We start from the raw sequence: 57,671 nt of genomic DNA, 5'->3' as shown, positions 1-57,671 counted from the left end.
CCGCGTCGTCCTGGCGCAGGTTCTGGATCTTGCGGGCGGCGCGGATCACGCCGCCGATGTCCGACGCATGTTCGATCGGGTAACGCATGTCGGGAAACTCCAGCCGCAGGGACCCCAGCAGCGCGCCAGATGGTCACGGCGCGGACGCTTCGCCCGCCACGGCGGCAGAATGAAAAACTGTACGATCAAACAGTATTGCATCTGCGGCGCGAAAATCAAGTGAAAACTGTGCGATCAGCGAGTTTTGACGTCACACGCCACGTTGATGAAAAAAACCGTTTGATCGTACAGTTTTCTGGGGCCAAGCACATTGCATCCGGGAAAACTGTTTGATTGCACAGAATCTGGCGATGGTCGCAACCTTGGCGCATGGCCGGCAAGATGCCCTCTCCGCAGTGAGCGGAGCTTCCCACTCGCTGAATGAAATGCCTTGCGGATGTTGCCAGCCATTAGTTCGGGTACTTATCTGGTTGCTCCATTGCTCGCGGGCCTTGGCATCCGTGAAGGTGCGCAAAGCGGACTCTGACAGCAGGGAGTCCCAACCGCGTATGTCGATGATGCGCACCATTGAGGCTTCGGCCTTGTCGCGTTTTGCATATTCTCCAGTAATGGTGGGGCGGCCACGAAAGTTATCGCTTTTATCGAAGACGAGTTTTGGAAAACCACGATGCGCAATTTGGCAAGCTGTTGGGCTTGGCTCGAATTGAATCGGAATGAAAACTCCGTTTTCGATCGAAGCGGGGTTGGATGAGTTACATCAATCGGCCTCTCGGCGAATTCAATTTTTTATTGACGTGGTCGGTGTAGTTCTAAGTGCTTAAATAATTCGCGATGACGAAAGCCTTGTGCGTGGCTTTCGGGCGACATTGCAGGGTGAGCGTACGCGTCCGTAGGCGTCCGTGACCTGTCAAAAAAATCAGGATGACATTGAACGCCCGGTGGTCTAATTTGTTATGAAATACGAATCGGCATAAGGCCAGGAGACAAAATTATTTCCGGAAAATTGTTCTCTATTTCAAATACGGGAAGCGCCCATCATCCATGAATTATGGCGCCATATCGCCTGTCATTCAGGCGGGTGGCCTATGGATCGGCATTTCCTTTAAAAATAAAAGATCGCTCGATTCGTAAAGAAAAATGCCTTTATTGGCGGCGGAGCGAATGCTTCCGGTTCTCGCGCCAACCCGGGTCGGCCCTGCCAGGCGGCCGTGCCCGGCATCGCCAGACGATTCGAATCGTCCTAATCCGGACGGGTCACGGGGGAAACATGTCAAGCACAGCTGATTCCAAGAAGCCATTCGGCAACCTGTTCAGTCGCCTCGGCGGCGGGCCGGATGTCGCCAGGGCGGCCATCGCCGCACATGGGGAAGCCATCGGACACGGCGCACTACCGGATCCCCGCGCGAGCCTGCACGACGCCGCGCAACTGGCGCTCCAGGTCGAGTTCACCACGATTCCGCCTTACCTGACGGCGCTCTACTCGATCGCCGATCCGGCCAGCGACGCCTATCAGGCATTGCGCTCCGTCGTGGTGGAGGAGATGTTCCACCTCAATCAGGCGGCCAACCTGCTCGTCGCGATTGGCGGAACGCCGAAATTCACCGGCACCGCGGTGCCGGAGTACCCCTGCTTTCTGCCCCATTCCAACCCGGACCGCATGCCGTTCATCGGACTGAACAGGGCGTCGCCCGACGTATTCGAGAAGACCTTCGCGGCGATCGAGACACCCGCGCCGCCGCATGCGCCGGCGCAGGGCAATCAGTACGACACGATCGCTCAACTGTACGACGCGCTGAAAGTAGGCATGAAGCGTTACCTGAGTCGCCACCCCGACGGTCCGCCACTGTTCCAGCAGGCCCCCAACATGCGTCAGCGCACCGACATCTATCTGGGCAAGTTCGGCGGCAAGGCGGTGCAGGTGAGCGACATCGAGACCGCGGAATACGGCATCACCCAGATCGAGCAGCAAGGCGAGGGCAGCATTCTCGACGGACAGTCGATGATTGCCGACAGCCGGTGGGGCGCCTACAACCACTACGGTCAACGCACCGACGGAACGTACGGCCCCATCCTCGGCACGCCATACGAGATGTCGCACTTCAGGAAATTCCGCGCGGTGGCGCTCGACGTGGCCAACTTTCCCGCGACGCGTCCGATCACGTCCAATCCCCGACGGCAGGACTACTCGAACGAGACCGCGCTCAAGCTTGTCGAGGCGTTCGACATCGCGTACAGCATCATGCTCGACGCGCTGGAGAAGAGCTTCACCGACACGCCGAACGAGCCTGATCCGTTCTTCGCGCTGGCCCTGCCGCTGATGCACCACGTGATGCCGAAGCTCGCGCTGAGCCTGATGACAACGCCGATGCACGCGAACGGCAACGGCTCGGTCGGACCGAACGCGGCGCCGACCTATCTGTACCGGCCGGGCTGCACGCTGGCGATGCTGGAGAGACAACGGGCCCATGCGCGACAGGCCGCATCCGGCGTGACGGGTCGCGCGGATCGCGCCGACCTGACGGCCGTGCTGGACGACGTACGAACCGACATTGTGGAGCTGAGCGAAGCCGCCGATCAGCCGCTCTCGAGCTAAAACCACGGGGAACATCATGGTCGAATACAAGATCTATCCGCCGATTGGCGTCGCACGCGTTGGCGACGCCCCCGAAGCGTTCTATATCGGGGCCGAAAGTTATCGCGGGCTGCCGATCAATCCCGATGGGCAACCGTTCCGGCAGCAGGATTTTCGCGACGAGCAGGGCCGCCTTCGCCGGCAGGCCGCACGCTTTCATCTCTACCGGGTCGAGAACGGCGTCGCGGAGGAAGTGACGCTGGATACGGCGAACGTGACGTCGATCCGCTGGGTTGTCCATCTGGCGAACAAGAAGCCCAGCTGGTACGCGTTCAGTCCCGCGGAAGGCGAGGGCGGCTATGCGCCGACGCACCCGTTGCGCAACCCGGACGTCCGCGATCGCCACCAGTTGCTGATCGATGCGGGGCCGCGCCAGATTCACGGAAAACGCGCTGCCAACGTCCATTTCAATCAGGAGCAAGTTCCGAAAGGGTATACGGGCGCGAACTTCCCGCCGGGCCGGCTCTATCCGATGATGCATGCGATCGAGACACTCGGCGAGCTGCGCACCGACGGCCAAGGGCGGCTGCTGGTGCTGGGCGGACATGGCATTGCCGGCTCCACGGAGTCGAACCCGTCGCTCGAGCACTACGCGAACAACGACGGCTGGTGGGACGACACGTCCGATGGCCCGGTCGGTGCGACGATCGAGTTCGCCGACGGGACAGTCGTCCATGCGGCCAGCGCGCACGTGCTCGTCGCGCCGCCGAAGTACGCGCCGGAAATTCCGAATCTGGTAACGCTCTACGACACGATATTCGATGCGATGGTGCGGTCCGGCCATTATCCGAAGATCCTCGACGGCGGCATGTGGCAAGCGGGCAAGCACGGCTACCGGCCCAATTTCCAGACCGAGATCGAGCCCTTGCTCGAACGCGCGATGCTTTACCCGTGGGTCGCGGCGATTCCGTCGAAGCCGCACCGGTTCGACTTCGACAAGCTCGGGGCGCTCGGGCCGGACGGAGACGGCGCCGACGCGTTCAAGGGGCTGCGGCGCTACATCATGGACGTATTGCGGCCGCCGTATCAGGAAAACGACCTGATGAACTCGCGCGGCGCGACGATGATGCCGTTTCTGGCCGGCGACAACTGCCTCAAGCCGGGCACGGCCACGAGCCGCTATCTGCGGCTGACCGACACGCAGTACTTTTTCCTGCAGCAATGGGTGGAGGGGCACTTCGTCAACACCCCGCCGCAGGAGCCGCCAACCGACGCGCTGACACGCGGCGTGCTCGACAACTGCGTGGGCGGCGCGTTCTCCCCGGGCATCGAGATGACCTGGATCTCGCGGGTGCCCGAGATCTACGCCGAGCCGTTCCGCATCCGCAGCCGCTTCGTCGTCGAGGGGCCGCTGAGTCTCGGCTACGATCCGCAACGGGGCATGGAGCCGGGCGACCTCACGCGCTACATGGCCTTGCCGTGGCAAGCCGACTTCAACGAGTGCGCGTCGCAGGCGATCGGCGACCGCACGCTGTGGTGGTGGCCGGCGCAGCGCCCGGAGTTCGTTTATCGGGATCCGACGGCCGACCATATGATGGCGAAGGCGAGCGTCGCACCGCCGCCGCCCGGCGAGCGCTCCGGCAAGCAGGTGCCGTGGATCGGCACCGACTACGATCAACTGGCTGGCGATTACGTGACGTTCCCCGACAACGTCGACATGGTGCGGTACTGGTCGCGTCTCGGTTTCGTGATGGAGAAACCCGTCGGGGACGGCGAGCATCGCTTCGTCGAGGTCGAGCGGACCCTGCCGCGTCCTTTCTATCCGTCGAAGCATGCGTCGAATGACAGCTGATCGCGACGACGTGCTGATTGTCGGAGCCGGCCCGGCCGGCTGCGCGACGGCGCTCGCGCTCGACGCGGCGGGGTGCCGCGTCGCGTTGCTCGATCGCCCGTCGACGCAATCGTTCCGGGTCGGCGAATCGGCAACGCCCGACGTGGCCGGCCTGCTGCGCCGCTTGGGCGTCGACGACCGGCTGGAACGCGCCGGACACGCGTTCTACCACGGCAATCTGTCGTTGTGGGGAGACGATCAGCCCCGTGTCGACCATTTCCTGTTCCGCGGGACCGGGCATGGCTGGCATCTCGATCGGGCGGCGTTCGATGCGCAACTGCGCGATGCCGCGCGCGCGCGCGGCATCGCCGTACGTTCGTGCGCCGGCGTGGAAGCGATCATGCCGACGAGCGACGGGTGGGCGATACGGGCGCGCGGGATCGGCGAAGTGCATGCGCGCGTGCTCGTCGACGCGGGCGGACGCCGCTCGCCGCTGGCGGCGTGGTTCGGCGTGCGCCGGCGAAGCTTCGACGGGATGGTGGCGCTCGCCGCACATGCATCGCATGCGCGCGAGCTTGCGGGGCTCTCGCTCGTCGAGTCGTTCGAGGACGGCTGGTGGTACGCGGTCGGCTTGCCGGACGGGCAAGCGCTGGTCACGTTGATGACCGATCGGGACGTTGCCACGGCCCGCCGCTTTCGCGATCCCGACGTCTACCGGCGCGCGTGGCAGGACACGCGCCTGCTCGCGAAGCATGTGCCGCCGGGGCCAGCGCCCGCCGCGATTCACGTGTTCGCCGCGCACAGCGGCTGCATCGAGCGGAGTTCGGGCGGCGGATGGATCGCCGTGGGGGATGCGCTGATGGGATTGGATCCGCTGACGTCGTCGGGGATTGCCGGTGCGCTCAGCGACGGGCTCGCGGCCGCGCCGGCCGTCGTCGACATGCTGGCAGGGCGGCCGGATGGCGCGATCGCGTATGCCGCGCGCGCCAATGCCGTGTTCGGACGCTATCTCGCGGAGCGCGTGGAGCGTTACGGCACCGAGTCGCGGTGGTCGCAACGCGCGTTCTGGGCGCGGCGCGGGCACGGCAATCAGGTGGCGGCCGCCGAGCTGGCCGAAGGATGCGCGTAACGACCGCGGCTGGTGCATGGCGGTCGTGAGCGTTGGGTGGGGTGTGGGGCGAACGGGGGAAAGTTCGTTAAATGGTTAGGTTGACGAATCAAATGACACATCGAGGAGCCTGACATGGCAGCGTTCGTATTGACATCGGTATCCGGTACGATTCCCGACCCGCGTGGTGCCGACCGGTTCGGACCTTTGCGGGATCTGATCGGGATGTGGAAGGGAACGGGATTCAACCAGATCTGGCGGCCTTTTCCGATCCAGCGCGGCGGCAAGCCGACCGGCCAGCAGGACCGGTTCCTGGAACTGAACGAAACGATCGAGACGATCGAGTTCAAGCCGATTGACGGCGCGATTCCGAATCGCGGCCTGCTGCAGGGCGATATCAATCTGCACGGGATGACCTATACGCAGGAAGTGTCGGATGCCAACGTGATCGTCGACGGGCATCCTGCCGGCATCCATATCGAGCCCGGACTCTGGCTCAACGTTCCGCCGACCGAGAATCCGCCGAACGCCGCGACGGTCGCCCGCCTCGCGACGATTCCGCACGGCACGTCGATCGTGATGCAGGGCGGCGCGTTCCGGCTGAGCGGGCCGCCGTCGTTTGCGCCCGAAAGCATCGCGCCGTTTCCGGTCGGCAACCCGTCCCACCCGCTGCCGGCCGGCGATTTTCCGGAAATGAACCTCGCCACGCCGAGCGAGTTCCGCACGCCGCCGCAGGAAATTCCGCACGTCACGCAGGCGTGGATCGACAATCCGAACGTCGTGCTGAACAGCGGGATCTCAGGCAAGCAGGTGATTGCCACGACGACGCTGCTGATCTCGACTCAATCGGGCAATGTGCCGGCCACGGGCGGCGGCACGTCCAATATCGCGTTCCTGCAGGGTGCCGCGGGCGGGCCGAATGCCGACGCGGCGCAAGTCGAGGCGATCTTCTGGATCGAGACGGTTCGGTTGCCCGACGGCTCGACGAAGCTCCAGCTTCAATACACGCAGAAGGTGATCCTCGACTTCAACGGACTGAGCTGGCCTCATGTGTCGGTGGCCACGCTCGAGAAGCTGTAGGCATCGACGGCGACAGCCGGGGCCGCATGCAGCCGAACGCATGCGGCGCCCGGCGGGGGGATTCACCATGGATACGCACTTGCTTCTGTCGCATGAGGTCTGGGTGGTCGTCCGCGACGCGATTTATCACGTGTGGGCGATGATGGGTGAACTGTCGATGGCGAACTGATCAAGGGGGTGACGCAGACTTGTGAGGAAATGCCGCGACGACCCGTGCAATTCCGGCAGAGGTTGTACCGTTGCTCAAGCAAGTCTCGGCCGGGCACCCCTCACCTCGCTGAGCGGTGGTACGGGTAGCGTGTTTCGCGGCCGATGCCGAATTCACGAGCGACGCGGGCTTGATTCATGCTGCATGGAATTACCGATACCGGGATACATGCTCATCTTTTTCCGCGCAGTCCCTTCGCTTATTCTGGTCCTGTGTATATATCAACAGGACTGCCACCTTCATGAGCCTCAGAATTGCTGTTTTGCCCGGTGACGGCATCGGCCCGGAAATCGTCGCGCAAGCTGTCAAGGTACTCGACGCGCTCGGCCGGCCCTTTGAACTGGTGGAAGCACCCGTCGGTGGCGCCGCCTATGCGGCGAGCGGGCATCCGTTACCCGAACACACGCTTGCCCTGGCGAAATCCGCCGATGCGATTCTCCTGGGTGCGGTAGGAGACTGGCAATACGACAAGCTCGAACGTGCACTTCGTCCCGAGCAGGCAATCCTTGGCTTGCGCAAGCATCTGGCGTTGTTCGCGAATTTGCGTCCCGCGGTTCTGTATCCGGAGTTGGCGAGCGCCTCGACACTCAAGCCGGAAGTGGTTTCCGGCCTTGACATTCTGATCATCCGCGACTTGACCGGCGACGTGTATTTCGGCGAGCCACGTGGCACGCGTCGCGCACCCGACGGGCCATTCAAAGGCTCGGACGAAGGGTTCGACACGATGCGCTATAGCTCGCCCGAAATCATCCGCGTCGCTCATGTCGCGTTTCGCGCTGCGCAACAGCGCGGCAAACGTCTGTGCAGTGTCGACAAGGCCAATGTGCTTGAAACCTCGCAATTCTGGCGTGACACGATGATCAAGGTCGCGAAGGATTATCCGGATGTCGAGCTTTCGCACATGTATATCGATAATGCAGCGATGCAGCTCGTGCGGGCTCCCAAGTCGTTCGATGTGATCGTGACGGGCAATCTGTTTGGAGACATCCTGTCGGACGAAGCCGCGATGCTGACAGGGTCGATCGGCATGCTGCCATCCGCTTCGCTCGACGAAAATGGAAAGGGCCTGTACGAGCCGTCTCATGGTTCCGCCCCCGACATCGCGGGCAAGGATACCGCCAATCCGCTCGCAACTATCCTCTCTGCTGCGATGATGTTGCGCTACTCGCTGAATTTGCCTGGTGACGCCGAGAGGATTGAAATGGCCGTCCGGCATGTTCTTGCGCAAGGCTTGCGTACAGCCGATATCTGGAATGAAGGCACGCGCAAGGTTGGCACCCGTGAAATGGGTGACGCGGTCGTCGCGGCACTCAAAAGATAGGGGCGACCGACCGGCGTCAGCTGCGCGCGCGGGGCTCACCGTCGTGAACGTTGTCCACGAGCATCGCGATGTGAAACTGCCGCAGCAACACCCCCGGCCTCATCCACGATGACCGCCGGGGGTACTGATCAGCTTTCCTGAAAACCTGTCACCCGGCCTTCGCGAGCTCCGCGCCGATCTCGGCATTGGTCATCGCCTTGCCGTTGAAATTCCATGCGCCGTCGACGGCGTGCACCACGTTGATGAAGATCCTGTCCTTCGGCTGCCGGCCGCCCGACATCTCGTGAATGATGTGCGTCGCTTCCGCGAAATAGCCCTCCTGGACACGGCGTTCCGTAAACGCGAACGACGGCACCTTCCATTCGACGAAAACCACCGGCGTCTCGTCCATGCCGGTGAACGTGTGCTCCCTGTTCAGCACATGAATCGAGCCGACGACGTTGGACGTCATCAGTGCGTTGCCGGTCAATCCATGCCACTTCAGCATGGCCTCCGACAATCGTCGGTATGCGACTTTTTCCTGGCCGGCAGGCAAGACACCTTCGGTAAGCGTGAGCGTCAGAGGCACGATCTTCTCCTTTCGTGTGGGCATGCGACAAGCAGTGTGCACATTGCACGGGGCAAGACGGACGTGATATAACGGCCGTTATGTAACGACCGTGATCGCATCGTAGGATAACGATCGTTATTTTGTCAAGGTCGACGAGCGGCTGTTTTGGGAGAGGATCGGGTGCGATACAAGGCAGGGCACAAGGAAGAGGCGCGGAGCAGGATACTCGATGCCGCGGGACGCGGATTTCGGCGCCTCGGTTTCGGCGGCATAGGCGTGGACGGGCTCGCCAAGGAGGCGGGCGTCACGTCTGGTGCCTTCTATGGACACTTCCCGTCGAAGGCCGACGCGTTCAAGGCCGCCGCCGTCGCCGGTCTCGTGCAGTTGCGCGAAGCGATCGAACATCTGCGCGACAGTGAAGGCGACGCCTGGCTCGGAACGTTCGTCGACTTCTACATGAGCGTCAGGCGCACCTGCGAGCTTGGCGAAAGCTGCGCATTGCAGAGCCTGACGCCGGAAGTCGCGCGCGCCGGCGACGACACGAAAACCGCCTACGAGGCCGAGTTGCTGGCGATTGTCGACGCGGTCGCGCTGGGTTTGCCGGACGGGACACTCGCCGCGCGTCGCAAGACGGCATGGGCGATCCTGTCGATACTTTCCGGCGGCGTCTCGATCGCGCGCTCGACCGCCGACCCGAAGACCGGCGCGCAGATCGCGGCCGGCATCAAAGACGCCGTGAACCTGCTGGTCGGCAAGCGCTAAGCACCCCGCCCGGAACCGGCAAAGGCCTGCGCGTCCACTGACCCGGCGCAGGGCCCGTCATTCCGACGCCTGCTCATTCCCGGAATAAAGTGATCGCGCTGATCGTTTTAGCCTGCGTGAACTAGTCTTGAAAAGGTCCGCGCATGCAGAGGGGATAGTCATGAAGTCGACGCAGATCCAGTCGGCGAGATTCGTGACGCTTGGGCTCGCACTATCGGGCGACTGGTCGTCGGCGGGCGACATGAACGCATTGGGCCGCTCGAGCGGTGATGGCGATGACTAACGGCGGCGATGTACGTGCCGGCTTGGCGTGAGCTTCGAAGCCGACGTCGTAGGGTCGCTTCCCCGGTTGCGCCGCTATGCACGCGCACTGACGGGCGACCCTGCCTGGGCGGATGACCTGGTGCAGGACACGGCCGAGCGTGCGCTTACGCGTGCGCGCGCGTTTCGCCCGAACAGCAACTTGCTTGCCTGGCTCCTGACGATCCTGCGCCACATTTACATCGACCAGTTGCGCGGGCGTCGCGAGTTCGCTGTCGATGACGACAGCGAGCCAATGCGGACACTCGAAGCGCCGTGCGGCGAAGTGGACTCGCTTGCGCTGCGCGACGTCGAGCGCGCGCTATACCGCCTTCCTTTCGAGCGGCGCGAAGTGATGTTCCTCATATGCGTCGAGGAAATGAGTTACCAGGAAGCGTCTTCAGTGCTGAACGTGCCGATTGGCACGGTGATGTCGCGGCTTTCGCGGGCACGGGAGGACATGCGCATGCTTCTTGCGGACGGCCCGTCGCGTCGGCTCGCGTCCGTCAAGGCCATGAGAGATGGCAATGAGCGATGATTTCGACCCCACAGTGACATCGGGCTACAGCGAGCGGGAACTGCGCGAGTTCTCGGCCTTCGTCGACGGCGAGCTGTCCGAAGCGGAGCGCTTGGCTGTGATCGAGCGGCTTTCGGTCGACCCGCGGGCGGCGGACATCGTCGCATCCTATCGCGCGCAGCGCGCTGCGATGCGCGCGCTGTTCGCGGACCCCGCGGCGCGGACGAGCGGGCCGTGCATCGTGTTGCGCTCGCGTGTTCCATGGTGGCAGCGCGCCGCATTGGCCGCGTGCTGGGTGGCGCTTGGGGCCGGTCTCGCGTTGCTCGCCAGCAGCTCGTTGCTGTTCGACTGGCTCCCGGGACAAACGGAGTTCGCCCAGCGAGCCAGTATTGCTTACGCGGTCTACGTGCCGGAAGTACGCCATCCAGTCGAAGTGGGCGCCGCAGACGAGGCGCAGTTGATGGGTTGGCTTGGGCGCAGGATGAACCGGCCGTTGTCCGCCCCCTCGTTGCAAAACTACGGATTCGTGCTTGTGGGTGGGCGGCTGTTACCGGGCGACGCCGGGCCAGCGGGGCAGTTGATGTACGAAAACCACGCCGGTGCACGGCTCACGCTCTACATGACTGGCGTTTCGAAAGGTGAATCGTCGTACGGCATCCTTCGCGACGGCAATCTCCGCACGTTCTACTGGGCCACCGACCATATGGGCTATGCGTTGTCGGGGCAGATTGCGGAGAGCCAGATGCGGGTGATAGCGATCGATGTGTGCGGCAAGCTCGGCGGACACCCCGAGCGCTGGGACTGGGACTAAAACGATGAATGGCTGTCTGCCAGTGCGCTGCACGCTCGCCCCCTGGCGGTGACCTTGTCACCGCCAGGAAGCTGCGCCGAGAGCGATGCGCGACTGCCGGTCATTGCCTGTTCTCGCCGGACTCCCTTGCCTTGGAGGCGTTGACTGGCGCTATCGTACCGAATAGTCCATTGACCTCCTGATTAGGCCCCGCCGTGAAGTACAGCGCGTCCGGACTCGAGTTGCGGCCGCCACCCAGTGTCAGCGTCCACAGGCCGTCGATAGCCAGTGGATTGCCGGCTGCGTTCTCCAGCTGATCGACAAACCTGCCGTCGTTGTCGTAGACGTTGATGTGGCCATCGCCGAAGTTGCCAATCAGGATCTTGCCGCTGAAGCGACCGAACGCAAACGATGCACGCGTGATTCCCCACGGCGAGTTGAGTGTCCCTTGGCTGGCGAAGCGGCGCAGCAGGTGGCCGTCTGTATCGAATACATCGACGAATCCATTTCCTCTGCCTGCAACGTCGTCGTGTTTCTCGGCGTTCTGCTTCGCATAGGTGACGAAAAGATCGCCATCGACGTTCGCGATACCAAACGGCGCGTAGCCGGCCGGGATGTTCGGGTCAATGAAGCCACCGTCCGTCTTCGCGGGCGTGAACAAGCCGTTCGCACCGTTCGGCCCGAATACATCGATCCGCCCCGAGCGGAAGTTCGTCGCAAACAGGAATCCTCCGTTCGCGTTCACGCCAAAGACGAGCCCCTTGTAGACGGCCCCGCTGGCCGCGGATGGGGTGGACGAGTTATCGGCCGCGAGCACGGCGTGGTCCGCCGGAGTCAACCCACCGGCCCAGGCGGAAATTGTGCCGTCCTCAGTCGCGAAGATGAATACGGCCTGGATCTTGGTGCCTGGCACCAGAAAAGCCGATGAGGGATTCCACACCATTCCAGTGGGCGCCGCGGGCGCGGGATTCGGTGGATTGTTCGCCGAGACGGGATGACAGGCGCTGGCCGGTATGACATTGCCTGGCAGCGGGATGGAAACCTGCAGCGCCACCTTTGTCCCCGTGCCGTCATACAGCGTGGCGCAGCCGGTGGCATTGTCGTTGACCCAGAATGGACTTCCTGCCGGACTGAACGCAACCCCCCACGCGTTCTGCAGCACACGGTCGACCTTCGGGGCAGCGCCTGCCAGATTGGACACGAGTGGTGTGACGACGTAAGCGTCGTTGTCAGCGGCATGCCCGATTGTAAAACCCGCGACGAGCACGAGCGCGGCCGCCGCCTTGAGGCCCAAAGAGACCTGAGACATGACTTTCCTCCTTGATCTGACTGGTGAGAAATTGCGCCGTGCGTGAGCGCCGGAGGACTGCCGTCCGGTTCACGGCGCGCGAGCGCTCCCGGGTTTCAATTGGTGTCCCGGGCGACGCTTTTCGGACTGCGGCAATGCCCCACGAACCCTTTCGATCCGCGTCGACTTGAGCTAAGGAAACATTGCCGTCGGAAACGCGAGGAGAGCCGGTGTCGCAAGGCGTGCACTGAACCGCCACATGCCGCCATGTCGGTCAGTAGCATGTCGCCCACGGGCGCGCGCACCGTGAGGACCCGTTTCATGATCGGCCTCCCGCGCATGTGGATGCGCCGGCTGGAACCGAGACTAAACGGGCGAGCGGCCACCTTTATTCCAACGTGCCGAGCGAAATGGAAGTGCGGTGCGAATCGTCCGTGCGCCGACGCCGCACTGATCGATACGCTGAGTGGGCAGTGGAACGGGCTGACGAAGCTGGACGCGCAGATGGCGGGGATCGAGCAGGGGGGCTTTGATTTTGCTGCGTTTTACTCGCACGAGTATTGTGCTCGTAGCGCCATCGGCGACCTTGCGCCGATGGCCTGACTTCCCGTCTAGAGAAACAACCTCTTGACGCTGCACAGCTAGCCAAAGAAGGGAACCGGCCCTAATCCAACCAGCCAGGCAGTTTGCCTGAACTTCGCCAGCAGGTAGGTCGTTGCAAACGCTAGCGGCGCAACCATGATCAGCTTCAATATCACCGCGACGATCGGCGCTGTCGACCAGCCCATCGCGTGCTGGAGCAAATCGAAGCAGTCGATGAATATCGGATGGATCAGGTAGATTCCAAAAGTATATTTTGCGATGCTCGTGTAGAGAGGAGACCACTTTTGATGCTGGGATCCCAGGAATACCGTGAGCATCAGCACCGGTGACAGAAAATGGGCATAGAATCCGGCGCCGGTCCGCACCGGCCACTGTGCGGCCGCGACCGCGTCGGCGGCGTAAACCAGCTTCGCCATATAAGCGACAGCGAGCAGTAACAAGGATAGCCAAAGCAGCAGTTTGCTCTCATCAAGCGAAAGCTTGCGTTTCCAGATGCCGAATACGGCGAATCCCGCAAAGCCATAGCCGCTGTAGCAGATGATCTTGACCATCCGAACCAGGTAGTCACGGTAGAGCGGATCGGTGACATGTCCCCACAACCAGCACTGCACGTAGTCCATCACCTGCAGGGTGCCAATGATCGATAATCCGACAACCGGATAGCGGATCGCTGCTTGAAGTGCGGGATAGAGCAAAACCAGGAAGAACATCGTCGGAAGGTAGTGCAGATGGTATTGAGCGGAGCCGAGTAGCAGGTAGCCAATCCACGACTGCCACTGCACGATCTGCTCCATGATCGCGGCCTGGTAGCCGAATGACTCAGCCTTGAACAAGCGGAAGAATGCATAAAACACGGTCCATGCGACAAACGGGATAAGAAGTCGTTTCGCCTGCTCGCGGATCAAGTCAAGGTATGAAACATGCCGACGATCGATCTTGAATGCGATCAGGAACATCGAAAACAGAAAAAACAATTCCGAACCGGACAGTTCGCCAGTAATCCGTACGATAGCCGGTCCAACCCGTTCAGAGGCCAGGGCATCCGGAAACAATTGTCCGTCGGGGCTCGCACTGATATGTATCAACACCACACCAAGGGCCGCGAACACCCGGCACGCATCGAGCCAGTGCATCCGTGCCGAACCAGAAGACACACTGCTTTGCGTCTGTATCTGCGGAATCTGCTGAAGCATTCGATCCTCCGTTTTGGTTACCCGCTTCTTCCTGATGGCAGGAGACTATGAAAACGATGATGAAGTCATTACAAAGGCAAGATTGATTGTCCGGTGCAAACCGGACGCATGAGCCGGGGCGGTCGCACATGCAACGATCCGAGTCAGATTCAGTGATAGCACTGCACGGCTATCGCAGCTCGATCATCGGCGTGGAGGAAATCGCGCCGCAGGACTCGCGCTCGTACGGGATCGTGTTCGGCAGGGAGTGGGAGGAGGCGATCGTCAAGCTCGCGGGCATTATCGAGAAGCCCGCGCCGGAAGATGCGCCGTCGAACCTCGGCGTGAGCCGCACTCACACCCGCCGCATCGTTGCACGTTGCGCTGGCTAGAGCCCCCAGATGTCGCGCGCGTATTCGCGGATCGTGTGGTCGCTGGAAAACCGCCCGAGCCGTGCAATATTCGCGACGACGCGCCGCATCCACTTGGAAGTCTCGCCGAAATCGGCCGCAACCCGCGCGTGCGTTTTTGCGTAAGCATCGAAGTCGGCCAGATGAAAGTAGTAGTCGCCGCCCGCGACGAGGCTGTCGAAGATCGGCCGGAACCGGTCGTCGCCATTGCCGAAACGGCCGGCCAGCATCGCATCGAGCACGCGTTTGATCGACGGGTCGGCTTCGTAGCGCGCGCGCGCGATATAGGAGCCGCTCGTACGCGCCGCTTCGACTTCGGCGGCCGTAAGCCCGAACGCATAGAAGTTCTCCTCGCCGACTGCGTCGCGGATCTCGATGTTCGCGCCGTCCAGCGTGCCGATCGTCAGCGCGCCGTTCATTGCGAGCTTCATGTTGCCCGTCCCGGATGCCTCCATCCCCGCCGTCGAAATCTGCTCGGACAGGTCGGCGGCCGGAATGATGCGCTCCGCGAGCGACACCTTGTAGTCGGGCACGAAGGCGACGCGCAGACGCTCCCGCACGCGCGGATCGCGATCGATGTGATCGGCGACCGTGGCGATCAGGTGGATGATCAGCTTCGCCATCGCGTAACCGGGCGCCGCCTTGCCCGCGAACACGACGACCCGCGGCGTGATGTCGCCGCCATCCTCGACCAGATGCAGATACAAATGCATCACGTGCAGGATGTTCAGCAATTGCCGCTTGTATTCATGAATGCGCTTGACCTGCACGTCGAACAGCGCGTCGGCGTCCACGCTCATCCGCAGTTGTTCTTGAATCAGCGCGGCGAGCCATTGCTTGTTGCGGCGCTTGATCTGCCTCAGTCGCGCATGCACTGCGCCGTCGTCCAGATGGCGTTCGAGGCCGCGCAGACGGTCGAGCTCCATGATCCAGCCGTCACTGCCGAGCAGTTCCGAGAACAGCGACGCGAGTTCCGGATTCGACTGCACGATCCAGCGGCGCACGCTCACACCGTTCGTCTTGTTGTTGAAGCGCTGCGGATACAGCGCGTGGAAATCCGGCACAAGCTGCGAGCAGACCAGCTTCGAGTGCAGTTCCGCGACACCGTTGACCGAATGGCTGCCGACGATGGCGAGATGTGCCATGCGCACGCGGCGCGGCTCGTGCTCGTCGATCAGCGACATGTGCCGGAGCCGGCCGACATCGTCCGGCCATCGGGCATCGACTTCGTCGAGAAAGCGCCGGTTGATCTCGTAGATGATCTGCATATGGCGCGGCAAGACCCGCTCGACCAGCGCGACCGGCCAGGTTTCGAGCGCCTCCGGCAGTAACGTGTGATTCGTATACGCGCACACGGCGCGCGTGATGTCCCAGCTCGTCTCCCAGCCGACGCGATGCTCGTCGACGAGCATCCGCATCAGCTCGGCGACGGCCAGCGCCGGATGCGTGTCGTTCATCTGGATTGCGACGCGTTCCGGCAGGCGCTCGATCGGCAGCCGCGTTTTCGCGAACGTGTCCATGATGTCGCGCAGCGAGCAGGCGACCAGAAAATACTCCTGCACGAGCCGCAACTCCTTGCCCGCGTAATTGTCGTCGGCCGGGTAGAGGACCTTCGACACCGTTTCGGACGCGATCTTGTCCTCGACCGCGCGCACGTAGTCGCCGCTGTTGAAGATGCGCATGTCGAAGGTGTCCGACGCGCGCGCCGCGTACAGGCGCAGCGCGTTGACGGTGTCGCCGTCGTAACCGGGCACGAGCATGTCGTGCGGCACGCCGGCGATCATCTTCCAGTCGAGCCACATCGGGTTGTATTGGCCGTCGGCGTCGCGCTCGTGCTCGATCCGGCCATACAGCGGGATATAACGGGTTTCGTCGGCGCGCTCGACCAGCCACGGCGACGATTCGCCGTGCCACTGGTCCGGGCGCTCGGTCTGTTCGAGATTGTCGATCTGCTGGCGGAACAGCCCGTATTCGTACTTGATGCCGCGGCCGAAGCCGGCATGGCCGAGCGACGCCAGCGACTCGACGAAGCACGCGGCCAGCCTGCCGAGCCCGCCGTTGCCGAGCGCCGCGTCGTACTCGGCCTGAACGACGACGTGCAGCTCGACGTCGAGCGCTTCGAGCGCCGCGCGCGCGGTGTCTTCCAGGCCGAGCGCGATCAGGTTGCTCATCAGCGACTGGCCCATCAGGAATTCCATCGACAGGTAATACACGCGCTTGTTCCGGTTCGCGGCGTAGCGGGCCTCGGTGTCGAGCCAGCGATCGATCAGCCGCTTTTGCACGGCGCGCGCGAGTGCATGGAACAGGTCGGACGGCGACGCCTGCGCGGGCGTCTTGCCGAAACGGTAGCGAAGCTCGGCGACGATCGCATCGCGCAGTGCGTCCGCGTCGGAGCGGCCGGCGGGCCGCGTGCTGTCGCGCATGGTCACGTCTCCCGGAATCGAACTGGAATTTCCAATGAATTCGGACATAATGCCCGTACAAGATTAGGCAATTGATTGCGGCTTAGTCAAACAGGAATTCAAGCCGCTTTTACCGGGAACCGGATTCGATCGCTCCCACCGCGGCACACCGCTTCGCCACAGGACGACGCGACATGACGAATGCCTCGTTTCACGAGCTGGCCGCCGGCAAACCGTATCCGCTCGGCGCGACCTGGGATGGGCTCGGCACGAACTTCGCGGTGTTTTCGGCGCACGCGCAACACATCGATCTGTGCCTGTTCGATCCGGCCGGGCGCAAGGAAATCGCGCGGATGCGCTTGCCCGAGTGCACGCATCACGTGTGGCACGGCTACTTGCCCGACGCGCATCCGGGCCTCCTGTACGGATTCCGCGCGCACGGGCCTTTTGAGCCGCGCAACGGGCACTACTTCAATCCGCACAAGCTGTTGCTGGATCCGTACGCGAAGCGCCTGCACGGCGGCCTGCACTGGACGGATACGCTGTATGCGCCCCGGCCCGGCGCGGCGCGCGGCGAACACGCGCTGGACCGGCGCGACAGCGCGCCCGCGATGCCGAAGGCGGTCGTGACCGACGACGCGTTCAACTGGGGCGACGACAAGCGCCCCGACGTGCCGTGGCACCGCACGATGATCTACGAAACCCACGTGCGCGGCTTCAGCCAGCTCAGGTCCGACCTGCATCCGGCGGTACGCGGCTCGTTCGCCGCGCTTGCCGCGCCGCAGTCGATCGACCATCTGCTGAAGCTCGGCGTCACGACGATCGAGCTGCTGCCGGTCCAGGCGTTCGTGCAGGACCGCGCGCTCGTCGAGCGCGGGCTCGTCAATTACTGGGGCTACAGTCCGCTCGCGTACTTCGCGCCCGAGCCGCGCTATCTCGGCACTGGCGGGCCGGACGAGATCCGGCGCACGGTCCGGCGCCTGCATCGGGCGGGCATCGAAGTCGTGCTCGACGTCGTGTACAACCACACGGGCGAAGGCGACGGCCTCGGCGCGTCATTGTCGTTTCGCGGGCTGGACAACGCGAGCTACTACGTGATGACCGACGGCGACGAGCGCCGCTACATCGACGACTCGGGATGCGGCAATACACTGAACATCGCGCATCCGCGCGTGATGCAACTCGTGCTGGATTCGCTGCGCTACTGGGCCGAATCCTTTCATGTCGACGGCTTTCGCTTCGATCTGGGCACGACGCTCGGCCGCGAGGCACGGCGCTTCGAGCGGGGCGCCGGCTTCTTCGACGCGTTGCAGCAGGACCCGGTGCTCAACCGGCTCAAGCTGATCACGGAGCCGTGGGATCTCGGCCCCAACGGCTATCAGCTCGGCAATCATCCGCCACTGTTCGCCGAGTGGAACGACCGCTTCCGCGACAGCGTGCGGCGCTTCTGGCGCGGCGACGCGGGCGAACGGCCCGAATTCGCACGCCGCATCTGCGGCTCGGCCGACTTCTTCGACCGCGACGGACGGCGCCCGTGGGCGTCGATCCAGTTCGTCGCCGCGCACGACGGCTTCACGCTGCACGACCTGACGAGCTACGCGGAGAAGCACAACGACGCGAACGGCGAGGGCAACCGCGACGGTGCAGGCAACAATTGCAGCGCCAACTGGGGCGTCGAAGGGGCGAGCGGCGATCCTGCCGTGGAGGCGCTGCGCGAACGGGTCCGGCGCGCGATGCTCGCGACGCTGTATCTGTCGAACGGTACGCCGATGCTGTTGGCCGGCGACGAATGGGGCAACAGCCAGTCGGGCAACAACAACGCGTATTGCCAGGACAACGCGCTCGCGTGGCTCGACTGGGCCGCGTGCGACACGCCGCGCGGCGCGGCGATGCTGGATTTCTGCGCGCGCCTCGCGCGGCTCAGGCGCGGCTACCGGGTGTTTCAGCAACCGTATTTCCCGCACGGGCACAACGAATGGCTGCCGGGCGTGCGGGACGTCGACTGGTTCGACGCCGACGGCCGGCCGATGTCGAGCGCGGCGTGGGAAGACCCGCGGCAAAGCGTGCTCGCGGTGCGGCGCGCGGCGCCCGCGTGGCACGATCGCCGGCACGGCGCGCATGCCGGGCCGACCGTGGACGTCGCGCTGCTGCTGATCAACGGCGGCGCCGACGACAGGCGTTTCGTTCTGCCGGCGCCCGCGCTCCGCTGGCACATCATGCTCGACTCCGCGCATCCGGACGCGCCGGAGCGAGGTCTGCACGACGGCGACGCCGTCGATGTGAGCGCACGCAGCATGGTGGTGCTGCTCAGCGCGGCCATTCCGGTGTCCGGGCGTTGAACCGTCGCGCCATGCCGGCCGCACGCGCCATTCACCAGCCATGCGACCACACGATCGACACGCTGCCCGCGCGGAACGTGCCCGTGCCGGCCGCGCGTGAACGCCAAGGGAAACGATTGCCGGAATAGTTGCTGTACTGGATCGAGAGGGTGTCGGAGCGCCAGTCGTAATAGCCGAAGCCGTATACGAAATCGGGATCCCACGGCTGTTGCTGCGACGGGCGAAGGTAATGGTAAGCCGTGAAGGTTGCGTACCATTTTTCCCGAAACGTATACCGGCAACCGAGCCCGACGTTCGTCTTGTTTTCACGCACGTCGTTTTGCACGTCGGTGTAGCGCGGCACGAGCGTGAACGACGCCGAGCACATCAGGTCGTCGCCGAAGCCGGTCAGGAAGATCGGCTTCAGCAGGTCGGGCAGCGGGAACTTGTAGGCGAACGTGATGCCGCCTTGTTCGATCCGGCTATGCGCGACGCCGTTGCCGGCCGAAAAGCGGTTGCCGGTGTAGTTGCCGTAGACGAGGCTGAGCGTGTAAGGGTGCCAGTCGTCGTATCCGAACGAGTAGGTGAAGTCCGGATCCCAGCTTTGCTGCAAGCTTGGCCGCAGGTAGCGATAGGCGGTGAACGTCGCGAACCAGTATGACATCGGGTTGTAGCGAATGCCGAGTTGCAGCGTCGATTCGTTTGCCCGGTCGCCTTGCGCGCCGGCGCCGACCGTGCTCTTCCGGTTCGGTTGCAGCGCTTGCGTGAGCCCTGCGTTGATCGACAGGCCGGATAGCCAACTGCTCGTGCCGTCGGCCGCATTCGGCGCGACGAGCTGATGCCATGGCGTCGAGAACGAACTCGCGAGACCGTCGAGCACTTCGTTGCGCGTCTCCGTCTGCGCGGCCGCGCGATCGATCCACAACCCCGCGCACACCAGCGGGACGGCGATGCAGGCGAAGAGATGGCGATCGCGCAGCCGGAATGAAAGACGCGCGGCTAATGTGAGTTTTATCGACAAGGCGTGTCACCGTGTGCATTTCAGTTGCCGACGCGACGCCGTCCTGTCGCTCACGCGCGTCGCGTGTAGTCTATCCGCGCGCCATTGCACACGCAATTCGGCGGCCGATTTCGACGTCGCAGCCTTGATAAAAGCAGTCACTTCATCTTAAATTGACCAAGCGCGGCCATTCCGGAATTTGGAAATGGCGCCGAATTGGTGCATTGAACGCCAACATAAAAATTTATTGCATGCAAGCCTCTGAATGTCACCGCGTTTCACGGATTGTATTTGGCGGAAAAAGACTAATTTCTGGCTTGGCGGAAAAAGACTGATGTCTGGTTTGGCGGAAAAAAGCTAATGCTGGATTTGGCGGAAAAAGACTAATCAAGTAACCGGTCGCCGTGCGCATACCATCAATCCCGGGATGCGGCGCGCGTGACGAATCACACGGATGCTCACCCGAACGGGGGCTGGAATCCGGATTTTCAGCGGAGCGAGCAATGCTTGCCGAATTCGACCGCATGACGGGGCTGCCCGACTGGTGGCAGGCCGAACGCGCGCGCATTACCGCGCCAACCGGTCGCACGTTCGCGATGGTGCTTGCGGGTGGGCGCGGCACCCGGCTCAAGCAACTGACCGAGCGACGCGCGAAACCGGCGATGTTCTTCGGCGGTCGGTTTCGCATCATCGATTTCACGCTGTCCAACTGCGTCAATTCCGGCATTCGCCGGATCGGCGTCGTCAGCCAGTACAACACGCATTCGCTGCGTCGGCACGTGCAGGGCAGCGTCGGCTTCCTGTGCGCCGATCGCAACGAGGCAGTGGACGTGATGCCGTCGCCCGCGCGGCTGCGCGACGAGCCGCCGTATCGCGGGACAGCCGACGCCATCTATCGCAACATGCGCGCGATCCACGCGACGCAAGCCGATTACGTGCTGGTGCTCGCCGGCGACCACGTGTACAGGATGGACTATTCGGTGATGCTGCGTGATCACGTCGACGGGCGCGCATCCTGCACGATCGGCTGCGTCCGGGTGCCGCGACGCGACGCGAACGGCTACGGCGTGATGGCGATCGACGCGCGGCGTAACGTGATCGAGTTCGCGGAGAAGCCCGCGAATCCGGCGCCAATGCCGGATGACGCCGAGTCGTCGCTCGTCAGCATGGGCATCTACGTGTTCGATGCGCGCTATCTTTGCCGGCTGTTGGCCGAGGACGCCGCGAATCCCGCATCGAGCCACGATTTCGGCCACGACGTGATACCGCGCGTCGTCGCTGACGGGCGGGCGCGTGCGCATCCGTTCTCGATGTCCTGCATCGAAGCGGCGCCGGCCGCCGAGAGCTACTGGCGGGACGTCGGCACGGTGGAGGCGTTCTGGGCCGCCAATCTCGAACTGGCCTCGGGCGAGGCCGGCTTCGATATCGATAGCGTGCGCTGGCCGATCTGGACACGCAGCCTGCATCGGCCGCCGCCGCAAATCATCCTGGGCAAGCGTGGCGACATCGTCGACACGATCGTGTCGGACGGCTCGGTCGTGTCGGCGTCGACGCTCAGGCGTTCCTTGCTGTTTCCGGGCGTGCGGGTCAGCGCGTCGTGCCGTGTCGACGAAGCGGTGCTGCTGCCCGACACGAAGGTCGGGCGCGGTTGCCGGCTGAGGAGGGTCGTCGTCGACCGGGGCTGCGTGCTGCCCGACAAGCTTGTGATCGGCGAGGATCCGGCGCTCGACGCGCAACGTTTCGAACGAACCGTGAATGGCGTGGTGCTCGTGACGCGTGCGATGCTCGAGCGGCTTCAGGCGTGATTGAAGCGGGATTTTGCTCGCATTGTCGATTGACATCCGGTTGACATTCGCCGTTATCTTTCACGGAAACGCATGACCGCAATCGGCAAAATTACTATTGGCAGCTTTAACTTTCCGGACTTGATATACCCGCGCTGGTTCGGTTAAATAGCGAAACACCGAACGCTGAAAGCGCGAGCGCATTTTTTCGCATCGGCGATCGAACTGAGGGCTTTGTCTTCATATCGACCATGGCCATGCAACCGATACTCGTCGTCGACGATTCCGCCAGTTACAGGCTGTTGTTGCGCAGCACGCTCGGGAAACTCGGCTTCGAGATCGTCGAAGCCGAGGATGGCTGGCAGGCGCTGCAACTGCTGCGTGCGCGCGAGGAAATCGCGATGGTCGTATGCGACTGGGAAATGCCCGAACTGGATGGTCCCGGCCTGTGCCGGGCGATTCGCGAGGAAGCGCTCGGCAGGTACATCTACATGATTCTGCTGACCGCGCGCGACGGCTCGGAAGCGCTGATCGACGGGATGGATGCCGGCGCCGACGATTTCCTGACCAAGCCGGTCGACATCCATGAACTGCGCGTGCGCTTGCGTGCGGGGCTGCGCGTGATCGCGCTCGAAGCCGCACTCGCCGAGCGCAACCGCCACCTCGACACTGCTTACCGCCAGATGCGCGGCGATCTGCAGGCCGCCGCGGCCGTGCAGACGTCGATGCTGCCCGCGCCCCGGCTGCGGATCGACGGCGTCGAATGCGAATGGCTGTTCGCGCCATCCGCGTACCTGTCCGGCGACATGCTGAACGTCAAGGCCGTGGACGACACCCACGTGATGTTCTGCGCGATCGACGTGGCCGGGCACGGCGTGCAGGCCGCGATGCTGTCGGTGATCGTGAACCGCCTGCTCGCGCGCGGCGCCGAGGCGCGCGGCGCGGCCGGCCTGCAGTCTCCCGCGTCGGTCGTCGAGGAGATGAACCGGCAGTTCCTCGAAGAAGCGGTCGATGCGTCGTATTTCACGATGGTGTACGGGATTCTCGACACGCGCACGGGCGAGGGCCGCCTGACCCAGGCCGGCCACTCGCACCCGCTGCTCGTGACGGCGGAAGGGAGCGCGTCGCGGCTTGGAAGCGGTGGATTCCCGGTCGGCCTGCTCCCCGGCTGCGAGTACGACGACGTGTCGTTCGCGTTGCGTCCCGCCGAGCGCCTCTTTCTCTATTCGGATGGCGTCACCGAATGTGCGGCGCCCGACGGCGAGCTGTTCGGCGACGAGCGGCTGCGCGAGTTCCTGTCGGCGCGCGCCCGGATGCCGTTGAGACAGGTACTGGATGCATTGAAGTCGGAGTTGCAGTCATGGCGCGGCGCGGACCAGGGCACGTTCGATGACGACGTGTCGGTGCTGGCGCTGGAACGTCTGTCGCGTTGATCGATTCACTTCCGTGACCGGAACACTGGGGGAAACCATGCTGACCGAAATGAGCAATTCAGGCGACATCAAGGTAATCAAGGTGCTGCCGCAACGTTTCGATGCGTCGGTGGCGCCGCAGATCCGCGACGAGCTGGTGTCGCTCGCGAGGCAAGGCGTCGCGAAACTCGTTCTCGATCTGCAATGCGTGAAGTTCGTCGACAGCAGCGGGCTCGGCGCGATGGTGTCGGGCTTCAAGGCATTGGGCGGCAAGGGCGACATCGTGCTGTGCGGCGTCGCGGACGGCGTGAAGAGCATGCTGCAGTTGACGCGGATGGATCGCGTGTTCGCGGTCGTTCCCGACACCGACGCGGCATGTGCGCACCTGCAAGCCTGAGCGGCTGGCCGCCCCGTCGCGGGAATGCCCGATGAGACACCGGCGCGAACGTCCGGACACGCCCGTGCCGTATTCGCGCGCACGCTTTCCGGCACGGCTCGACGCGCTCGCGGGCATCGGCGACTGGCTGCGCGGGGCCTGCGAGCGCTGCGGCGAATCGGGCGCGTGGCTCGACACGTTCGAGTTGGCGGCGATCGAAGCATCGTCGAACATCATCCGGCATGCAGCGGCCGCGACGGCACATGCGGCGCAGGCGTCCGATGAGCCGGTGATCGCGCTGACGCTGCGTCGAGGCACGCGCGCGCTGACGCTCGACCTGTTCGACGGCGGCAGGCCCGTGCCGCAGGGCCTGTTCGACGCGCGCAAGGCGCTGCCGCCGTTCGACCCGGAGGACATCGACACGTTGCCGGAAGGCGGCATGGGCCTCGGCATCATGCACGCATCGGTCGATTGCGTCGAGCATCGCAGGCGGCTCGGCATCAATCGTCTTCGGCTCGTCAAGAATCGGGGGTAGACGATGACGCGCGTCGCGAAACGAGCCGCCGTCGTCTTTCTGCTCGCGTGGCAGTGTGCGGCGCTCGCGATTCCGCTGCAGGTAGCGCGCGACGACGCAAGCGCCGTCTCGCTCGCGGGGATGTGGCGGGTGCGCGACGCCGGCGACGCGCCAGCCGACGCGTGGCGCGCGAGCCTCGACGATCGCCGCTGGCGGCGGCTGCGCGTGCCGGCGAACTGGTACGCGGCGGGCCTCGATCATCAGGGCTCACTGTGGTATCGCACGACATTCGCGCTGCCGCGCGGCGGTGCCGACCGGATGGCGACGATGGTGTTCGACGGCGTTGATTACGAAGCGGACGTATGGCTCAACGATCGCTATCTCGGCAGCCACGAAGGCTATTTTGCGCCGTTCGCGTTCGATGTCACCGACGCGCTGCGCGACGGGAAAAACCGTGTCGCTGTGCTCGTGCGAAGCCCGAACGAGCGGCCGGGCGCCGAGTGGTCGCTACGCAAGCGGCTCATCAAGGGTGTATTGGACGATCACGACACGCGGCCGGGCGGTGCGTGGTCCGCGCATGGACAGGACGCGAATTCGGGCGGCATCTGGGCGCCCGCCTATCTGCGCGTGAGCCGGGGCGCGGCGATCGATGCGGTGAAGATCGACACGATGCCGGACGAACGCGATGCGTCGCACGCGACGCTTGCGCTCGAAATCGATGCGCGCGCGTTGCGCGACACCGATGCGACCTTGCGTGTGCAGGTGAGCCCGGCGAATTTCAGCGGACGACACTATACGTTCGAGCAGAGCGTCGCGCTCGCGACGGGCGCGAATCGCCTGACGATCCGGCGCGAGCTGGACGACGTTGCGCTGTGGTGGCCTGCCGGTGACGGCTTTCCGTCGCTGTACCGGGTGGTCGTCACGCTGGCCGACGCGCGCGGCACGATGGACGTCGCGCAACGCCGCACGGGTGTGCGTTCGATCCGCTTCGACAGCGCGCAGTCATGCTGGACGATCAACGGACGGCGTGTGTTCCTGCGCGGCACGAACTATATCGGCAGCCCGTGGCTATCGCAGATGAATGCCGCGTCCTACGCGCGCGATCTCGACCTGATGCTCGCCGCGCACATCAACGCGGTCCGCGTGCATGCGCATGTCGCGGGCCAGCCGCTCTACGACGTGGCCGACGAGAAGGGCCTGCTCGTCTGGCAGGATTTTCCGCTGCAGTGGGGTTACGACGATTCGGCCGGTTTCGCGGCGAAGGCGGCCGGGCAGGCGCGCAACATGGTCGCGTTGCTCGGGCATCACCCGTCGATCGTCGCATGGTCCGGCCAGAACGAGCCGCCGTGGGACGCCGAGTGGATGAAGTACCGCTATCCCGACTGGAACCCCGCGCAGAACCGCCTGCTATCGGCATCGGTGGGGGCCGCGTTGCGCGAGGACACGACCCGTCACGCGGACGACGCTTCGCTGACCGGCCAGCATTTCTGGCTTGGCTGGTACTGGGGCAAATGGACCGACCCGATTCCCGCGATGAGCCAGTCGAACATCACCGAGTTCGGTGCGCAGGCGCTGCCCGACGTGGCCACGCTTCGCCATATCATCAGCGCGCGCAACCGCTGGCCGGCCAGCACGGCCGCGAGCGACGCCGGATGGGCGCAATGGGCGTATCACGACTTCCAGCGCCATGAAACCTTCGAGCTTGCGGGCATCGATCGCGGCCGCGACCTCGATACGTTCGTTGCGAACTCGCAGCGCTATCAGGCGCGGCTGGTGCAGCGGATCTCGGAGACCTTGCGCCGCCAGCGCTACCAGCCGGTCGCGGCAATCTTCCAGTTCATGTTCGTCGAAGGATGGCCGTCGATCGACTGGGGCGTCGTCGATTACCTGCGCCGTCCCAAACGCGGGTATGCGGCACTCGCGCGCGCGTATCAGCCGGTGCTGCCGTCGATCGAATGGACGCGCGCGACATATGGGCCCGGCGAAGCGTTCGACGGTACGCTTTGGGCGATTAACGATACGTGGAGCGCGTACGCGAACAGCGTCATCGAATGGAAAGTGGCTACGGGTGGCGCAACCGTTGCCGCCGGGCGCACGGTGTTCGACATGGCGGCCGACAGCGGCCGTCCGGTGACGCAAGTGCGGGTGCCGCAGCTCGCGGCCGGCGCTTACGCGCTCGAAGCGACGATCCGCGACGCGGACGGGCGCGTGCTCGGCACCAACCAGTTCGACTTCGACGTGCGAGCGCTGCCATGAATGCGGCTCGCCGTTCCCGGCTTGCGCTCCCGGCGCTCTGTGCGGCCGTGCTGTTCGCTTGCACGTCCGGCGCGCGCAGCGAAACGCTGCTCGAGGCGCCATTGGCCGACGGCTTCGCGGTCGTTCAGGCCGGCTATCTGCCGGGCCTCGCGCAGTCGGCGGCCGTCATCGGGCTCGCGCCGGGCACGAGCGTGCGCCTGAGCGACGCCGAAGGGCGCGTGCTGCGCACCTGGCCGCATTTGCCGGGCCGTCTCGATCCGGACAGCGGCCTGGTCGTGACGATGCTCGCATTGCCGCCGCTGGGCGCCGGACGCTACCGGCTGTCGGCGCAAGGCGTGCCGGACGCCACGTTCGTGGTTGCCGCCGACGTGTTGAGCCGCGTGCAACGATCGTTGCTGCGCGCGTACTACCTGCAACGCTGCGGCGTCGCGCTCGATGATCCCGAGACCGGGCTGAAGCATCCGGCCGATCATCTCGCCGACGGTGTGCTCGCGCATCCCGATGCGGCCGGCCCGGATGCGGGCGACATGCATGCGGGCGTCCGGATCGCTGCGACGGGCGGCTGGCACGACGCCGGCGATTTCGGCAAGTACGTGGCGACGACGGCCGTCACGGCGGGGCGTCTGGTATCGCTATACCTCGACGCGCCGGCACGCTTCCCGGATGGGCAGACGCAGATCCCCGAAAGCGGCAACGGCGTGCCCGACATCCTCGACGAAGTGCGGGTCGGGCTCGACTGGATGCTGGCGATGCAGCGCGCGGACGGCGCGCTGTACCGCAAGCTGTCCGGCGCGAACTGGCCCGGCGCGATATCGCCGGATCAGGACGCGCAGACGCGCTACGTGTACGGCGTGTCGAGTGCCGACACCGCGAAGGCCGCCGCCGCGTTCGCGCTCGCATCGCGCGCGTGGACCCACATCGACGCCGACGCGGCCGCGCGGTATCGGGAGGCGGCGACGCGCGCATGGGCGTGGTTGCGGACCGTGCGTGCGCCGCTGTTCGTCGACGCGCATCCCGGCGACGACAGCGGGTCCGGCCCGTATGTATGGTCCACCGTCGACCCCGAGCCGAGCCTGCTGACCGACGTCGACGACCGGATCTGGGCCGCGGCCGAGCTGTGGCTCGCGACTGGGGACCGGCAATATCTGAATTTCGTCGAGCGGCATCCCGAGTGGACCGGCCGCGTCACGATCTTCGAATGGAAAAATCCGGCGGCGCTCGGGCTCTTGCATCTGCTCGACGCGCGCGGCTCGCGCGCGATTCCCGCGACGCTGCACTCGCGCATCGCGCACGCGCTCCAGCGCGCGGCGGACGAAGCCTATCGCGATGCGCGCGGCAGCGGCTTCGGCCTCGCCAACCGGCGTTTCGTCTGGGGCTCCAACAAGATGGATGCCGAGCAGGGCGTGCTGCTCGCCGAAGCGGCACGCCACGGCGGCGATCCACGCTACCTGCGCGCGGCGCTCGCGCAACTCGATTTCCTGCTGGGCGTCAATCCGTTCGGCATGTCGTTCGTGACCGGCATCGGCGAGCGCTCGGTGCGGCACCCGGCGCACCTGTACGGGCGCGCGGCGGGCGAGACGATACCGGGCCTGTTCGTCGGCGGCCCGAACGACGCCGCGCAGGATCACGTGGCGCCGCGCGGCAAGCGGCTCCTGAGTTATGTGGACGACGACCGCGCCTATTCGGTCAACGAATTCGCGATCGACTACAACGCGTCACTGCTGGCGTTGATCGGTGCGCTCGCGCGCAACGGCGTCGGCACCAACCCGGAATAGCGACCATGGCCTTCTATTTCGACGCCTTCGAACATCGCAAGCCGCCCGCGCCGCTGCCTCATTCCCCGGCGATCGAGAGCGTGTGGCAGTTCTTCGCGGTGCTCGCACTCGTGTTCGGCGCGAACTATCTCGTGTGGCGCTGGAGCGCATCGCTGAATCACGACGCGATGTGGTTCGCAGTGCCGCTCGTGGTGGCGGAGACGCTTTCGTACATCGGGCTCGCGCTGTTCGTGTTCAATTTGTGGCGCGTCGACGACTATCCGCGACGAGCGCCGCCGCAATGGGCGTCCGAATACGTCGAAACGCCGTCCGATGCGACGCACCGCCCGCCAAAGGTCGACCTGTTCATCGCGACGTATAACGAAGACGTCGAGCTGGTACGGCTGTCGATCCGCGCGGCGATGGCCGTCGCGTACCCGCATCCGATCGACTACCGCGTGCACGTGCTCGACGACGGCCGGCGTCCGGCCATGCGCGCGGTCGCGGCCGAGGAGGGCGCGCATTACCTCTCGCGCGACAACAACGTCGGCTTCAAGGCCGGCAACCTGCGCCACGCGATGGATCTGACCGACGGCGACTTCATCGTGATCTGCGATGCGGATACGCGCGTGTTCCCGACGATCCTCGAACACACGCTCGGCTATTTCCGCGATCCGAAGGTTGCATGGGTGCAGACGCCGCAGTGGTTCTTCGATCTCCCCGAAGGCGAAACACTCGACGCATGGGCCGGGCGCCGTCTCGGCACGGCCGCGCGCGTGCTCGCCCGCGGCGTGCAGCGATGCGTCGGCCCGATCCGGATCGGCGCCGATCCGTTCGTCAGCGATCCGCAGATGTTCTACGACGTGATCCAGCGCCGCCGCAATCGCACGAACGCCGCGTTCTGCTGCGGCGCCGCGTCGATCCATCGGCGTGAAGCAGTGATGGAAGCGGCGCTGCGCGCATACGGACTCGCGGTCGACCGGGAAGCGACGCGGCTGGCGAGCGAAGTGGCGGATCCGGCGCTGCGCGCGGATCTCGAACGGGAGCTGCGCCGCCAGGCCGCGACCCATTCGGAGATGACGCCATACAAGTTCCATGTGTCCGAGGACATCTACACGTCGATCGTGCTGCATTCCGATCGCACGCGCGGCTGGAAATCCGTGCTGCATCCGCAAGTCGAATCGAAGATGCTGTCGCCGCAGGATCTGCTCACGTGGACGATCCAGCGCTACAAGTACGCAGGCGGCACGCTCGACATCGCGCTGCACGACAATCCGCTGCTGCGCCCGGGCCTGACGTTCGCGCAGAAGCTGATGTATCTCAGCACGTTCTGGTCGTATTTCGGCTGCGTGTGGAACCTGATGTTCCTGATCGCGCCGATCGTCTACCTGCTGACGAACATCTCGCCGGTCCAGACCTACAGCGGCCCGTTCTACTGGCATTTTCTGCCGTTCATCATCTGCACCGAGCTGGCGTTCATGTTCGGCGCATGGGGGATACCGGGATGGGCCGCGAAGTCGTCCTATCTCGCGTTTTTTCCGGTGAGCCTGCGCGCGCTGCGCGCGGTGCTGAACGGCGAGACGATCAAGTTTCCGGTGACGCCGAAAAACCGGCAGGAAGGCAGTTTCCTGCATCTGGTGATGCCGCAGATCGCGATCGCAGCGCTGACCGCGTTCGCGCTCGCATGCGCAACGGTGCGCTGGGCGATGGGCGCGAACGTGGATCCCGCGTCGATCGTCGTCAATCTGGTCTGGGGCACGAACAATATTCTCGCGATGCTGCCGGTGGTCTTCGCGGCGTTCTGGCGTCCGCCCGACGAAGCGCAATCGCAGGATGCGGGAGCCGCGAGTGAAACGGAACAGGATGCGGCGTCCGGCTGGCGCGTGCCGTCCGAAACGGGAGGCAGTCGATGAGCTTCAAGGAGAACCTCGTCCGGGCGCGCAGCCATCTCGTGCTCATCGCCGCGATCCTCGTCTCGTTCGCGGCCGTGGTGGCGATCGAGCGCAACAGCCCCGCCGTGTCGTCGGCCGCCGCGGCGCCGTCGATACCGATCACGCGCAGTGCCGATGCGCCCGCGCTGCCCGAGCCGCGCCCGCTGACCGCCGACGAGCGCGCGGCGGCGCGCATCGCATGGCGATATTTCGCGACCAATACGCAGGCGGCCACCGGGCTCGTCAATTCGGTCGACGGCTTTCCGTCGTCGACGATGTGGGACACGGCGTCCTACTTGCTTGCGCTGATCTCGGCGGAACGGCTCGGCGTCATCGGCACCGACGAATTCGATCGCCGGACGTCCGCCGCGCTCGACGCGCTGGCGCGCATTCCGCTGTTCAACGGCCAGTTGCCGAACAAGTCGTACGACACGCGCACGCTCGACATGGTCGATTACACGAACAAGAAGGCGGAAGGCGGAATCGGCTGGTCGGCCATCGACATCGGACGTCTCGCGGTGCCGTTCAACATCCTCGCGTGGCGCTATCCGCGCTTCACCGACGCGCTCGACAAGGTCACCCGGCGCTGGTCGCTGCCGGCGCTGGCGCGCGACGGCGAACTGATCGGCGCGTCGCGCGCGGCCGACAAGGTGGTGCTTCAGCAGGAAGGCCGGCTCGGCTACGAGCAGTACGCGGCGCGCACGCTGCTGCTCACGGGCGTCGATTGCGCGCCGGCGGCCACGTGGTCGCCTCATCTCGGCTTCGTCGATATCTACGACGTGACGATTCCGACCGATACGCGCGATCCCGCACGGTATGGCGCGCAGAACTACGTGCTGAGCGAGCCTTACATGCTTCAGGGGCTGGAGTTCGGCCTCGACGGCACCACCCGGGAATTCGCATGGCGGCTGCTGAAGGTGCAGCGCGCGCGCTACGGCGCGACCGGACAGCTCACGGCCGTCACCGAGGACCATCTCGACCGTCCGCCGTACTTCGCTTACAACACGGTCTATTCGGCCGGCAAGTCGTGGGCGACCGTCACCGATACGGGCGCCGACGCGTCGGCGTTGCGTTCGGTGTCGACGAAGGCCGCGTTCGCGTGGCACGCGCTGTTTCGTGACGACTATACGGCCAGGCTCGTCGCTTACGTGCGCACCGCCAATGAGCCGGACAAGGGCTGGTACGCGGGCGTGTACGAGAAGAGCGGGCAGCCGAACGCCGCGCTCAACGCGAACACGAACGCGGTGATACTCGAAAGCCTCGCATATATCGAACGCGGGCCACTGCTGCGCAATTGACCGGGCGTGAGGAGGGAGCATGGGAAAACTGTTGCGCCACGTCTGGTTCGTCTTGCTGATGGCGTGCGCGGGATGCGCGCACCCGGGCGGCGAGATCGGGCCGCGGGCCGGAGCCATTCCCGCCGCGTCGTACCCGGCGCGGCACGGCCCGCTCGACGCGCGCGAAATGCAGATGGCGCGTCAGGCGTGGGTGTATTTCGAGAACAACTACCAGCCGGCGACCGGGTTCGTGAACGCGGGCGACAATTATCCGTCGACGACGATGTGGGACACCGCGTCGTACCTCGGCGCGCTCGTCGCCGCGCGCAATCTCGACCTGATCGACAAGCGCGCGTTCGACGACCGGCTCGGCGCCTTCCTCAGGACGCTGAATTCGCTCGACCTGTTTCGCGGCGAACTGCCGAACACCGTGTACAACACGCAGACCGCACAGAAGGTCAACTATGCGAACCAGCCCGGCGAAATCGGCTACTCGGCGGTGGATCTCGGGCGGCTGCTGATCTGGCTCAAGATCATCGAGCAGCGTTACCCGGAGCATGCGAACGCGATCGATCGCGCGATGTTGCGCTGGAATTTCGCTCATGTCGTGGATGCGTGCGGCACGATGTACGGCGCGAAGCTCGGGGCAGACAAGCAGGTTCAGTACGTGCAGGAAGGCCGGCTCGGCTACGAGGAATACGCGGCGAACGGCTTCCGGCTATGGGGCTTCTCGACCTGCCTCGCGTCGCGTCCCGAGCCGTATTCGCTCGTGCCGATCTATTGCGTCGATGTCCCGTACGACACGCGCGATCCTCGCGTGCTCTCCCAGCACAACTACGTGGTCAGCGAGTCGTACGTGCTCTCTGGCCTCGAGCTCGGCTGGGCCGACGCGATCGACCAAACGGCCGCGACGCAGGCGGCGCTGTCCCGCGACACGTGGATCGCGAATTTCGCGCAGCGGATCTATCAGGCGCAGGAGAACCGCTTTGTCGAGACCGGCATCCTGACGGCGCGCAGCGAACATCAGCTCGACGGTGCGCCGTACTTCGTCTACGACACGATCTACTCGGACGGGTACGCGTGGAACACGATCACGGAGAAGGGCGAGTACGTCCCGCAGTTCGCGGCGATCTCGACGAAGGCGGCCGTCGGCATGTGGGCGCTCTGGCAATCCCCGTACACGGACCGGCTCGTCGACGCGGTGTGGGGCCAGTATCAGCCGGCGAAGGGCTACTACGAAGGCGTGCTCGAAAACGGTGCGGGGCCGATCAAGACGTTCACGGCCAATAACAATGGCATCATGCTGGAAGCGTTGATGTTCAAGGCGAAAGGGCGTCTGCTCGGGTTCGACGATCGGGCGCCGCAACCGGGCGGGCGGCAGCCGGGCCTGTGGGAACGCACGCTGACCGATCCGTATGACCTGGAGAACGCCCCCAGGAATCGCCCGCGGGCCGTGGTTCGCGGCCAGGCCGGATGCAGCGGGGCCACGATGCCGTTCGCCGTTTCCGCGTGCTCGCAATCCTGTCAATGCTCAACATGCCAAGACAACGCTCCGTTCGTATTACCTGCGTACTCGCAATGTCACTGACGCTCGCATGCAGCGGTTGCGGCATCGTGGCGAGAACGGTTATCGACGGCTACGAGAAACTGAATGCCGGCGCGCTGACCAATCCCGGACGCATCGGTCCGCTGACGGATACCGAACGGATCTGGGCGCGCACCGCGTGGCGCTATGTGGCGAACAACACCAACGCGTCGACGGGCCTCGTCAATTCCGCGGACGGCTATCCGGCGACGACGATGTGGCAGATCGGCGACTATCTCGCCGCGCTCGTCGCCGCGCGGGAACTCAAGCTGATCGAACGCAACGAATTCGATCGCCGGCTCTCGGACGTGCTGCACTTCCTCGGCCAGATGCCGCTCTTGCCGGGCGGGCTGCCGAACCGCGTCTACAACACGCAAACGGGCGCGATGTCGAATGATGCGAATCAGCCCGGCACGATCGGCACGTCGGCGGTGGATGTCGGACGCGTGCTGGTGTGGCTGCATGCGATCGGCGCCCGCTATCCCGAGTACGGCGAATACGTGGACCGCGCGGTGCTGCGCTGGAATCTGTGTGAACTGGTCGGCGGCGACGGTACGCTGTATGCGACGCGCATCGACGCTCGGCAGACCGTGCGCGTCGCCGAGATCCGGCCCGGCTACGACGCGTATGCGGGCACCGGCTTCCGCCTGTGGGGCGTGAGGGCGTCCGACGCCGACGCTGCGCCGCTCGCGCAAGCCTACGCGAACGGCGTGCGCATCTATTTCGACGCGCGGGATCCGCGCCAGTCCGGCGTGACCAACGCGCTCGTCAGCGCGCCGTGGCTGCTGTCCGGCATCGAATTCGGCTGGCGCGGGACACAGCGCGCCGACGCGAGCGGGCGGCCGGACGGCGCCGCGCAAGCCGACGCGGTCTATCGAGCGCAGGAAGCGCGATGGCGCAAGGACGGGATCCTGACGGCCCGCACCGATCATCAGGTCGATCAGCCGCCGTACTTCGTGTATGACTCGGTGTTCGCGAACGGCTATGCGTGGAACACGGTCGGCGACGACGGCCGCGCCTATCCGCAACTCGCGCTCGTTGCGACGCGCGCGGCGTTCGGCATGTGGGTGCTGTGGGACACCGCGTACACGACTCGTCTGATGCGAGGCGTCGATGCGCTGTACGACGCGGATCGCGGCTGGTTCGAAGGCCGTTACGAGGCGACCGGCGCACACGACCGCACGCTCGCGCTGTCGACCAACGCGACCGTGCTGGAAGCGTTGCTTTACAAGTCGAGCGGCCGGCTCGTGCCCGCCGTGCGGGCCGACGGCTATTTCTCCGCCCGCATGAAGGACGTATTCGCTCACCCGGCAACGTGCCTGCCGATCGCCGCCAGCGTCGAGCCCGGCCCGCAATGAGTGCGTGACGGACAGATGCGCGTCGGGCAATATGGAGCAATGCCGCCATCCGGTCCAGCGAGCTGCATTTCAAGCTGGATACGAGCATCGGAATCGGGCGCGACGCATCCGGGAGAATGCCGTGACGAACTACGAAGAAATATTTCTGGAGAGCTATCACCGCCTGACGGGCAACGACAATGGCGAGCGCTTTTTCGACCGCTTTTACGAGATTTTCCTGAACTCGTCGGAACAGATACGCGAGAAATTCGCGAATACGGAAATGACGCGCCAGAAGGCGTTGATGCGCAAATCCTTCTTCCATCTGCTGAACCTGTATCACACGAAGGTGACGTCGGACTATCTCGAACGGATCGCAAGCGAACACGGTCCGTCAAGGCTGGCGATCCCCGAGCAGATGTTCAATGCGTGGCGAGCGGCGATCCTGGCGACGGTGCGCGAGCTGGACGAGCGCCATTACGATACCCGGGTCGAGATCGCGTGGGCGATGACGATCGCGCCCGGCCTCGAATTCATGCGCCAGATGTCGGCGCACATCGCGTCCGACGCGCCGTCACCGGAGCCACCGGCGCCCGGGGCCGTACCGGGCCATCAGCCATAAGGCTGCGATCGCGCCGAGATGTATCGCCGTTCCCGCGATCCAGCTCGGCGGCCGCAGCCCGAACGGCAGTACCTGGCTCGCGATCAGCACGAGCACGACGTGCACGACGAAGCAGTACAGTGCAGCTCGGCCGATCGGCACCAGCAGCCATCCGGCGACGGGCCGGACACGCCGCCACTGGCTGCGCAGCACCGCGTGGAGCACGACCAGCAGACACAGATCGTCGATCAGGCGCAGCGGTCCCAGCGCGTTCTTCTGCGCGTAGCCGAGATAGAGCGAATCGATCGCGCCGTGCGGCAGCGCCTGCCACTTGGCCCACACCGGGGTGAACGGATCGAGGTGTCCTTGCGCGAGGACGAACATGACGATGGTGCCGGTCGTGCAGACGGCGTACAGCAGGAAGCGTCTGAAGCGGGACGCGAACAGCAGATACGCCTCGTTGGAGAACCAGCCGACGAACATCCCGGCGACGAACGGAAATTGCCACGCGGCGACCGGAAACGCATTCTCGAACTGCATGTCCGACACGTGGAACGGCACGAACAGATGCCACACGTACAGCGCACAGCTTGCCGATAGCGCCAGCAACGCGGACGGCAATCGGCGGAACGCGAGCAGCAGCAGCGGTACGAAGAAAATCAGCAGCACGACATAGAGGCCGAGCACCTGCGCCTGATGCGGGCCGCCGCGCAACAGCAGCACGGTGTTGAACCAGTCCTCCAGCCGGGAGCCCTCGACCGGATAAAGCGGATAGACGGTCGCGGTTGCCTCGTCGACGAAATGCGTGAGCGACGCGGTTTTCACGAAGCCGACGGGCTGAAGCACGATCGGGATCAGGATCAGCGCGACGTTGACGAGATACAGCTTCACGCCTCTCGCCACCGATTTCCATGCGGTCGTCGTCCAGCCGAGATGCGCGAGCCGGGAGCGGCCGACCTTGCCGAGCACGAGCCCGGACAGGATGACAAACCATTCGGCCGCCGTCACGAAACCGAGTCGCTCCGTCGCGAGCAGGCTGAACGCGGAAAAATACTCGATATGGACGACCGTCATGAACACGACGGCCACGCCGCGCAGAAAATCGATCGACTCGTCGCGTTCAGTCTGCGCGTAGGCGAGGGCGGTCGTGCGCGTGTACAGCGCGTTCAATGCGTTCAACGAGTTCATCAGGACGCTCCCAGCACGTCGGTGCGTACCGCATCCACCAGATCCTTGAACAGCGCGATCGTTTCGCGGGCCGCCGCCAGCGCCGTTTCCTGCTGGCCGTTCTTCGCCGCGCGCTCAAGCTGCACCGTCGCGTCGGACAGCGGCGCGCTCGCGAACGTGCCGGCGTCGCCCTTGAGCTTGTGCGCGACGCGAGCGAGCCTTTCCAGATCCGGGCCGGCGAGCGCACCGTCGATCTCCGCGTGCTTCTGTCGCGCCTCATCGACCAGCAGATGCGCCAGTTCGCGGAACAACTGCTCGTCGCCGCCGATACGGGACAGCGCCTGACCGCGGTCGAACAGCGGTGTGCGTTCGGCGATCGGCGCGGGCGCCGGCTCGCGTCCCGGCGTCGCGGGTACGGACGCGCTCGCTTCGGCCGCCACGCGGCCGGCGGCGCGCTCGGCTGCCGCCGGCCGCGCCGCGACCCGCTCGATCTCCCGTACCAGCACGCCGGTTTCGATCGGCTTCGACACATAGCCATCCATGCCCGCTGCATAACACTTCTCGCGATCGCCTTGCATCGCGTGCGCGGTCATCGCGATCACCGGCACATGCGCTTTCGCGGCGCGGCGCTCGCGCTCGCGCAGTTCGCGTGTCGCTTCGAGGCCGTCCATCACCGGCATCTGGATGTCCATCAGCACGACGTCGAACGGCTGCGCGTCGATCCAGTCGAGCGCCTCGGCACCGTTCGACGCGAGACGCACGTCGTGATCGAGCTTTTCGAGCAAGCGCAGTGCGAGCCGCTGATTGATCGGATTGTCTTCGACCAGCAGCACCGTGTATCGGCGCGACGGCGACTGCGCGGCATCGTCGTCGCGTCGATCCGGCGCGATCTCCGGCGCGTGCGGTGCGAAGAACGATTCGCCCAGCAGCTTCACGAGCAGATTGAAGATCTCCGATTGATCGACCGGCTTCGTCATGAAGCCGGCGATGCCGGCCTGCCGGAGCGTCGAGGCATCCAGCCGGCTCGACAGCGAACTGATCACGACCACCATCGTGCCGCACAATGCCGGATCCGCCGCGATTTCCAGCGCGAGCGAGTAATCGTCGCAATCGGGAAGCTGCCCGTCGACGAGTGCGACCCTATACGGCTCGCGCCGTTTCGCCTGCGCGTACAACGTCTCCATCGCGCTTTGCGTGTCGCTCACGCAGGTCGGCTGCGCGCCGAAATTGCCCAGCATGTCGTGCATCAGCCGCAAATTGGTGTGATTGTCGTCGACGACGAGAATCCGTACGCCGTTCAGCGCGCGCGGCAGCGCGGGATGCGGCAGGTCCGGGTAACGGCCCAGCGCGAGCGGCAGCGTGAAGCTGAACACGCTGCCGGCGCCGAGCGCGCTGCGGACGTCCAGCCGTCCACCCAGCATCGCGACCAGGCGCGTCGAGATCGCGAGACCGAGACCGGTTCCGCCGTAGCGGCGCGTGGTCGAGCTGTCGGCCTGAGAGAACGCATCGAAGATCCGTTCGAGATGCTCTGGCGCGATGCCGACGCCGGTGTCGGCGACCGCGAAGCGCAATGACGCGCTGGACGAATCGAGCGTAACGACGTGAATCGACAGCGTGACTTCGCCGGCCGCCGTGAACTTCAGCGCGTTGCCGACGAGATTCGTGAGCACCTGGCGCAAGCGCCCGGCATCGCCGACGAGCGAATCCGGAACGTCGTGCCCGATGTCGCTCAGAATCTCGACCGTCGTCTTGCCGGTCTTGAACGTCGTCGCACGCAGCATTTCCGTGATCATCGTGCGCAGGCTGAAATCCACCGGATCGAGCAGCAATTTGCCGGCTTCGATCTTCGAGAAATCGAGGATGTCGTTGATGATCGTCAGCAGCGATTGCGCAGACGACAGCACCATGGTCAGATATTCGCGTTGCTCCTCGTTCAGCGGCGTATCGAGGCACAGCCGCGTCATCCCGATGATGCCGTTCATCGGCGTGCGGATTTCGTGGCTCATGTTCGCGAGAAACGCCGATTTCGCCGCGCTCGCCGCATCGGCCTGTTCCTTCGCGCGGCGCAGATCGTGCTCGAGTGCGGTTTGCACCGAGATGTCGCGGTTGGTGCCGGCCACGCGCACAGTCGAGCCATGCGCGTCGCGCTCCGCGAGCGCGTTCGTCTGGATGTGGCGGATCTCGCCGTCGGGCCGGACGATCCGGAACGAGCCGAGGCTCGCGGCGCGGTTGCGCGAAATCGCGTCGAGCGCGCCGAACGTCGCGTCGCGATCGTCCGGATGCAGCAGTCGCTGCCATGCCTGATACGACAGCGTGTCGCCGTCCAGCGCGGCCGGATTGCCGTAGATTTCCGCCATCCGCGCGTTCCATCGAACCGTGCCGCTCGCGACCTCCCACGTCCAGATGCCGAGCTCCGCCGCCTCGGCCGCGAGCAGCACCTGATCGCGGGCCGCCGCGACCTCGCGTTCGGCGGCCTTGCGTTTCGCGATGTCGATCGCGATGCCGAGATAGCCGGCCACGTCGCCGACGTCGTCTCGCATCGCGGTGACAGCGAGCGACACGGGCACGTACGACCCGTCCTTGCGCACGTAGGTCCATTCGCGCGACTCCGCGCCGTCGCGCTCGGGCTTGAGCGTGAAGACGCGAAAGCCGTGCACGCTCTCGCCGCACTCCGCGCTCAGCTCGGCTTCGCGCGCCGCGATCTCGTCGGCGTCGTGCAGCGCCAGCAGCGTCGCCCGGCCGACGACCTCGCTCGCGGCGTAGCCGAGCAGGCGCTCGGCGCCGGGATTGAACAGCTCGATCGTGCCGTTGCAGTCGGTCGCGATGACCGAGACTTCGGACGCGGAGCGCAGCACGTTCTCGAACAGCATGTTGAGATCGCGCAATTGCGCGGTGCGTTGCGCGACCTGATCCTCCAGGCTCGTATTAAGCTCGACGATCCGGGCTTCCGTCGCCTTTTGCGACGAGATGTCGCGCATCGTGTTCGACGCACCGGCCACACGTGCGCCCGCGGCGAAGATCGGCGACACGGTCACCGACACGTCGATCCGCGCGCCGTCCTTGCCGTGCCGCGTGGTGGCGAGCGCCGGCACGCGCTGGCCGTTGCCGATCGACGCGAGTATGTCGCGCTGTTCGTCGAGCAGCGTGTCTGGAACGATCAGGTCCGCGAGCGGCCGGCCGAGCGCTTCGTCGGCCGTGTAACCGAACAGCGTCGCGGCACCCCCGTTCCAGCTCGTGACGACGCCGTCCAGCGTCTGGCCGACGATCGCGTCGGCGGACCCTTCGACGATTGCGGCCAGTTTCGCGCGAGCGGCGTCGGCTTGCCGGCGACGCCGCACGCCGATCGCAGCCGCGTGCGCGATGGCGGCCATCAGCGCGCTGATGACCGTCCCCATCAGCATCACCGTCTCCGGCGACGTTTGATGCAGATTCGCAATGAACTCCGGCGAAGCGGCATAGGTGAAGCGCCACGTGCGCCCGTAGACGGCACGCTCGATTTGCAGCGGGAAATGCCGCGTCGGGTCGCGCGAGTCGGCGTGCAGCGTGTAAAAGGGCAATATGCGGCCGGGCACCGTGACATCGTCGAGTTGCAGGTGCAATCCCTTCTGCGCGATGTCGAGCCCGTCGAGCACGCGCTTGACCGTCAGCCGCGCATATGTCCAGCCGTACGCGGCGGCTTCGCGTTCCGCGACGGTCGGCGGCAGCGACGCCGTGTGGTAGACGGGCAGCATGAACAGCAAGGCCTGACGCGTATCGCCCGCCCGCTGCGCGAACTCGATCGGCGCGCTCAGCGTCGCGTTGCCGGTTTGCATCGCGGATTTCGCCGCCTGCCGGCGATCCTCGTCGGACGCGATGTCGCGCCCGATCGCGACGCGATTGTCCTCTTCCGGCTCGACGTACATGACGACGTCGAGATCGCCGTCGTGATGCGCAAATTGATGAATCTCGAATTCGGGGCCGATGTCGGCTTTCGCGCGTGCGACAAATGCCTGCTCGCTGCCTTTCGGCACGCGGCGGATGAACCCGAAGCCGATCGCGCCGGGAAATTCGGTATGAATGTCGCGAGTCAGGCTGTAGCGGCGGAATGTCTCGCGGCTGATACCGTTTTCGCCGGCCATGACGATCGCGCCGCGCGTGCCGCGAAGCCCGTATTCGTAATGGCGGACGCGCTCGACGATCTCGTCGGTCGCATCGTTCGCGGCCTCCGTCAATGCGGTTTGCGCTTCGCGCGCGTTGGCGCGGTGGAGCGCGTAGCTTGCGGTGGCGCTGCTGATCACGCCGATCGCGAGGATCAGCGCGGCCCAGCCGGTCACGCGAGGCAGGTCAGGCGTACGGTCCAATTTGCAACCCCTTTTCGATCGCCGGAGCGGATAGGGAGAGCACTTGCACTGCGTTGTCCGGTTTGGGGGCGATCCGCCGGGAATGCCCGCTGGCCGATATATCAAATGGCATTGCGCGACGCGCAGGGAATCGAGTTCGTATCGTAATGGACAATGCAGAACATTTGAATAAGGGTGGGGCAGATCCCGATCAGGAATTTTTGATTTCGGCTGGCTAACCCTATAAAGTAAGTTCGCAATGAAGCGACCCCGATATACGCACGTCGCGCATCGCATCCGGCGTCGTCGGAAACGGGCTGATCGATCGTGAACGCAGGCCGGCGCGCTCGTGCCGCCGGCCCAACTGGAGCGCACCAGATGTCCGATACGTGGTGGCGGGGCGGCGTGATCTACCAGATTTATCCACGCAGCTTCGCGGACGGCAACGGCGATGGCGTCGGCGATCTGCCCGGATTGATCGGCAAGCTCGACTACATCCATGCGCTCGGCGTCGACGCGATCTGGATTTCCCCGTTCTTCAAGTCGCCGATGAAGGACTTCGGCTACGACGTGTCGGACTATCGGGATGTCGATCCGCAGTTCGGCACGCTCGACGATTTCGACCGGTTGATCGCGAAGGCGCACGCGCTCGGCCTGAAGGTCATCGTCGATCAGGTGCTGAGTCACTCGTCGGATCAGCATGCATGGTTCGCCGAAAGCCGCGCCGACCGCGACAACCCGCGTGCGGACTGGTACGTGTGGGCGGACCCGCGCGCCGACGGCACGCCGCCGACGAACTGGCTGTCGGTGTTCGGCGGCCCGGCGTGGCAGTGGGACACGCGGCGGCGCCAGTTCTATCTGCACAACTTTCTCGCGAGCCAGCCGGATCTGAACTTCCATCATCCGGACGTGCAGCGGCAAATGATCGACGAAGTGCGTTTCTGGCTCGAGCGCGGCGTGGACGGCTTGCGTTTCGATGCGTGCAATTTTCATTTCCACGACAAGCGCCTGCGCAACAATCCGCCCGTGGTGGCAGCGCCGCCGTCGCCCACGACGGTCGACAATCCGTATGCGATGCAGCGGCATCGCTACGACAAGACCCGACCGGAGAACCTCACGTTCCTGAAACGGCTCAGGCGTCATCTCGACGATTACCGTGCGGTCGGTCTCGGCGAAGTCGGCGACGACGACGCGCTCGCCACGATGGCGCGGTACACGGCGGATGGCGACAAATTGCACATGACCTACAGCTTCGATCTGCTGACGCCCGAATTCTCGGCGGCGCACGTGCGCGGCACCGTCGAACGCATGGAGGCCAGGCTGGCCGAGCACGGCGGGAAAGGGTGGGTGTGCTGGTCGGCGAGCAATCACGACGTGCCGCGCGTCGTGTCCCGCTGGGGCGACGGCCGTGACGCCGGGCCGGGCTTCGCGAAGCTCGTCCTCGCGCTGATCGCGACGCTGCGCGGCACGCCGTGCATCTATCAAGGAGAGGAGCTCGCCCTTACCGAAGCCCGGATTCCGTACGAACAGCTGCGCGATCCGGTCGGCATCGCGTTCTGGCCAGGAAACAAAGGGCGCGACGGTTGCCGCACGCCGTTGCCGTGGCGCTCGGCCGAGCCGCATTGCGGCTTTTCGTCGTCCGATACGTGGCTGCCGATTCCTGACGAGCACGCGTCGAAGGCGGTCGACTTGCAGCATGCGGATCCGGCGTCGCCGCTGAATTTCTTCCGGCGCTTCCTCGCATGGCGCCGCCTTCAGCAACCGCTTCGCGACGGCAGTATCCGCTTCCTCGATGCGCCCGAGCCGATCCTCGCGTTCGAGCGTGCAGCCGGTGCCGACCGGCGGCTGCTCGTCTTCAATCTCGGTGGTACCGCGCAGCGCTGGCCGCTGCCGGACGGCCTGAGCGCACGGCCTTGCGACGGACATGGGCTGGCCGGCGCGTCGCTCGCGGGCAGGAGCCTGACGCTGGCGCCCCACACCGCCTGGATCGGTCATGTCACGCATGCGCAAGATGCACGCTGATCGTCCGGCGCGCGACGACGACGTGCGCGACGAGACGTCCGCTGGCCGTTCCGAGTGTCCGCCGGCGTCGTCGAGCCCGACGATGCTTGGCGAACTCGACGCGTGGCTGCTGGCCGAGGGCACGCATCTTCGCCCTTATGAAAAGCTTGGCGCGCATCCGGTAGCGCAGGACGGGATCGACGGCGTCAGGTTTGCGGTCTGGGCGCCGAACGCACGCCGGGTCTCCGTGGTCGGCGACTTCAACGGCTGGGACGGCCATCGCCACATGATGCAGCGATATCACCACTGCGGCGTGTGGGAGATATTCGTGCCGCATGTCGCGAAAGGGGCTCTCTACAAGTTCGAGATCCAGGCGCGCAATGGCGATCGGCTGCTCAAGGCCGACCCTTACGCGTTTCGTGCGGAACTGCGTCCCGGCTCCGCGTCGATCGTGCACGGCCTGCCGCCGGTTTGCCGGCCGGATCCGGTGCGCGCGCATGCGAATGCGCCGGGCGCGCCGATGAGCATCTACGAAGTGCATCCGGGCTCGTGGCGGCGCCAGCCGTCGGATGGCGGCGGCTGGCTCACGTATCGGGAACTCGCCGCGACGCTGATTCCGTACGTGAAGGAACTCGGCTTCACGCATGTCGAATTGTTGCCCATGAGCGAGCATCCGTTCGACGGGTCGTGGGGCTACCAGCCGACTGCGCTCTACGCGCCGACCGCCCGCTTCGGCACGCCGGACGATTTTCGCTATCTGGTCGAGGCGGCGCACGCGCACGGTATCGGCGTGCTGCTGGATTGGGTGCCCGGGCATTTCCCGGACGACCCGCATGGGCTCGCACGGTTCGACGGCACCAGCCTGTACGAGTACGCGGACCGGCGCGAGGGCTTCCATCGGGACTGGAACACGCTGATCTACGACTACGGCCGGCCCGAGGTGGCCAACTACCTGGCCGGCAACGCGCTGTACTGGATCGAGCGGTTCGGTGTCGACGGGCTGCGCTTCGATGCGGTCGCATCGATGCTGTACCGCGACTACAGCCGTCCGGCGCACGAATGGATTCCGAATCGCCACGGCGGCCGGGAAAACCTCGAGGCGATCGCGTTCCTGCGGCGCACGAACCGGACGATCCGTGCGGAGCGTCGCGAAGCGGTGACGATCGCCGAGGAATCGACGAGCTTCCCCGGTGTGACGCGCGCCGTCGACGAAGGCGGGCTCGGCTTCCATTACAAATGGAACCTCGGCTGGATGCACGACACACTGCGCTATCTGAGCGAGGATCCGCTGTTTCGCCGGCACCACCACGACAAAATGACGTTCGGCATGCTGTACGCATTCGACGAACGCTTCGTGCTCGCGCTGTCGCACGACGAAGTCGTGCACGGCAAGGGCTCGTTGCTGTCGCGGATGCCCGGCGACGAATGGCAGCGCTTCGCGAACCTGCGCGCGTATTACGGTTTCATGTGGGGGTATCCCGGCGCGAAGCTGCTGTTCATGGGCAACGAATTCGCGCAGGTGCGCGAATGGAACGCCGATGCGAGCCTCGACTGGGAACGGCTGACGCACCCGCTGCATCGAGGCGTGCAACGGCTCGTGCGCGACCTCAACGACGCGATGCGGCGGCATCCGGCGCTGTATCAGGCCGATTTCGAGCCGCGCGGCTTCACGTGGATCGCGGTCGACGATCGCGACCGTTCGGTGTTTGCGTTCGTGCGCACCGCCGACGACGGCCGTTTCGTGCTGGTGGTGTCCAACTTCACGCCGGTGCCGCGCGATGGCTTTCGGATCGGGGTGCCACGTGCGGGCCGGTATCGCGAGATCGTCAATACCGACGACACCGCGTACGGCGGCAGCGGTGTCGCGAACGGCACGCTGCACACCGACCCGATCGCGTCGCACGGGCGGTCCGTGTCGTTGGCGCTCGCCGTGCCGCCGCTCGCGACGGTCATGCTGGTGCTCGACTCTTGACAGAGAGGAATACTCATGCGCGTGCTACACGTTTGCGCCGAAGTCTATCCGTTGCTCAAGACCGGTGGTCTCGCCGACGTCACCGCGGCACTGCCGGGCGCGCTGAGCGCGTTGGGATGCGACGCGCGTCTGCTGCTGCCGGGATTCCCGGCGATCCGCGACGGCGTCGCCGACAGCCGCATCGTCGCGAAGCCGGGGCCGCGCTTCGGTGCCGACGCGCTCGCGCTGCATCGCGGCGTGTTGCCGGGCACCGGTGTCGTCGTGTACTTCGTCGATGCGCCGACGCTGTATGACCGGCCCGGCGGCCCGTACAGCGATGCGCACGAGCATCCGTATCTCGACAATCATCGCCGCTTCGCATTGCTGGGATGGCTCGCTGCACGCATCGCGAGCGGGCTGGATCCGGGCTGGCGTCCGGACATCGTGCACGGCCACGACTGGCACGCGGGGCTCGCGCCCGCGTATCTGCGCTCGGGCGAAGCTCAGACAGGCACGCTCGCCGCGCGCAGCGTGTTCACGATTCACAATCTCGCGTATCAAGGCGTGTTCCCCGCACACCTGTTCGACGAAACGGAATTGCCGCGCGCATTTTTCAACATCGACGGCGCCGAGTTCTTCGGCCAGTTTTCGTTTCTCAAGGCCGGGCTGTACTACGCCGACAAGATCACGACCGTCAGCCCGACTTACGCGCGCGAGATTCAGGGCGCCGAACAGGGCTGCGGGCTGGACGGCCTGCTGCAGCACCGCGCCGCCGATCTGCACGGGATTCTGAACGGCGTCGACGAGACGATCTGGTCTCCCGCGTCGGATCCGCATCTGGCCGCGCGTTACGACGTGGACGCGCTGACCGGAAAGGCCGCGTGCAAGGCGGCGTTGCAGCGGCTCGCCGGGCTGAGCGTGCGTCCGGCGGCGCCGCTGTTCGGCGTGGTCAGCCGGCTCACCGAGCAAAAGGGGTTGCAGCTCGTGCTGCAGGCGCTTCCGGAAATCGTCCGCAGAGGCGGCCAGTTCGTGCTGCTCGGCAGCGGCGACCCGGACCTCGAACGCGCGTTCGAAGCCGCGGCGGCGGCACAGCCGGATGCGGTCGCGGTCGTGATCGGCTACGACGAAGCGATGTCGCACCGCGTGATCGCCGGCAGCGACGTGATCATGGTGCCGTCGCGCTTCGAACCCTGCGGGCTGACGCAGTTGTTCGGCCTGCGCTATGGCACGCTGCCGCTCGTTCGACGGGTGGGCGGGCTGTCCGACACCGTCGTCGATTGTTCGCTCGAAAACCTCGCGGACGGCTCGGCGACGGGGTTCGTGTTCGATGCGTTCGACGGCGTGGCGCTCGACGCGGCGCTGCGCCGCGCGTTTGCGCTGTATGAACGCGACGAGGATTGGGCGCGCGTCCAGCAAGGCGCGATGCGCGCGCGCTTCGGCTGGAACGATTCGGCGATGAAGCTGATGTCCGTGTACCGGCAGCTCGTCCCCGCCGATCGGCAGGTCCGCGCCAGGCAGGCAGCCTGAGAGACCGCGCGAGAGGCTGGCGCGGCGCGCACGATGCACGGCCGCGCCCAGTCAACCGCTGTTACCCCCGACCGGCGGCTCGTTTCCGGAACGCTGCTTCGACGGACAACAGACCGAGCCGTACGAACAGAACACGCAGCAATCGCCCGGCCTTGGCCGCAGCAAGGCCTTGCAGCCCTGGCACTCGTAAAAGAACTGGCATGCATCGACTGGCATGGTTTCCTGCCGGCTGAACCCGCAGTGCGGGCAGGTCAATACCGATTCGAACTGGAGCTCGGTCATTTTGATCTCCCGCGGTTACACATGAACGTCCGCGCCGACGCTTTGCCGCGCGACAGCTTCACGCGGCGTCGCCGATCTCGCCGATCTCGCGGTTCGCGTGTCGCGCAGCGTGATGCGCTGCCGGGGCGGACGCATCGGACTCGCCACCCGCCATCGTCTTTGCGGCTTCCTCATGCAGGAACGCAACCAGCGGATCGAGCAGCCGATGCCGCCGCGACGGATTGCGGCGCAACACGAAGCGCCAGGACGCGGGGCGCGACAGTCCCGGAATCAGCGGAACGAGCCGCCCGCTGCGCAACTCGGGCTCGATCAGCGGCGTGCGGCCGAGGGCGATCCCCGCGCCGCCGACCGCGGCGCCGATCACCTGGCTGAAGCTGCTGTAGCGGATGATCTTGGTTTCGAAATCGTCCGGCAGCCCGAACTCGGAAGCCCAGTTGCGCCAGTCGATTTCCGGGCTGTTCTCGTGCATCTCCTGCAGCAGACGGCTGCGGCACACGGCGCCGTAAGCGACCGGATGCAGTTCGGGGCTGCATACCGGGAACACGGTTTCCTGCAGCAGCACGTCGTCGTCGGGTTTCAGCTTGCGCGCCGGCACATGGACGATCGCCAGGTCGATGCCGTCGCGCGCGAAATCGGGTTCGTCGTCGAGCACGACGGCGTTCAACGGCGTGGTCGGATGCAGCGCCGAGAATTCGGCGAGGCGGCGGGCGAGCCACATCGACGAAAACGGCGCGTTCGCCGATACCGTGAGCCGCTGCGCGTTGCCGGTGCCGCGGATTTCCGCGCAGGCGTCCCCGAGCAGCGACAGCGCGTCGCTGACGGCCGGCAGCAGACGAGCGCCGGCCGGCGTGACGCGAATGCCGCCGAGCCCGGTGCTGCGTTCGAGCAGGCGCGCGCCGAGCGCTTCCTCGAGTGCGCGAATCTGGTGACTGACCGCGCTCGTCGACACGTTCAGCTCGGCCGCCGCGCGCGCGAATCCGCCGAGCCGGACAGCGGCTTCGAAAGCGCGCAATGCGCTCAGGGGAGGGAGATGTGACATGCGGGGTATTGTAGGAGACTCAACACCCATTGAAAAATCATCTTTTGCCGCTCGACAACGGCGCGCGTAGCCTCTGATCCGCTATCGACACTATTTGGAACAAGCGAATCGGAGGGCATTCATGTATTTCGACAGGCGGCTATGGGCGATGATGACGGGGCAGCGCGGGCGGCTTTGCGGCGCGGTCGCGCTCGGGTTGCTCGCGATGGGCGTCGGCATCCTGCGTTTCGTGTTCCTCGGCCGGGTGCTGGTGCTCGTATTCGACGGCGCGCCGGCGCGACAGATCGCGGCGGCAGCCGCGGCGACCGCCGTGTGCGTGGTGCTGCGCGCATGGCTCGATCACCGCCGCACCGTGCTCGCGCAGCGCACGGCGGGACGCGTGCAGGCCGAGCTGCGCGCCCGGCTGTTCGACCGGATCGCGGCGCTCGGCCCTGCGTGGTTCAGCGGTGAACGCACGGGCGGCGTGATGCTCGCCGTCGTCGACGGCGTCGAGCAACTGCAGACCTTCTTCGGCGTCTACCTGCCGCAGCTCGTGATCGCCGCATGTGCGCCCGTGATGATCTTCGCGGTGCTCGCGTGGTGGGACGTGCCGACCGCCGCCGTGCTGCTCGGCGCGGCGCTCGTGACGCTCGCGCTGCCGCAGCTGATTCACCGGTCCGATCGGCGCGCGGCGCTCGCGCGCTCGGCCGCATTCAAGGCGTTCGGCGAGGAATTCCTCGACGCGGTGCAGGGGCTGCCGACGCTGAAGGCGTTCGGGCAGAGCGCGGCCTTCGGCGAGAAGCTCGCACTCCGTGCCCGCGCGCTGTCCGACAGCACGTTCTGGGTGCTTGCGCTCGGGCTGCTGACGCGGCTCTTCACGGACCTCGGCACCGGGCTCGGCGCGGCCGCCGCGATCGCGGTCGGCGCGTGGCGGGTGCGTCATGGCGACATGAGTCTCGAGGCGCTGCTGATCATCCTGATGGCGGGCACCGAGATCTTCCGGCCGCTGCGCGATCTGCGCGCGGTGCTGCACCAGGGGATGATGGGCCAGTCCGCGGCGAGCGCGATCCATGCGCTGCTCGATGCGCGCAGCGACGCCCCCGCCGGCGCCGCGCCGCGTGTGAGCGGGCTGCGTCCGCACATCGCGTTCGAAGGCGTGCGCTTCGCGTATCCGGGACGCGGCGCGGACGCCCACGCGGCGCTGGGCTTCGCGATTCGCGAGGGCGAGACGGTCGCGGTGGTCGGGCCGAGCGGCGCGGGCAAGTCGACGATCGTCCGCTTGCTGCTGCGGCAGCACGACGTGCAGGCCGGCACGATCCGCATCGGCGGCCGCGACGTCCGCACGCTGGATCCCGACCAGGTGCGCGGGATGATCGCGGTCGTCGCGCAGGATGCGACGCTGTTCGACGGCAGCATCGCCGACAACCTGCGGCTCGGCCGGCCCGGCGCGAGCGACGCGGACATGATCGCCGCCGCGCGCGCGGCCAACGCGCACGACTTCATCGTCGCGCTGCCCGACGGCTATGCGACGCACATCGGCGAGCGCGGGCTGATATTGTCGGGCGGCCAGCGCCAGCGCATCGCGATCGCCCGCGCGCTGCTGCGCGACGCGCCGATTCTCGTGCTCGACGAGGCGCTGTCGTCGGTCGACGCGGAAAACGAGGCGCTGATCCAGCAGGCGCTCGACCGGCTGACACGCGGCCGTACGACGCTGATCCTCGCGCACCGGCTGTCGAGCGTGATCGGCGCCGATCGCATCCTCGTGCTCGACCAGGGGCGTGTGGTCGACGACGGAACGCACGTCGAGCTGATTGCGCGCGACGGGTCGTATCGCCGCCTGATGGGGCCGCAGCTCGACGCGGCCGCCGAGTCCGCGGCCGTCGCGCCGGCCGCCGGTACAGCGGTGCGGGCGCCGTCCGGTCCGCAAGTCCGGCCGTTGAGCGACGATGCCGCCGCGATCGGCTGGGCGGAAACGCTGCAGACGCTGCTGCGCTTCGTGCGTCCGTGGAAGGGCAAGATCACGCTGACCGTGCTGTTCGGGATCGGCAGGGTGCTCGGCTTCATCGGCGTCGGCGTGCTCAGCGCGCTCGTGGTCGGCGCGGTGGCGGCCGGTCGCCCGTTCGCCGGATGGCTGGCGGCGCTGCTGTGCGCGGCGCCGCTCGCCGCGGTGCTGCACTGGCTCGAATCGTGGCTCGCGCATGATGTCGCGTACCGGCTGCTCGCGGAGATGCGCATCGCGCTGTTCGACACGCTCGAACGCCTCGCGCCTGCGGGCCTGCAGCGCAGGCGCTCCGGCGATCTGGTCGCGCTCGCGACGCAGGACGTGGAAACCGTCGAGTACTTCTACGCGCATACGCTCGCGCCCGCGTTCGTCGCGCTGCTCGTGCCGGCCGGCGTGCTCGCGCTGCTCGGATGGGTTGCGTGGCCGCTTGCGCTCGTGCTGCTGCCGTTCCTGATGTGGGCGGGGCTCGCGCCCGTCGTCGCGCGACGCGGGATCGACCAGCTCGGCATCGATGCGCGCGATGCGCTCGGCCGGCTCGGCGCGCATCTGACCGAAACCATCCAGGGGCTCGCGGAGCTGACCGCGCTGCAGGCGCTCACGCGCCGGCGTGCCGCGTTTCTTGAAGACGTCGAAGCGTGCCGCCAACAGCGCGCGCAACTGCTCGGCGACCTGTCGAGGCAGGGCGCCGCGCTCGAGATCGCGAGCGGGCTGGGCGGTCTCGCGGTCGCCGCGCTCGGTGCGCTGCTGTGCGCGCGCGGCGGGTTCGCGCACGAATCGCTGCCGCTGCTGGTGCTCGTTGCGGTGGCGGCGTTCATGCCGGTCGCGGAGATCGGCCAGGTCGCGCGCGAACTCGCCGACACGATCGGCTCGACGCGGCGGCTGCGCGCGGTGGAAAAGGAACCGGTGCCGGTCGAGGATGGCGCGTGCGCGGTGCCCGCGAATTCCGCGGTGCGCTTCGAGCACGCGAGCTTCACCTATCCGGGCCGTGGCGCGCCCGCGATCGACCGCGTGAGTTTCGACGTCCGGCCCGGCAGCACGATCGCGCTGGTGGGCGCATCGGGGGCCGGCAAGTCGACCGTCGCGAGCCTGCTGCTGCGCTTTTGGGATCCGCAGCACGGACGCATCACGCTGGGCGGCGTCGACCTGCGGCGCCTGCGGCTCGACGATCTGCGGCAGCACATCGCGCTGGTTGCGCAGGATACCTACCTGTTCAACGATACGCTGGAAGCGAATATCCGCCTTGCTGCCGGCGATGCGTCCGACGCGGACGTCCAGCGTGCGATCGAACGGGCGGCGCTCGCCGAATTCGTCGCGCGGCTGCCGGACGGGCTCGCGACACGCGTCGGCGAGCGCGGCGTGCAGTTGTCGGGCGGGCAGCGCCAGCGGATCGCGATCGCGCGCGCGTTCCTGAAGGACGCGCCGATCCTGATTCTCGACGAGGCGACGTCCCATCTCGACACGATCAGCGAGCAGCAGATCCGCGATGCACTGGACGATCTGATGGTCCGGCGCACGTCGATCGTCATTGCACACCGGCTGTCGACGATCCGGAGCGCGGACGCGATCCTCGTGTTCGAGCACGGCCGGGTGATCGAGGCCGGCACGCATGCCGAACTGCTCGCGCGGCAGGGCGCGTATGCGCGACTCGTCGCGCACCAGTCGGGCGTGCTGGCCTGACTGCGCTCGGTCAGGTGGCCCCGACGCGATTGGCGGGCTTTATTTCCGGTTCTTCAGGAATGTCCGGCCTGCCGTTGTAATTGAAATACCTGGGCGGCGGGTCATCGGGTAGTCGATGAATCCCGCGCTGATGAGCTCCCGCGTGACCGACCACCCGAGCGCGGGCGTCTCTCGCCCATAGCGGATCTCGGCCAGGCGTTCCAGTGCCCAGATTGCGGATGCCGAAATGGTTCGGGCGTCCGACGTATCGTTGTCGCTCATTGCTTCTCCTAAAGTTGATCGTGACCGGTGGGCACCGGATGTGGCGAGATCAGGGCGCAACGCACGCGCCCAGGTGCGTCCAGTCATAGCTGGCGCCGACCTCGATGCGTACGGCGGCTTCGACGAGATCGGCGCGGTGCGGTCCGGCGTGTTGCTCGGCGCGCGCCATCAGTGCCTCGAGCGACGGTAGCGGGGCATCGCTCTTCCAGGCGAACGCAATGATATTTTCCGCACTGTTTTCGGCCGGGGCCAGTGTGACCGACGGACCGAACGCATCGCGAAGCCTGGTGAGGCAGTCGCCAAGACGCGGGTCGTCTCTCAACAGGTTGGCAGCCAGCACGCCATCGTCATTCAACCGCGCGTGGCAGGCTTCGTAGAACGCCGCGCTGACGAGTTCGGCGGGAACGCCGCCCGCATTGAAGCCGTCCAGCAGCAGCGCATCGAAGGTTTCCGAGGTCGTCGACATGTACTGCGCAGCGTCCGCGCAGATAACCGCCAGACGCTCGTCGTCGGGCGGTATGCAGAAGCGGTCACGCAGCGCGATCACGTCCGGACTGATTTCGATTGCGGTGATGCGTGCGTCCGGCAGGTGCCGATGGCAATACTTCGTCAGCGAGCCGCCGCCGAGCCCGATCATCGCGATGCGCGTGGGAGCGGGCTGCAGCAGCAGGAATCCCATCATCGTGCGCGTGTACCCCAGTGCAAGCGCATCGGGGGCTGCGCGCAGCATCGTGCTTTGCATGCCGCGGCCGTCAAAGCACAGCGTGACGAGGTGCTCGGATTCCACGATAACCGGGATGTTCGCGACAGCGTTTGACGGAAAGGCGTGGGTACTCAGAAAGGGCAGGTCGTCGGGCGCCATGCGGGTCAGCCTTCCTGCAGCAACGGCAACAGCGCCTGAAGCGCCGCCTCTTCATCGGGGCCGGCGGCCAGCACTTGAGCCGACGTGCCGCCGCGCACCTGCAACGACGCAACTGCCATGCCATCCTTCGCACTGCCGCGGCGCCCGTTTGCGATCAGCAGGATGTCGCTTTCGAAGCGGCGTGCCACGTCGACGAGCGCTTCCTGGGCAGCGCACGCGCGATTCCGGTTCCAGCCGGAACCGATTTGAAGGTACACAACGGTTGCCACGTTTTTTGCGAAAGCCTTTAGATAGGTCATTGGGCGCTGTGCGCAGCGTCGGTCTGGCAGCTCGTCAGAAACGCCCGAAACTCGGTCTCCCACGTGACGCGCTGCAAATCGACGTCGATGCCGGCGAGTCGCTTCATTTCGCCGCTCAGGAACACCGCGTGCAGCGATCGAGGCGGCACGCGCTGCTTGAAACAACGGTCGTCGACGTCCAGCAGCAGGCACGGATGGCGCCTGAACCGCGCACTGGCGACCGAGATCGGATCCATCACATGCCGTGCCGACTCCCTTGGATAGACGAAGGCCAGGTGGATCCCTGCCGCCGCGAGCTGTTCTCCCGCGTCATGGAAGCGGTGAACCAGCTGGAAGCCGCGTTCGCCGCCGCGCCCGACACCCACGACGACGAGCCCTCGGCTTCCCGCGGTATCCCGCAACGTCACGGCGCGCCGATCGGGCAACAGCAGTACATCATCCATCTCGAACATGTCGACATCCTCAGCGAAACCGCCTGCAAGTCCGCTGAAAGGCGGCTAAGGCGAGATTATAATCGACCGGTAAGGTTATGTGAATTGCATTATAATGCCGTGTGCGCTGTTACGTGCCCGCCGACCCGTCGGCGCACGTCGACACGGCGCGCCGACTCTGGCGACGCAGCTTGCTCGCCTGTTTTTTTTCACTGACTGATCGAAACCGCCCTGATGGAAACCGCAATGAACGCCGTCCCCTCATGCCCGCAATGCGGGATGGAAAATACGTACCCGGACGGCACGCTGTACGTGTGCCCGGACTGCGGTCACGAATGGTCCGCGAGCGCGAGCGCCGATGCGGGCGACGATGCTGCAGGCAACGTCGTCAAGGATGCGAACGGCAATGTGTTGTCGGATGGGGATTCGGTGGTGCTGATCAAGGACTTGCGCGTCAAGGGCTCGTCGATCACGTTGAAGATGGGCACCAAGGTGAAGAGCATCCGGATCGTCGGCGGCGATCACGAAATCGATTGCAAGACGGACGCCGGCGCCTTCATGCTCAAGGCCTGCTTCCTGAAGAAGGTCTGACCGGCCGTTCGCGGTTGGCGGCACGGCTCCCCCGCGCGGTACGTCGCGGATGATTCAATCGACTGTTTGATTGCCCGGGCATACCGAGAATGGATGAGGATCGAACATCCTACGACGCGTTCGTCAAGTTCCTGGCGACGCCGATACGTGATGGGCAGCCCGTCGTGCTGGAGACGCAGCACGCCGTGTCGCTGCACTTCGACCACCTCGCCACCCAGAGCTTCATGTCCATCAGGAATCCGGAAAAGCTCGCGCTCGGCTATACGCGCGTGATGATGGGATTCCTGCTGCTGCAGCCCGCTCCCGCGCATATCTGCATGATCGGGCTCGGCGGGGGATCGCTGGCGAAGTACTGCTATCGGCATCTACCGGAGGTCGCGATCGACGCGGTCGAGATCAGCCCCGAGGTGATCGCGCTGCGTGACGTGTTCAGGATTCCGGCGGACGACGCACGGTTCAATGTGATTTGTGCCGATGGTGCGGACTACGTGACGGACGAGGGCGTCCGCACGGATGTGATCCTGCTTGACGCGTTTGTCGCGGATGGCATGGCGGGCCGGTGCGCGGACGTCGCATTCTTCGCCGCATGTCGCGAGCGTTTGTCCGGCACGGGTGTCCTCGTGATCAACTTCACCGACGATGATCCGGCGCTGCCGATGCACGTCGAGCGATTGCAGTCGGTGTTCGGCTCGTCCTGTGCGATCGTTCGGTGCGGCGACGACAGCAACTTTGTCGCGTTCGCCTGGAAGAGTGGCGGCCGCTTGCCATCCACGCAAACCCTGCTCGAGCGCGCGCTGTCATTTGCCTTTGCTGGCGAACTCAAGCTGTCCGACACCGCTCGATACCTGACGGAAGGGGAATGCTTCGATCCGAAGCGGCTGAAGTGGCACGCGCAAGGGCACGCGCACTGGAAAATCTGTGCTTGATCGTTACGTGAGCGTTGCGTGAGCGGCGCCCGGGCTCGACCGGCGCTTTACTTTACCCGCTTGCCGAGCGGGCTCTTGGTCTTGTAAGTCACGCCGTGATGCTCGAGATACTCGCGGATCAGTTGCCGTACGACTTGTGACGGCGTCAGATCTTGCGCGGAGCAAAGCATTTCAAATGCTTCTTTCTTGGCAGGGTCGATCAGGACGGTCAGGCGTGCGGTTTTCGTTTCCATTTCCATTGCGATGGGCGAGTCGGCAAATATGCTAATCGAATTATAATGCATTTGCCTTCAACGGCGTGGCGGGAAGATGTCGCCTGGCCAATTGTCGTACCGCCCGGCCGCAACTCGCGGCGGCGGCTCGAGCGGGATCGGCGGCCGTCAGCACGTCCGCCAATGCTCGAGCGGCGAGCATTCACCGGGCTTCCCGGTCAGAAATCGTCCTGCCTTGCGCCAGCTCGACGCCCGCGGTCGAGCCGATAGAAATAGGTCAGCACATCATCGACCACGGGCACGATTGCGAGCGTGACGAGTACGCCGGCGAGCGGCACGGTCGATACGTAGCCGACGTGCTTGAAGCCGATTGCGCCGGTCAGGCCGCCGACGAAGAACGACGCGAGCATCGCGCCATGGATCCTCAGCTTTGCGCGGTTCGCGACGACCGCGTGTGCATCCGCGACGACGGTCGCCCTGTTCCAGTAAAAGAGCTTGCCCAACTCGATCCCGAAGTCGGTCACGATGCCGGTCATGTGCGTCGTACGGATCTCCGCGCCCGACAGCTTCGTGATCATCGCATTCTGCAGCCCCATGATGAAGCACAGCAGGATGACGGTCACCGGGACAAAAAACGCCTCCCATAGCGCGAGGTGGCTGCCGAGCAGGCCGAACAGCAGAAGCAGCGCCGCTTCGACCAGCAACGGCAGCACGTACTGGCTTTGCAGGCTGCGCCGCCGCCCCCAGTTGACGAGCACCGCCGAGCACGCCGCTCCGACGAGAAACGACACCAGCGAACCGATGCCCGCAAGCGCGAGCCGGACGTCCCCGAGCGCCGCCTGATCGGCGATTGCCGACACGATGCCGCTCATGTGCGACGTGTATTGCCTGACCGCAAGGAACCCGCCCGCATTGGTTGCGCCCGCGACGAACGCGAGCGAAAACCCGAGCTGACGGTTCGCGGTCGCGGTGCGGTGTTTTCCCGTCAGGCTTCGAAAGTACTGCGCAGGCATAGGATCTTCACTCAATCGCTCGGAACGGCGGCAACGACATCACGGATGAGGCCTTCGGGCGGCGCAAGCGGGCGGGCTGTACGTCAGGGTGCCCGGTTTCGTCGAACATGTGGCTCACATGATAACGCGATTATCATATCCTGTTATCCGGATGGACCTTTCGATGTCATAATACGGACGGCCTGAGCCCGGGGTTCCGGGCTCGGGCCAAGCTCCTCGTCCAATCCGAGCGTACTGGAGACATTCCGGATGGCACCCGTGCCGGTCGTCCATTTCGTCCTGCTGGTCACAGCCGCGTGGCTCGCGATCGGCACGTTGGGTCTCGGGGTGCTGCATCGCACGCGCTTCGTTGCGCACGGGCTGTTTCCGCTCGGCGCGCTCGGTGGGCTGCTGCTGGCGGCGGCGGGACTCGCCGGCGTGTTCGCCGATCCATCCACCGCGGTGTTGCCGATCGGGCTGCCCGGGTTGCCATTCCATCTGCGCGTCGACGGGCTATCCGGCTATTTCCTGTTCGTGCTGGGCGTCGTCAGCACGGGGATCGGCGCGTTTTCCGCCGGCTATTTCCGCAAGGGCGAGGGGGCGGCGCCCGGCCTCATCTGCTTCGAATACCACGTTTGCATCGCGAGCATCGCGCTCGTGCTCGTCGCGGACGATGCGTACGTGTTCATGGTCGCCTGGGAAACGCTGACGTTGTCCGCGACATTCCTCGTGATGACCAACCACCGGATCGGGGAGATCCGTCGCGCGGGCTATGTGTATTTCCTGATCTCGCACGTCGGCGCGCTTGCGCTGCTGCTCTGTTTCGGCATGCTGCAGGCGGGCACCGGCGACTATACGTTCGCCAACATGCGCGCGCAGTCGCCCGACGCGTTCCGCGCGTCGCTCGCGTTCCTGTTCGCGCTGGTCGGATTCGGCGCCAAAGCCGGCGTGTTCCCGTTGCACGTGTGGCTGCCGGACGCCCATCCCGCGGCGCCGTCCCCCGTATCGGCGCTGCTCAGCGGATTCGTGCTGAAAGTCGGCCTGTACGGCCTGCTGCGCACGCTGTTCGACCTGCTGCACGTGCAGATCGCCTGGTGGGGTGTGCTGCTGCTCGTGCTCGGCGTCGGCACCGCGCTGCTCGGCGTCGTATTCAGCACGATCCAGGTCGACATGAAGCGCCTGCTCGCGTATTCGTCGATCGACAACGTCGGCCTGATGATCGTCGCGCTCGGCGTCGCGGTGCTGTTTCGCGCGTACGGGATGACGAGCCTGTCCGCGCTCGCGTTGACCGCGATGCTCTACCAGATCGTCGCGCATGCGGCGTTCAAGAGTTTGCTGTTCCTTGGCACGGGCGCCGTGCTGCACGCGACCGGGGAGCGCAACCTTGGCAAGCTGGGCGGCCTGATCCGCTTCATGCCGTGGACCGCGTGGGCCGTGCTCGCCGGTGTCGGCGCCAGTGCGGGCTTGCCGCCGCTGAGCGGTTTCGTCGCGGAGTGGCTTCTGCTGCAGAGTTTCCTGTTCACGCCCGGCTTGCCGAATTCGGTGCTCGCGATGACCGTGCCGATCGCGGCCGCGCTGATCGCGATGTCGGCCGCGCTCGCCGGCTATACGATGGTCAAGTTCTTCGGCATCGTGTTCCTCGGACAGCCGAGGGAAACGAAACTCGCGCGCGCACGCGATGCGAATCCGTGGGAGCGGCTTGCATTCGGCTGGTTCGCGGCGGCATGCGTGCTGCTCGGGTTGATGCCCGCGCAGTTCGTCAAGGTGCTGGATCGGGTCACGCACGCGCTTGTCGGGGCCGGTATCGGCGCGGACAACCACGGCTGGCTGCTGTTCGTGCCCGTGTCGACCGCGCGGGCGAGTTACATGCCCGCCGTGTTCATGCTGTTTTTCGTCGCCTGCTGCGGACTCGCGTGGGTGCTCGTGCGGCGCTTCTATCACGGCCGGTTGCGCCGGGCCGCGCCGTGGAGCTGCGGATTCCCGTTCACGACCGCGCGCATGCAGGACACGGCGGAGGGGTTCGGGCAGCCCATCCGGGAGATTTTCGCGCCGCTGCTGCATGTCGAGCGGCAATTGCCGTCGCCGTTCGATGCG

At 65.5% G+C, this 57,671-nt stretch carries 45 protein-coding genes and 2 pseudogenes (2 of these 47 cut by a window edge); 30 read left to right on the top strand and 17 right to left on the bottom strand.

Annotated elements, in window-relative coordinates:
* Together DID96_RS39535 and DID96_RS39390 are read right to left on the bottom strand one after the other, a co-directional pair.
* Positions 1 to 49 carry the 5' end (the start) of a helix-turn-helix domain-containing protein gene (locus DID96_RS39535; protein WP_260463865.1) on the bottom strand. It extends 497 nt beyond the left edge of the window, so the window shows 49 of its 546 coding nt (coding positions 1-49); it begins with the start codon at positions 47 to 49; the stop codon falls past the left edge of the window.
* Positions 50 to 408: 359 nt separating this feature from the next.
* Positions 409 to 696 (bottom strand): annotated as a pseudogene (locus tag DID96_RS39390) (DUF4942 domain-containing protein); the annotation flags it as partial.
* Between the two features lie 571 nt (positions 697 to 1,267).
* Here DID96_RS39390 and DID96_RS12205 point away from each other — a divergent pair.
* From DID96_RS12205 to leuB, 5 genes are all read left to right on the top strand, one after another.
* On the top strand, positions 1,268 to 2,593 hold the full coding sequence (locus tag DID96_RS12205; RefSeq protein ID WP_185732234.1) for a ferritin-like protein: 1,326 nt from the start codon (positions 1,268 to 1,270) through the stop codon (positions 2,591 to 2,593).
* A 16-nt stretch (positions 2,594 to 2,609) separates the two neighbouring features.
* A complete protein-coding gene (locus DID96_RS12200; RefSeq protein WP_124599569.1) occupies positions 2,610 to 4,424 on the top strand; it encodes a LodA/GoxA family CTQ-dependent oxidase in 1,815 nt (604 codons plus the stop codon).
* On the top strand, positions 4,414 to 5,532 hold the full coding sequence (locus DID96_RS12195; RefSeq protein WP_185732233.1) for a tryptophan 7-halogenase: 1,119 nt from the start codon (positions 4,414 to 4,416) through the stop codon (positions 5,530 to 5,532). Before DID96_RS12200 ends, DID96_RS12195 begins: the two co-directional genes overlap by 11 nt.
* Positions 5,533 to 5,646: 114 nt before the next feature.
* A complete protein-coding gene (locus DID96_RS12190) occupies positions 5,647 to 6,591 on the top strand; it encodes a heme-binding protein (protein WP_124599567.1) in 945 nt (314 codons plus the stop codon).
* Positions 6,592 to 7,040: 449 nt separating this feature from the next.
* Positions 7,041 to 8,120 carry a 3-isopropylmalate dehydrogenase gene (gene leuB, locus DID96_RS12185; RefSeq protein ID WP_124599566.1) on the top strand — a complete coding sequence of 360 codons (1,080 nt, stop codon included), beginning with the start codon at positions 7,041 to 7,043 and terminating at the stop codon, positions 8,118 to 8,120.
* A gap of 148 nt (positions 8,121 to 8,268) precedes the next feature.
* Here the strand turns inward: leuB and DID96_RS12180 are convergent, their stop codons facing one another.
* Positions 8,269 to 8,688: a 4-oxalocrotonate tautomerase gene (locus DID96_RS12180; protein WP_124599565.1), complete on the bottom strand. Its 420-nt coding sequence runs from the start codon at positions 8,686 to 8,688 to the stop codon at positions 8,269 to 8,271.
* 162 nt (positions 8,689 to 8,850) lie between these two features.
* Between DID96_RS12180 and DID96_RS12175 the strand changes: the two genes are divergently transcribed.
* The 4 genes from DID96_RS12175 to DID96_RS12165 all read left to right on the top strand — a co-directional run bounded on the left by DID96_RS12175 (position 8,851) and on the right by DID96_RS12165 (position 11,060).
* On the top strand, positions 8,851 to 9,432 hold the full coding sequence (locus tag DID96_RS12175; protein ID WP_124599564.1) for a TetR/AcrR family transcriptional regulator: 582 nt from the start codon (positions 8,851 to 8,853) through the stop codon (positions 9,430 to 9,432).
* 160 nt (positions 9,433 to 9,592) lie between these two features.
* Positions 9,593 to 9,715 carry a hypothetical protein gene (locus DID96_RS38850; RefSeq protein WP_260463864.1) on the top strand — a complete coding sequence of 41 codons (123 nt, stop codon included), beginning with the start codon at positions 9,593 to 9,595 and terminating at the stop codon, positions 9,713 to 9,715.
* 27 nt (positions 9,716 to 9,742) lie between these two features.
* Positions 9,743 to 10,270 (top strand): sigma-70 family RNA polymerase sigma factor, encoded by a 528-nt coding sequence (locus tag DID96_RS12170; RefSeq protein ID WP_124599563.1) that lies wholly within the window; start codon positions 9,743 to 9,745, stop codon positions 10,268 to 10,270.
* Complete coding sequence (locus DID96_RS12165; RefSeq protein ID WP_124599562.1) at positions 10,260 to 11,060, top strand: anti-sigma factor; 801 nt, start codon at positions 10,260 to 10,262, stop codon at positions 11,058 to 11,060. The genes DID96_RS12170 and DID96_RS12165 overlap by 11 nt, the downstream gene beginning before the upstream one ends.
* 100 nt (positions 11,061 to 11,160) lie before the next feature.
* Here the strand turns inward: DID96_RS12165 and DID96_RS12160 are convergent, their stop codons facing one another.
* On the bottom strand, positions 11,161 to 12,348 hold the full coding sequence (locus tag DID96_RS12160; RefSeq protein ID WP_124599561.1) for a TIGR03118 family protein: 1,188 nt from the start codon (positions 12,346 to 12,348) through the stop codon (positions 11,161 to 11,163).
* Between the two features lie 300 nt (positions 12,349 to 12,648).
* Between DID96_RS12160 and DID96_RS12155 the strand changes: the two genes are divergently transcribed.
* Positions 12,649 to 12,930 (top strand): hypothetical protein, encoded by a 282-nt coding sequence (locus DID96_RS12155; protein ID WP_124599560.1) that lies wholly within the window; start codon positions 12,649 to 12,651, stop codon positions 12,928 to 12,930.
* A 38-nt stretch (positions 12,931 to 12,968) separates the two neighbouring features.
* Here the strand turns inward: DID96_RS12155 and DID96_RS12150 are convergent, their stop codons facing one another.
* On the bottom strand, positions 12,969 to 14,123 hold the full coding sequence (locus DID96_RS12150; RefSeq protein ID WP_124599559.1) for an acyltransferase: 1,155 nt from the start codon (positions 14,121 to 14,123) through the stop codon (positions 12,969 to 12,971).
* Positions 14,124 to 14,293: 170 nt separating this feature from the next.
* Here DID96_RS12150 and DID96_RS12145 point away from each other — a divergent pair.
* Positions 14,294 to 14,449: pseudogene (locus DID96_RS12145) on the top strand (UTP--glucose-1-phosphate uridylyltransferase); the annotation flags it as partial.
* A 41-nt stretch (positions 14,450 to 14,490) separates the two neighbouring features.
* Here the strand turns inward: DID96_RS12145 and DID96_RS12140 are convergent.
* Positions 14,491 to 16,935, bottom strand: a complete 2,445-nt coding sequence (locus DID96_RS12140; protein ID WP_124599558.1) for a glycogen/starch/alpha-glucan phosphorylase — start codon at positions 16,933 to 16,935, stop codon at positions 14,491 to 14,493.
* Between the two features lie 173 nt (positions 16,936 to 17,108).
* Between DID96_RS12140 and glgX the strand changes: the two genes are divergently transcribed.
* Complete coding sequence (gene glgX, locus DID96_RS12135) at positions 17,109 to 19,253, top strand: glycogen debranching protein GlgX (RefSeq protein WP_124599557.1); 2,145 nt, start codon at positions 17,109 to 17,111, stop codon at positions 19,251 to 19,253.
* 31 nt (positions 19,254 to 19,284) lie between these two features.
* On the opposite strand, the gene DID96_RS12130 is transcribed toward glgX, so the two are convergent.
* Complete coding sequence (locus tag DID96_RS12130) at positions 19,285 to 20,157, bottom strand: hypothetical protein (RefSeq protein WP_124599556.1); 873 nt, start codon at positions 20,155 to 20,157, stop codon at positions 19,285 to 19,287.
* A 599-nt stretch (positions 20,158 to 20,756) separates the two neighbouring features.
* On the opposite strand from DID96_RS12130, the gene glgC reads away from it, so the two are divergent.
* From glgC to DID96_RS12075, 11 genes are all read left to right on the top strand, one after another.
* On the top strand, positions 20,757 to 22,037 hold the full coding sequence (gene glgC / locus DID96_RS12125; RefSeq protein ID WP_124599595.1) for a glucose-1-phosphate adenylyltransferase: 1,281 nt from the start codon (positions 20,757 to 20,759) through the stop codon (positions 22,035 to 22,037).
* 236 nt (positions 22,038 to 22,273) lie between these two features.
* Positions 22,274 to 23,449: a PP2C family protein-serine/threonine phosphatase gene (locus DID96_RS12120; RefSeq protein ID WP_185732232.1), complete on the top strand. Its 1,176-nt coding sequence runs from the start codon at positions 22,274 to 22,276 to the stop codon at positions 23,447 to 23,449.
* A 49-nt stretch (positions 23,450 to 23,498) separates the two neighbouring features.
* A complete protein-coding gene (locus tag DID96_RS12115) occupies positions 23,499 to 23,825 on the top strand; it encodes an STAS domain-containing protein (protein WP_185732231.1) in 327 nt (108 codons plus the stop codon).
* A gap of 31 nt (positions 23,826 to 23,856) precedes the next feature.
* Positions 23,857 to 24,339 carry an ATP-binding protein gene (locus DID96_RS12110; protein ID WP_124599553.1) on the top strand — a complete coding sequence of 161 codons (483 nt, stop codon included), beginning with the start codon at positions 23,857 to 23,859 and terminating at the stop codon, positions 24,337 to 24,339.
* A 3-nt stretch (positions 24,340 to 24,342) separates the two neighbouring features.
* Complete coding sequence (locus DID96_RS12105; protein ID WP_124599552.1) at positions 24,343 to 26,574, top strand: glycoside hydrolase family 2 protein; 2,232 nt, start codon at positions 24,343 to 24,345, stop codon at positions 26,572 to 26,574.
* Positions 26,571 to 28,349: a glycoside hydrolase family 9 protein gene (locus DID96_RS12100; RefSeq protein ID WP_124599551.1), complete on the top strand. Its 1,779-nt coding sequence runs from the start codon at positions 26,571 to 26,573 to the stop codon at positions 28,347 to 28,349. The genes DID96_RS12105 and DID96_RS12100 overlap by 4 nt, the downstream gene beginning before the upstream one ends.
* A gap of 5 nt (positions 28,350 to 28,354) precedes the next feature.
* Positions 28,355 to 30,241, top strand: coding sequence for a glycosyltransferase (locus tag DID96_RS12095; RefSeq protein ID WP_124599550.1), 1,887 nt, complete (start codon positions 28,355 to 28,357; stop codon positions 30,239 to 30,241).
* Positions 30,238 to 31,557, top strand: a complete 1,320-nt coding sequence (locus tag DID96_RS12090; protein WP_124599549.1) for a DUF3131 domain-containing protein — start codon at positions 30,238 to 30,240, stop codon at positions 31,555 to 31,557. Before DID96_RS12095 ends, DID96_RS12090 begins: the two co-directional genes overlap by 4 nt.
* A gap of 19 nt (positions 31,558 to 31,576) precedes the next feature.
* Positions 31,577 to 33,124, top strand: coding sequence for a DUF3131 domain-containing protein (locus tag DID96_RS12085; protein WP_124599548.1), 1,548 nt, complete (start codon positions 31,577 to 31,579; stop codon positions 33,122 to 33,124).
* Positions 33,125 to 33,150: 26 nt separating this feature from the next.
* Entirely contained in the window at positions 33,151 to 34,479 is a 1,329-nt protein-coding gene (locus DID96_RS12080; protein WP_185732230.1) for a DUF3131 domain-containing protein, read from the top strand.
* Between the two features lie 121 nt (positions 34,480 to 34,600).
* Complete coding sequence (locus DID96_RS12075; RefSeq protein ID WP_124599546.1) at positions 34,601 to 35,080, top strand: globin; 480 nt, start codon at positions 34,601 to 34,603, stop codon at positions 35,078 to 35,080.
* Here DID96_RS12075 and opgC read toward each other — a convergent pair.
* Positions 35,033 to 36,247, bottom strand: coding sequence for an OpgC domain-containing protein (gene opgC, locus DID96_RS12070; RefSeq protein ID WP_124599545.1), 1,215 nt, complete (start codon positions 36,245 to 36,247; stop codon positions 35,033 to 35,035). The genes DID96_RS12075 and opgC overlap by 48 nt on opposite strands.
* Positions 36,247 to 40,566 (bottom strand): PAS domain S-box protein, encoded by a 4,320-nt coding sequence (locus DID96_RS12065; protein ID WP_185732229.1) that lies wholly within the window; start codon positions 40,564 to 40,566, stop codon positions 36,247 to 36,249. The genes opgC and DID96_RS12065 overlap by 1 nt, the downstream gene beginning before the upstream one ends.
* 357 nt (positions 40,567 to 40,923) lie before the next feature.
* Here DID96_RS12065 and DID96_RS12060 point away from each other — a divergent pair, with 357 nt between their 5' ends.
* From DID96_RS12060 to glgA, 3 genes are read left to right on the top strand one after another with little or no spacing between them, the layout of a single operon-like run.
* Positions 40,924 to 42,567, top strand: a complete 1,644-nt coding sequence (locus tag DID96_RS12060; protein WP_124599543.1) for an alpha-glucosidase — start codon at positions 40,924 to 40,926, stop codon at positions 42,565 to 42,567.
* Positions 42,539 to 44,518 carry a 1,4-alpha-glucan branching protein GlgB gene (glgB, locus tag DID96_RS12055; RefSeq protein WP_124599542.1) on the top strand — a complete coding sequence of 660 codons (1,980 nt, stop codon included), beginning with the start codon at positions 42,539 to 42,541 and terminating at the stop codon, positions 44,516 to 44,518. Before DID96_RS12060 ends, glgB begins: the two co-directional genes overlap by 29 nt.
* A gap of 9 nt (positions 44,519 to 44,527) precedes the next feature.
* On the top strand, positions 44,528 to 46,024 hold the full coding sequence (glgA, locus tag DID96_RS12050; protein ID WP_221624579.1) for a glycogen synthase GlgA: 1,497 nt from the start codon (positions 44,528 to 44,530) through the stop codon (positions 46,022 to 46,024).
* A gap of 51 nt (positions 46,025 to 46,075) precedes the next feature.
* On the opposite strand, the gene DID96_RS12045 is transcribed toward glgA, so the two are convergent.
* Together DID96_RS12045 and DID96_RS12040 are read right to left on the bottom strand one after the other, a co-directional pair.
* Positions 46,076 to 46,306 (bottom strand): GDCCVxC domain-containing (seleno)protein, encoded by a 231-nt coding sequence (locus tag DID96_RS12045; RefSeq protein ID WP_124599540.1) that lies wholly within the window; start codon positions 46,304 to 46,306, stop codon positions 46,076 to 46,078.
* A 58-nt stretch (positions 46,307 to 46,364) separates the two neighbouring features.
* Complete coding sequence (locus tag DID96_RS12040; protein WP_124599539.1) at positions 46,365 to 47,345, bottom strand: LysR family transcriptional regulator; 981 nt, start codon at positions 47,343 to 47,345, stop codon at positions 46,365 to 46,367.
* Between the two features lie 121 nt (positions 47,346 to 47,466).
* Here DID96_RS12040 and DID96_RS12035 point away from each other — a divergent pair, with 121 nt between their 5' ends.
* The gene (locus DID96_RS12035) at positions 47,467 to 51,003 is read left to right on the top strand and encodes an ABC transporter ATP-binding protein (protein ID WP_124599538.1); all 3,537 of its coding nucleotides are present in this window, start codon (positions 47,467 to 47,469) and stop codon (positions 51,001 to 51,003) included.
* A gap of 39 nt (positions 51,004 to 51,042) precedes the next feature.
* Here DID96_RS12035 and DID96_RS12030 read toward each other — a convergent pair whose 3' ends face one another.
* From DID96_RS12030 to DID96_RS12015, 4 genes are read right to left on the bottom strand one after another with little or no spacing between them, the layout of a single operon-like run.
* On the bottom strand, positions 51,043 to 51,264 hold the full coding sequence (locus tag DID96_RS12030; protein WP_124599537.1) for a hypothetical protein: 222 nt from the start codon (positions 51,262 to 51,264) through the stop codon (positions 51,043 to 51,045).
* Between the two features lie 49 nt (positions 51,265 to 51,313).
* Positions 51,314 to 52,126, bottom strand: coding sequence for a fused MFS/spermidine synthase (locus DID96_RS12025; protein WP_124599536.1), 813 nt, complete (start codon positions 52,124 to 52,126; stop codon positions 51,314 to 51,316).
* Between the two features lie 5 nt (positions 52,127 to 52,131).
* Entirely contained in the window at positions 52,132 to 52,395 is a 264-nt protein-coding gene (locus tag DID96_RS12020) for an HPr family phosphocarrier protein (RefSeq protein WP_124599535.1), read from the bottom strand.
* 26 nt (positions 52,396 to 52,421) lie between these two features.
* Positions 52,422 to 52,877 (bottom strand): hypothetical protein, encoded by a 456-nt coding sequence (locus tag DID96_RS12015; protein ID WP_124599534.1) that lies wholly within the window; start codon positions 52,875 to 52,877, stop codon positions 52,422 to 52,424.
* A gap of 225 nt (positions 52,878 to 53,102) precedes the next feature.
* Here DID96_RS12015 and DID96_RS12010 point away from each other — a divergent pair, with 225 nt between their 5' ends.
* The gene (locus DID96_RS12010) at positions 53,103 to 53,447 is read left to right on the top strand and encodes a zinc ribbon domain-containing protein YjdM (RefSeq protein ID WP_124599533.1); all 345 of its coding nucleotides are present in this window, start codon (positions 53,103 to 53,105) and stop codon (positions 53,445 to 53,447) included.
* Positions 53,448 to 53,536: 89 nt separating this feature from the next.
* Positions 53,537 to 54,373, top strand: coding sequence for a spermidine synthase (locus DID96_RS12005; RefSeq protein ID WP_124599532.1), 837 nt, complete (start codon positions 53,537 to 53,539; stop codon positions 54,371 to 54,373).
* Between the two features lie 47 nt (positions 54,374 to 54,420).
* Here DID96_RS12005 and DID96_RS12000 read toward each other — a convergent pair whose 3' ends face one another.
* Complete coding sequence (locus tag DID96_RS12000; protein ID WP_010097212.1) at positions 54,421 to 54,606, bottom strand: CopG family transcriptional regulator; 186 nt, start codon at positions 54,604 to 54,606, stop codon at positions 54,421 to 54,423.
* A gap of 197 nt (positions 54,607 to 54,803) precedes the next feature.
* On the bottom strand, positions 54,804 to 55,598 hold the full coding sequence (locus tag DID96_RS11995; RefSeq protein WP_124599531.1) for a YoaK family protein: 795 nt from the start codon (positions 55,596 to 55,598) through the stop codon (positions 54,804 to 54,806).
* Positions 55,599 to 55,847: 249 nt separating this feature from the next.
* Here DID96_RS11995 and hyfB point away from each other — a divergent pair, with 249 nt between their 5' ends.
* Positions 55,848 to 57,671, top strand: partial view of a hydrogenase 4 subunit B gene (gene hyfB / locus DID96_RS11990; RefSeq protein ID WP_124599530.1) — the 5' portion only. Its footprint extends 183 nt past the window's final position; only the first 1,824 of its 2,007 coding nucleotides appear in the window; its start codon is at positions 55,848 to 55,850; the stop codon falls past the right edge of the window.

Source organism: Burkholderia sp. Bp8963 (assembly GCF_003854275.1).
Lineage (GTDB): Bacteria > Pseudomonadota > Gammaproteobacteria > Burkholderiales > Burkholderiaceae > Burkholderia.
The sequence above is the reverse complement of the archived record's forward strand: the minus strand, read 5'-3'. Positions and strand labels throughout refer to the sequence as shown.

What these genes read in the sequence shown, in the direction of transcription:
- DID96_RS12205 (WP_185732234.1), top strand. Translation starts at nt 1,268, where the DNA reads ATGTCAAGCACAGCTGATTCCAAGAAGCCATTCGGCAACCTGTTCAGT.
- DID96_RS12200 (WP_124599569.1), top strand. Translation starts at nt 2,610, where the DNA reads ATGGTCGAATACAAGATCTATCCGCCGATTGGCGTCGCACGCGTTGGC.
- DID96_RS12195 (WP_185732233.1), top strand. Translation starts at nt 4,414, where the DNA reads ATGACAGCTGATCGCGACGACGTGCTGATTGTCGGAGCCGGCCCGGCC.
- DID96_RS12190 (WP_124599567.1), top strand. Translation starts at nt 5,647, where the DNA reads ATGGCAGCGTTCGTATTGACATCGGTATCCGGTACGATTCCCGACCCG.
- leuB (WP_124599566.1), top strand. Translation starts at nt 7,041, where the DNA reads ATGAGCCTCAGAATTGCTGTTTTGCCCGGTGACGGCATCGGCCCGGAA.
- DID96_RS38850 (WP_260463864.1), top strand. Translation starts at nt 9,593, where the DNA reads ATGAAGTCGACGCAGATCCAGTCGGCGAGATTCGTGACGCTTGGGCTC.
- DID96_RS12165 (WP_124599562.1), top strand. Translation starts at nt 10,260, where the DNA reads ATGAGCGATGATTTCGACCCCACAGTGACATCGGGCTACAGCGAGCGG.
- DID96_RS12160 (WP_124599561.1), bottom strand. Translation starts at nt 12,348, where the DNA reads ATGTCTCAGGTCTCTTTGGGCCTCAAGGCGGCGGCCGCGCTCGTGCTC.
- DID96_RS12155 (WP_124599560.1), top strand. Translation starts at nt 12,649, where the DNA reads ATGATCGGCCTCCCGCGCATGTGGATGCGCCGGCTGGAACCGAGACTA.
- DID96_RS12150 (WP_124599559.1), bottom strand. Translation starts at nt 14,123, where the DNA reads ATGCTTCAGCAGATTCCGCAGATACAGACGCAAAGCAGTGTGTCTTCT.
- DID96_RS12140 (WP_124599558.1), bottom strand. Translation starts at nt 16,935, where the DNA reads ATGCGCGACAGCACGCGGCCCGCCGGCCGCTCCGACGCGGACGCACTG.
- glgX (WP_124599557.1), top strand. Translation starts at nt 17,109, where the DNA reads ATGACGAATGCCTCGTTTCACGAGCTGGCCGCCGGCAAACCGTATCCG.
- glgC (WP_124599595.1), top strand. Translation starts at nt 20,757, where the DNA reads ATGACGGGGCTGCCCGACTGGTGGCAGGCCGAACGCGCGCGCATTACC.
- DID96_RS12120 (WP_185732232.1), top strand. Translation starts at nt 22,274, where the DNA reads ATGCAACCGATACTCGTCGTCGACGATTCCGCCAGTTACAGGCTGTTG.
- DID96_RS12115 (WP_185732231.1), top strand. Translation starts at nt 23,499, where the DNA reads ATGAGCAATTCAGGCGACATCAAGGTAATCAAGGTGCTGCCGCAACGT.
- DID96_RS12110 (WP_124599553.1), top strand. Translation starts at nt 23,857, where the DNA reads ATGAGACACCGGCGCGAACGTCCGGACACGCCCGTGCCGTATTCGCGC.
- DID96_RS12105 (WP_124599552.1), top strand. Translation starts at nt 24,343, where the DNA reads ATGACGCGCGTCGCGAAACGAGCCGCCGTCGTCTTTCTGCTCGCGTGG.
- DID96_RS12100 (WP_124599551.1), top strand. Translation starts at nt 26,571, where the DNA reads ATGAATGCGGCTCGCCGTTCCCGGCTTGCGCTCCCGGCGCTCTGTGCG.
- DID96_RS12095 (WP_124599550.1), top strand. Translation starts at nt 28,355, where the DNA reads ATGGCCTTCTATTTCGACGCCTTCGAACATCGCAAGCCGCCCGCGCCG.
- DID96_RS12090 (WP_124599549.1), top strand. Translation starts at nt 30,238, where the DNA reads ATGAGCTTCAAGGAGAACCTCGTCCGGGCGCGCAGCCATCTCGTGCTC.
- DID96_RS12085 (WP_124599548.1), top strand. Translation starts at nt 31,577, where the DNA reads ATGGGAAAACTGTTGCGCCACGTCTGGTTCGTCTTGCTGATGGCGTGC.
- opgC (WP_124599545.1), bottom strand. Translation starts at nt 36,247, where the DNA reads ATGAACTCGTTGAACGCATTGAACGCGCTGTACACGCGCACGACCGCC.
- DID96_RS12060 (WP_124599543.1), top strand. Translation starts at nt 40,924, where the DNA reads ATGTCCGATACGTGGTGGCGGGGCGGCGTGATCTACCAGATTTATCCA.
- glgB (WP_124599542.1), top strand. Translation starts at nt 42,539, where the DNA reads ATGTCACGCATGCGCAAGATGCACGCTGATCGTCCGGCGCGCGACGAC.
- DID96_RS12045 (WP_124599540.1), bottom strand. Translation starts at nt 46,306, where the DNA reads ATGACCGAGCTCCAGTTCGAATCGGTATTGACCTGCCCGCACTGCGGG.
- DID96_RS12040 (WP_124599539.1), bottom strand. Translation starts at nt 47,345, where the DNA reads ATGTCACATCTCCCTCCCCTGAGCGCATTGCGCGCTTTCGAAGCCGCT.
- DID96_RS12035 (WP_124599538.1), top strand. Translation starts at nt 47,467, where the DNA reads ATGTATTTCGACAGGCGGCTATGGGCGATGATGACGGGGCAGCGCGGG.
- DID96_RS12030 (WP_124599537.1), bottom strand. Translation starts at nt 51,264, where the DNA reads ATGAGCGACAACGATACGTCGGACGCCCGAACCATTTCGGCATCCGCA.
- DID96_RS12025 (WP_124599536.1), bottom strand. Translation starts at nt 52,126, where the DNA reads ATGGCGCCCGACGACCTGCCCTTTCTGAGTACCCACGCCTTTCCGTCA.
- DID96_RS12015 (WP_124599534.1), bottom strand. Translation starts at nt 52,877, where the DNA reads ATGTTCGAGATGGATGATGTACTGCTGTTGCCCGATCGGCGCGCCGTG.
- DID96_RS12010 (WP_124599533.1), top strand. Translation starts at nt 53,103, where the DNA reads ATGAACGCCGTCCCCTCATGCCCGCAATGCGGGATGGAAAATACGTAC.
- DID96_RS12005 (WP_124599532.1), top strand. Translation starts at nt 53,537, where the DNA reads ATGGATGAGGATCGAACATCCTACGACGCGTTCGTCAAGTTCCTGGCG.
- DID96_RS12000 (WP_010097212.1), bottom strand. Translation starts at nt 54,606, where the DNA reads ATGGAAACGAAAACCGCACGCCTGACCGTCCTGATCGACCCTGCCAAG.
- DID96_RS11995 (WP_124599531.1), bottom strand. Translation starts at nt 55,598, where the DNA reads ATGCCTGCGCAGTACTTTCGAAGCCTGACGGGAAAACACCGCACCGCG.